Raw genomic sequence first — 57,533 nt, 5'->3', positions numbered from 1 at the left:
GCGTCGCCGCCTGCAGCGCTGGCCGGACGAGGTGGAAGACCTGGTGCAGGAATGTCTGCTGGCCATCCACAACCAGCGGCTGACGTATGACACGGGCGTGCCGCTGACGTCGTGGATCCATGCGATCGCCCGCTATAAATTGATCGACTGGCTGCGCCGGCATGGACGGCGCGAGGCGCAGCACTTGCCGTACGACGAAGAAGATAGCGCGCAGGAACTGTTTTCCAGCGCCGATGCCGAGGCGGCCGAAGCCAGCCGCGACTTGGGAAAATTGCTGGCCAGCTTGCCGGCGCAGCAGCGCGACGCCATCGTGCATACCAAGCTCGACGGCTGGTCCGTGCGCGACACGGCGGCGGCCATGCAGATTTCGGAAGCCAGCGTCAAAGTGGCCGTGCATCGCGGCTTGAAGGCACTGGCAGCCAATTTGAGGATAACGACACCATGAAAACCGATGACTTGATCGCCATGCTGGCCAGCGGCCCCGACGTGGCCGCCGCGCCGCCCCCGGGCGCCCGCTGGCGCGCCGCGGGCACTTTGAGCGCCGGCGTACTGGGCAGCGTGGCGCTGATGGCCATGTTGCTGGGCGTGCGGCCCAACCTGGAACAGCTGGCCCGGTTGCCCGACTTCTGGATCAAGGTGGGTTTCGTCGCCTGCCTCTGCCTGGCGGCCTGGCAAGCCAGCCGCCGCCTGTGCATGCCCGGTGCGCCGACGCGCGCCCTGCCCCTGCTGCTCGCCCTGCCCCTGCTGCTGATGTGGGCGCTGGGCGCCCTCATCCTGCAGGAAGCCCCGGCCGGGCAACGCGCCGAGCTGTTCTGGGGCGCCACCTGGCGCAGCTGCCCTTTGCTGATCGCCACCCTTTCCCTGCCCATCCTGGCCGCCGTGCTGCGCCTGATGCGCCAGCTGGCGCCCACGCGCCTGCGCTTGGCGGGCGCGGCCGCCGGTTTTGCGGCCGGCGCCCTGGCGGCGCTCGTCTACTGCCTGCATTGCCCCGAGCTGGCGGCCAGCTTCGTCGGTTTCTGGTACGTGCTGGGCATGCTGGTGCCCACCGCCATCGGCGCGGCCCTTGGCCCCAGGGTGCTGGCCTGGTGAGCACTTGGCGTAGCTATATTGGGCTTCAACGCAGTATCCAGATCGAGATAACATGCAATAACTTCGGTATTGGTTTTGTCTACACCCACTAAGTATTCATCGGTGTCCAGCGCATCAAATAGTGATCGCCTTCCATGTGGTGTTCGACAACAGAAAATCCACGCTTCTCAAAAAATTCTTTTCGTTTTCTCGTTTCGCATTTGAGAATGATCGCGATATCGGGGGCTACTGATATCTTCACTTGTTCGATCAGTTTCGTCCCTACCCCCATTCGACTGCACTCTGGATGCACATACAAAAACATGAGGTCTGCTTCCTGAAAACCGATGCCAAAGCTGTGGCACCTCCCCTTATAGGCAATTGCAAAGCCTTCCTGTAGTCGTATGATGGCAAAAAATCCTCTGGCTAGATACTCGAGTACGTTGGCCGGAAATTCTTCGTCCTTATCACTACCAAATTGTTCGAAATTATCGTTCACAAAGTGGACAATATTTTCGACAGAAAACTACGTAAAATCAATCACATTCGTCCTAGTCATTATTCTGAAAATTGAATAAATATGGGAGCAAGCCTCATATTCAATTTAGTGCCATTTTAGGTCGGATGAATTTATCCGTTGGATCTTTCCGCATCATGGTCAAGTCACTCTCACTCAGAGCAAGAGGCGACTAAAAAACTGTCATCAATAAGTTTTTAATTTTACAAATACAGACAATTTTAGCAACATGTCATCAATATTGATTGCATTGGGACTTTACTTTAGCCTACTATCAATCATTAATAGATAAAAATACAACTAGGCGCCATGTCCATACTTCTAGCGATTCAAAAATGGTCCACCGAACAGCCTGATTGGCAGCAAGATGCCATCGCGCGCATCTATAACCAGAGCGACCTTTCAGCAGAAGACCTGGACGATCTGTATGCGCTATTGAAGGCAGAGCATGGCATCCCGGATCCTGCTGGACGCCAGCCACGTAAGTTTGCCGCCGATCAAATTGCAGGCGCAGCACCAATTGGCCAGCGTGTGCAATTAGCGTCAATCAAGAATCTGCTCAACGTCAATGCCTTGGCACCCGACCAACATCTGTTGATCGCAAGAACCGGCCTGAGCGTGATCTATGGTGAGAACGGTGCTGGCAAGTCTGGTTACTCCCGAGCCTTAAAGAAAGCTTGTCGTGCTCGCGATCAGAGTGAATCGATCCATCCCGACGCTAGACTTGCCCCAGGCCAAGCCGGCACTCCTCAAGCGAGCTTTGATCTCTTTATTGACGATCTGCCTACTGAGGTCGTATGGAAAGCAAATCAAGCCGCACCCGAATCTTTGTCGGCGATCGCAATCTTCGATTCGTACTGCGCACGCGCTTATGTGGACAACAAAGGCGATTTTGCTTACATCCCCTATGGCTTGGACATTCTTGAAAAGCTGGTCGGTGTCTGCGGCAAACTCAAAACAATGGCATCTGCCGAGCTTGAAGTCGTTCGGCCAAAACTTGACGCGTTTTCCCACTTAGGGCAGTCGCAAACGAAGGTCGGCGCCTTGATACGTGGGCTATCATCAAAGACCAAGACAGCTGAACTCGAACTGCTCGCAACCATCAGCGATGTCGACAAGGAGCGCTTTGCCATATTGGTGAAAGCGCTCACGGAGCGCGATCCGAAAGAAAAAGCGCTAGAACTAAAGGCCAAAGCAAGTCGCTATAACGAGTTGGACGTACGTATTTGTTCATCTTATACCATGACTCTTGGTGGTGGACTAGGCGGTGTGGTTTTCGACGATCCGGTTTCCTCGTTAGACCATCGACGCCGCTGGCTTGTTGCCAAACGGCTAGCACAGGAAGCGCTTAAGCGGCAAGTCATCATCTTTACGCACGACATCTACTTCCTGTGCATCTTGCAGCAATGCGCGACCGAACTTGACTTAGAGCTCACCCCACAGTGCATCCGCAAAGCTCCAGGGGGGTTCGGCGTACATTCGGAACGCGTCCCGTTTGATGCAATGGTCACAACAAAACGCATCTCAGCACTGCGTAAAATGTACGACAAGGTCAAAGAAGCAAAAAACACTGGTGATGATGAAGCCCAGACACAGTGGACACGTGATGCCTACTACCATCTTCGACTGGCATGGGAGCGAGCAGTGGAAGAGGTACTTCTATTTGGCACCGTCACCCGCTTTGAAGAAGGGATATCAACTCAGAGATTACGTTCAGTAATCGTCGAGGACGATGACTACATGCAAATCGAAACAGGCATGACGAAATGTTCAAAATTTGCCCACGATCCGGCCGCTGGTGCCCATCTTCCTACCCCGTCTCCAGAGGAACTCTCCAGTGATATAGAGACGTTAGAAAAATGGCGCGCGTCGGTAGAGAAACGCCGTGAGGTCGTCCGTAAGCGGCGCACTTGAGCAAGTTAGTTCTGCGCCATGAACGGCTGGGTCACGTTGTGGCCCTCCTCCGCCACAACAGACGGTGAAGAATGCCATATCCGCCTGAAGCATCCGCATTGGAGCGCGTGCTTTTGAGAGCTACATCCACACAGTTGGCTACGATAGCCAAGCCCATCGACTACTTGGTACGCTCAACAAAAACGATTATTTTGCACGCAGGCGGTGGACGTTGCATCAAGACTGGCACAACATTGCACTCAACGATATCACACCAAAATTGATTTTTCCGATCCCATCTAAGAGTTGAATCCATTTCCCTCCCCCGTGCGTATAAGTCAGGCAGCCTGCAGTTTCTTGGACTTGTCTGTCAACGCTAACAAAAATCGGGAGAATCGAAATGTCCTTGTCACACTCGAAAACCGCGCTGGGCGCCGCCCTCATGGGCAACCTGCTCGCCGTATCCTTCACGTTGGCCATCGCGCCAGCGGCCCACGCTTCCAGCCACCGCGAAGCGCCATTCATCACGCAAAACCCCAAAGTCGACGCCACCGACTTCTATATGTTCCGCAGCTATGAGGCGGGCCGCGGCGCCTACACCACCCTGGTGGCCGACTACATTCCCCTGCAGGATGCCTACGGCGGCCCGAATTACTTCGCCATGGACCCCAACGCCCTGTACGAAATCCATATCGACAACAATGGCGACGGCAAGGAAGACCTCACCTTCCAGTTCCGCTTCACCAACACCATCAAGGATGGCCAGTTCACCGTGGGCGGCAAGAAAGTCTCGATTCCGCTCGTCATCAACGGCGGCGCCATCGACAGCGTCAATCCGGCCGGCCTGAACGTGCGCGAAACCTACAGCGTGACCGTGGTGCGGGGCGACCGCCGCACGGGTACGCGGAGCGCCGTCACCAACGCCAGCGGCGGCGGCACGACCTTCGACAAGCCCGTCGACAATATCGGCAACAAGTCCATCCCCAACTATGCCGCGTATGCTGCGCAACATGTGTATGCCGTCAATATTCCCGGCTGCGCCACGCCGGCCCGCATGTTCGTCGGCCAGCGCAAGGACCCGTTCGTCGTGAACCTGGGCGAAACGTTCGACTTGATCAACATCAAGGCGCCCGCCACGGAATTCGCCGCAAATGCGGAGTCGGCCGCCAAGGATGACCTGGCCCGGAAAAACGTCACGGCCATCGAGATGGAAGTGCCGACCGCCTGCCTGACGGCTGGCAGCGACCCCGTCATCGGCGGCTGGACCACGGCCAGCCTGCGCCAGGGACGCTTGCTGAACCCGGCGCCGGGCACGGCCACCACGGCCTCGAAGGAAGGCGGCGCGTGGGTGCAAGTGTCGCGCCTGGGCATGCCGCTGGTGAATGAACTGGTCATCGGCCTGAAGGACAAGGACCGCTTCAACGCCAGCAAGCCGTCGGGCGACGCGCAGTTTGCCGACTACGTCACCAACCCCACGGCGCCGGCCCTGGTGGAAGTGCTGTTCGGCTCGGCAGGCGCCAAGGCGCCCACCAACTTCCCCCGCAACGACCTGGTGGCCACTTTCCTGACGGGCATCAAGGGCGTGAACCAGCCAGCGACGGTCGTCGCCTCTGAAATGTTGCGCCTGAACACCTCGATCGCCCCCACCGCCGTCGGCGCGCAAAAGCGCCTGGGCGTCATCGATGGCGATAACGCGGGCTTCCCGAACGGCCGCCGCCCCGGCGACGACGTGGTCGACGTGGTGCTGCGCGTGGCCATGGGCAAGCTGTGCACCCTGAACATCGGCTGCGCCCCGGCCGATGCCCCGGCCGGCGGCCTGCACTTCACGGATGGCGCCTTCCTCGATGAAACCTACTTCACGGCGGGTTTTCCCTACCTGAAAAACCCCATCGCCGGTTCGCCGCAACTGTAAGCCTACGAGGAGAATACGATGAAAAAGCTCCATGCATGCGGCGCCCTGGCGCTCACCACCCTGCTGGCCGGCTGCGGTGGCGGCGGCAGCAGCCACGGCGGCGATAACGGCGACGGCGGCGTCACCCCTCCGCCCGTGGTCTTGCTCGACGCCTTCTATGTGGCCGTCAGCAACGTCATCCTGACCACCAGCGATGACAAGGACGGCGTCGCCATCGACGCCATCATGGCGACCTCTCCGGAAAATACGGAGCCGGTACCGCTGTAACGCGCGGTCACCGAGTGCGGGCGCCGGAGACAGCGTTCTCCGGCGCCCGCCCTTGCCGCCCTATTCCACCGTCGATGGCGTCCACGATGAAAACACCGATTTCCCTGCTGTGCGCCTGCCTGCCCGTGCTGGCGCCGGCCGCGCCCTACACGCCGAAAGACGGCAGCGCCGTCATCGAGCAATTGCCGCGCCGCGCCGACGCCACGCAGCTGGCCTTGCGCGGCCTGCGCCAGCAACTGAATGACACGCCGCAAGACCTTGCCCTGGCCACCAGCCTGGCCCAGCGCTACATTGCCCTGGCGCGCAGCGAAACGGACCCGCGCTACCTGGGCTACGCGCAAGCGGCGCTGGCGCCCTGGTGGCGGCAAGCGGCGCCGCCCGTCCCCGTGCGCCTGCTGCGCGCCACCATCCTGCAAAGCACCCACCATTTCGCTCCCGCCCTGCAAGACCTCGACGCCGTCATCGCCCAGCAGCCGCAAAACGGCCAGGCCTGGCTGACGCGCGCCACCGTCCTCACCGTGCAGGGCGACTATGTCCAGGCGACAGCGGCCTGCGCACGCCTGTCCGCCTTGACGACGCAGCTCGTCACCGTCACCTGCCTTGCCAGTATCGCCAGCGTCACGGGCCGGGCCGCCAGCAGCGAGCGCTTGCTGGACCTGACCCTGCAACGCAGCGCCGGCGCGGCGCCGGAGCTCGACAGCTGGGCCGCAACCCTGCTGGCGGAAATGGCCACGCGGCGCGGAGAGGCGGCGCTGGCCGAGGCGCGCTACACGACGGCGCTGGCGCGGCAGCCGCGCGACAGCTATCTGCTGGGCGCCTACGCGGATTTCCTGCTCGACCGGCAGCGCCCGCAGGAAGTCGCCAAATTGCTGAAAGAACAGCAACGCATCGACGCCCTGCTGCTGCGCTACGCGCTGGCCCTGCAGGCGCTGCCCGGCCAGCAGACGGCCTTCCAGGCGGCAAAGGCGGAACTGGCAGCCCGCTTCAATGCCGCCATGCAACGCGGCGACACCGTGCACCAGCGGGAACAGGCCCGTTTCGCCCTGTTCCTGCAACAGGATGTGCCGGCCGCCCTGCAACTGGCGCAGAAAAACTGGGCCATCCAGAAGGAAGTGCCCGACATGCGCATCTTGCTGGAAGCATCCGTGGCCGCGCGCAACTACGCGGCGGCGCAACCGGTGCTGGCCTGGATCACGGCGCATGGCGTGGAAGACGTGGCCCTGCAGCGCCTCGTCAGGCAGCTGGGGCCGCAGGATGGGCAAAAACTTAGTGCCGCAAAGAAAGCAGGTGCGCTGTGAACGCCCGCATGCTCGCGTTGCTGCTCACCCTGTGCGCCTGGCTGGCCCCCGCGCAGGCGCACAAGCCCAGCGACAGCTACCTGAGCCTGGCCGTGCACGGCCAGCAGATCGACGGGCAATGGGACATCGCCCTGCGCGACCTCGATTTCGCCATCGGCCTCGATGGCAATGGCGACGGCGCGCTGACCTGGGATGAGATACGCGCGCGCCACGCGGCCATCGCCGCCTATGCGCTGCAGCGCCTGCAGCTGGCCAGCGACCGGGGCGCCTGCCCCTTGAAGGCCGTCGAGCAGCTGATCGACCAGCATACGGACGGCGCCTACAGCGTGCTGCGCTTTGCGGCCACCTGCCCCGGCAACGCCGCGCCAGCCACCTTGAGCATCGGCTACACCCTGTTCGCCGACCTCGACCCGCAGCACAAGGGGCTGCTCAAGATCGACAGCGGCGGCGCCACGCAAACGGCCATCTTCGACCCGGACAGCCCCCGCCAGACGCTGTCCCTGGCCGCCCCCGACCGCCTGGCGCAGTTCGGCGCGTATGTCAAACACGGCATCTGGCATATCTGGATCGGCTACGACCATATCCTGTTCCTGCTGTCCCTGCTGCTGCCGGCCGTGCTGCTGCCGGGCTTGCGCGAACAGCGGCAAGGCTTGAAAGCGGCTTTTTATGACGTGCTGAAGGTCGTCACGGCGTTCACGCTGGCCCATTCCATCACATTGACCCTGGCCAGCCTGTCGCTCGTGTCGCTGCCGTCGCGCTGGGTGGAATCGGCGATTGCCGCTTCCGTGATCCTGGCCGCACTGAACAACCTGCTGCCCCTGTTCCGCGGCAAGCGCCCCGTGGCCGCCTTCATATTCGGGCTGATCCACGGTTTCGGCTTCGCCAGCGTGCTGCGCGACCTGGGCTTGCCGCAGGGCTCCCTGCTGGCCAGCCTGTTCGGCTTCAACGTGGGCGTGGAGATCGGCCAGCTGGCCATCGTCGCCGCCTTCCTGCCGCTCGCCTGGCTGCTGCGCAAGACGTGGCTGTACCGGCAAGTGCTGACCGTCGGCTCGCTGGCCATCGCCCTGGTCGCTTGCGTGTGGCTGGTGGAGCGGGTGGCCGATATCAAGCTGATTTCAACGTGACGGCCGCCCGATAGCGTTGTTGGACAGCCACTGCCAGGCCACAAGTCCCGGCAATCGGGCTACAATACGAACAATTCTCAATCGCATCAAGGCCTGTCTGTCCTGTGGACCGTGGCATGGAAAGGTTGCATGCTACGCCCCGAACTGGAACTGCATCGGCAAATCGAAGTCCTCTACAGCGACCACCATGGCTGGCTGCAGGGCTGGCTGCGCCGCAAGCTGGGCAACGCCTTCGACGCGGCCGACCTGGCGCACGACACGTATCTGCGCATCCTCGCGCGCGGCCGCGCGCCCGCTCCCGTGGAATCGCGCCAGCACCTGGCGCAGATCGCCAACGGCCTGGTGGTCGACCTGTTCCGCCGCCGGCATATCGAGTCAGCCTACGCGGACGCCATCGCCGCGCAGCCGGAAGCGCTGGTGCCGACGCCGGAAATGCGCGCGCTGATCGTCGAAGCGCTGGTGGAAATCGACGCCATCCTGGCCAGCCTGCCGAACAAGGTGCGCGACGCCTTTTTGCTGTGCAAGCTCGAAGGCATGGCCTACGCCGACATCGCCGCGCGCCTCGACGTGTCCGTCTCCTCCGTGGAAAAATACATCGCCCGCGCGCTGCTGGCCTGCTGCATGGCGCAATGCGCATGACCCCCCAACTGGACAGCCCTCCCATCGCCCCCGCCGTGCTGCAGCGCGCCGCCGAGTGGATGGCGCGGCTGTGGGCGGAAGACGCCAGCGCGGCCGATGCCGACGCCTGCGCCGCCTGGCGCGCCGCCCACCCCGAGCACGAACGGGCCTGGGCCCGGCTGCAACGCTTCGCCCGCCAATTCGAGGCCCTGCCCCGCGAGGTGGCGCGCGGTGCGCTGGCGCCGGCCCGGCGCCATGCCGCCGGCCGCCGGCGCGCCTTGCAGCTGCTGGGATTGATCGCGGCGGGCGGCGGCACGGCCCTGCTGGCGCACGAATCGGGCCTGTGGCAGCGCGCCGCCAGCGATTACCGCACGGCTGTGGGCGAGACGCGCGCCATCGTGCTGGCCGACGGCACGCAGGTGGTGCTGGACACGGCCAGCGCCATCGACGTGGCATACAGCGCCGGCGAACGGCGCATCGTGCTGCGCGCGGGCGCCATCCTCGTCACCAGCGCGCACGAAACGGCGCCTGTCTACCGTCCGCTGCTGGTGGCGACGCCGCAAGGCACGGCCACGGCGCTGGGCACGCGCTTTGGCGTGCGCCTCGATGCCGACGCCAGCAAGGTGGCCGTGTTCCAGGGCGCCGTCGCCCTGCAGCCGCGGCAGGACGGCGCCGCGCCCGTACACCTGCAGGCGGGCCAGCAGGCCGGCTATACGCGCCGCGCAGTGCAAGACATCGGCAAGGTGGAAGACAGCGCCGCCGCCTGGGCCGATGGCCGCCTGGTGGCCGAACGCATGCCGCTGGGCGAACTGCTGGCCGAGCTGGGACGCTACCGTCACGGCGTGCTGCGCTGCGACGCATCCATCGCCGGCCTGCGCGTGACGGGCGTGTATTCGCTGCGCGACACGGACCGCTCGCTGGCCAACCTGGCCCTGAGCCTGCCCGTGCAGCTGCGCTACCGCACGCGCTACTGGGTCAGCGTGGGGCCGCGCCAGGCGTCCTGAAAAATATAGGCAAAATAAATGAAAAAACGTTGAGGGTTTTGGCTTTTCGTTCGGAATACGGGAAGAACCGATTTTTTCCTTCCACTTTCCAAGGATCTGCACCATGCCCCCTCGCCCGACCGCCCCCAAGCTGCGTCCATTCCCCCTCGCCGTCGCCATCCAGGCCCTGTTCCTGGCTGGCGCCGCCATGGGCGCCCTGGCCGCCACGGCCCCTGCCGCCCACGCGCAAACGCTTGAGAATGCGCAAGCCAAGCGCCCCTACGCGATCCCCGCCGGACCGCTGGAGCGGGCCTTGACCGCGTTTGCCAGCGCGGCCGGCGTGGAACTGTCGGCCGACGCGGCCCTCTTGCAGGGCAAGCGCAGCGGCGGCCTGGCAGGCAGCTATACCGTGCGCCAGGGCTTCGACGAACTGCTGCGCGGCCAGGGCGTGCGCGTCGTGACGGGCGCCAACGGCGCCTATGCGCTGCGGGCGGACGCCTCGGCAACGCCATTGCCGGCGCCGGCAAGCGCACAGGCGGCGCAGGCCAGCGCCACCCTGCCCGCCATCACCATCAATGCCAGCAGCGAACGCGAAACGGCGACTGGCCCCGTGCGCGGCTACGTGGCGCGGCGCGCCGCCTCGGCCACCAAGACGGATACGGCCTTAAATGAAAACCCGCAATCCGTGTCCGTCGTCACGGCCGATGAAATCAGCGACCGCAACGCCGAATCGCTCGACGAGACCCTGCGCTACACGGCAGGCGTGACGCCGAACCAGCGCCCGCTGGGCAGCGACGATTCCTCGCTGCTGCGCGGCTTCACCATCGAAACGAACGGCATCCTGCAAGATGGCTTGCGCAATTCGGGCCGCACGTTTGGCGCCTCCATCGAGCCGTATGGCTTGGAACGCCTGGAAGTGCTGCGCGGCCCCGCCTCCGTGCTGTACGGGCAGATTCCGCCGGGCGGCATGGTCAACGCCGTCAGCAAGCGTCCCAGCGCGGACGCCGTGCGCGAAGTGGGTATCGAGTACGGCAGCTACCAGCGCCGCCAGCTGAAAGCCGACGTGGGCGGCACGCTCGACGCGCCAGGCGCCTGGACTTGGCGCGTCGTCATGCTGGGCCGCGAAGCGGACACGCGGCTGGATCGCGACCGCGACAACCGCCTGTACTTCGCGCCGTCCCTCACTTGGCAGGCAGGACCGGCCACGCGTTTGACCCTGCTGGCCCGCTACGAGCAGGACAACCAGCAATACGCGTTTCCCAACCAGCTGCTGGTACCGGGCCAGCGCGGCCAGGTCGACCCCGGTGTCAACCTGATGGGCGACGACAACCGCTTCAAGCGCCGCAATACCATGCTGGGCTACGAGTTCGAGCATGCGTTCAACGATACGTGGTCGCTGCGCCAGAACCTGCGCTACACGCACTTGAAAAACGACCGCACGGACATGTTCCCCCTGGGCTTGAATGACGATGGCACGGTGAAGCGCTATTTCATGCCCGTCGATACGGCGTCGAAAAGCCTGTTCGCCGATACCCAGCTGCAGGCGCGCTTCGCCACGGGCAGCCTGGCGCACCAGGTGCTGCTGGGCGTCGATTACGCGAACATCCGCAACACGGACGAATACCGCCACCAGCAGGGCTTTATCGAGCCGATCGACCTGTACCAGCCCGTGTATGGCAAGCAGCCCCTGGTCCCGGCCAAGTCGCCGACCCGCGCGGACGCCCCGTCGCGCCAGCTGGGCCTGTATGCGCAGGATCAAATCAAATGGGACCGCTGGGTCGTGACGGCGGGCCTGCGCCGCGACAAGGCGACGCAATCGCGCGACGTCACCGACCTCCATGCCGGCAGCGTGAAAGCGGACTACCATCAGTCGCCGTCGGCCACCACGGGCCGCGTGGGCGCCGTCTACCTGTTCGATGGCGGCTGGGCGCCATATGTCAGCTACGCCACCTCATTCTCGCCCGAACTGGGCGTCACGGCCAACGGCGACGCCCTGAAGCCGTCGCGCGGCAAGCAATTCGAAGCTGGCGTGCGCTATGAACCCGTGGGCCAGCGCGCCAGCTACACGGCCGCCGTGTTCGACCTGGTGCGCGACAACGTCACCACCTCCGACATCGGCAACCCGGGCAGCCTGCTGCAGACGGGACAAGTGGGCTCGCGCGGCCTGGAACTGGAAGCGCGCACGGAGTTCGCCAGCCGTCTGAGCCTGATCGCGCAGTACACCTACCTCGATACGGAGGTCAGGAAGAGCAATAACGGCGACCTTGGCTTGCAGCAGTCGGGCGCGCCGCGCCACAGCGCCTCGGCCTGGGCGCGCCAGGCGTTCGACCTGGGCACGGCCTTGCCCGCGTATGCGGCGCTGGGCATGCGCTTTCTGGGCGCCATGCGCTCGAACTCCGACGGCGACAACCTGAACATCCGCAATGGCGGCCTGACGCAGTGGGATGCGGCGCTGGGCGTGTCGCGCGGGCCGTGGCAGTTTTCCCTCAACGTCAACAATGTGCTCGACAAGCAGACCCTGTATGACTGCGGTTACCTGCCGAACCTGTGCTACCGCAATGCGGAACGCACGGCCAACGTCAGCGCGATGTACAGGTTCTGATGCCATCGCTGCACATGCGCCCCGCATTGGCGGCGCTGCACCGCTACGCGGGCCTGCTGATGGCCGGCTTCCTCATCGTGGCCGGCGTCACGGGCAGCGCGCTCGCATGGAAGGATGAACTGGAAGCGGCCATGCTGCCCGCCGTCTTCCGCGCAGCGCCGCCCGCGCCGGGCGCGGCGCCCCTCGACGCCCTGCTGCTGCGCGAGTCCGTCGCCGCGCGCTTTCCCCAGGCGAGCGTCACGTACGCGCCCCTGTCCGCGCCGCCCGGCCGCAGCATGGTGTTTTACCTGCGCCCGCCCGGCGACGCGCCGCTGGCCAGCGACGAAGTGTTTGTCGATCCCTACACGGGCGCCGTGCTGGGCCAGCGTCGCTGGGGCGAGATAAGCCAGGGCGCCATCAACCTGCTGCCCTTCATCGAGCGCCTGCATTACGCGCTGGCGCTGGGCGACACGGGCTTGTTCATCTTCGGCCTGGTCGCCATCGTGTGGACGGTCGATTGCTTCATCGGCGCCGCCCTGACCTTCCCCGCGCGCCTGAAAAAACGCTCGCCGGGCAGCAAACCGTGGCTGCTGCGCTGGCGTCCGTCCTGGCTGCTGCGCCGCCACGGCGGCAGCTATAAACTGATATTCGACCTGCACCGCGCAGGCGGCCTGTGGCTGTGGGCCATGCTGCTGGTGTTTGCCTGGAGCGGCGTCGCCTTCAACCTGTACGGCGTGTATGCGGCCGTGATGCAGCCGCTGTTCCCGCACCAGGGGGCCGAGGAAGCGGTGGCGCGGCACACGCCGTCGCCGGGCCCGCACCTGGACTGGCCCGCTGCGCGCGCGCAGGGGCGCCTGTTGATGCACGCGCTGGCGCAGCGGCACGCGTTCGCCATCGTCGAGGAAAACGCGCTGTCCTACGAACGCGCGCTGGGCGTGTACAGCTACAACGTGCGCAGCAGCCGCGACGTGCGCGCCCACAAGGGATTGACCACCGTCTTCTTCGACGCGGCCAGCGGCCGGCAACTGGCCGCGTGGCTGCCCACGGGCGCGGCCAGCGGCGACACCATCCGCAGCTGGATCAGCGCCCTGCACATGGCCTCGATGTGGGGCTGGCCCTTTAAGATGTTCATCTGCGCCATGGGCGTGCTGGTGGCAGGCTTGAGCGTATCGGGCGTGCTGATCTGGCGCCGCAAGCGCCAGGGGCAAGCCAGGGCCAAAGCCCTCATTCATTAGCTCAGCTAATAAGAGTATGTCGATTCCAACGGCTTATCAATAGGTGGCAGACGCCGTACAGTAGCTCCTGTTAATGACTGAAGGAGCTTGCCATGAACCGCGTCACCCTGAATAACGGCATCACCATGCCCGTCGCCGGCTACGGCGTCTTCCAGATTCCCGACCCTGCCGAATGCGAGCGCAGCGTCATCGACGCCATCGCCGCCGGCTACCGCCTGATCGACACGGCCGCTTCCTACCTGAACGAAGCGGCCGTCGGCCAGGGCATCGCCCGCAGCGGCGTCGCGCGCGAGGAGCTGTTCGTCACCAGCAAGCTGTGGGTGCAGGACACGGGCTACGAGCGCACGGCACAGGCCATCGAGCAGTCGCTGCAGCGTTTGCAGCTCGATTACCTGGACTTGTTCCTGATCCACCAGCCGTTCGGCGACGTCCACGGATCGTGGCGCGCCATGCAGGATGCGTATCGCAGCGGCAAGCTGCGCGCCATCGGCGTGAGCAATTTTCATGCGGACCGCTTGATGGACCTCATCGCCTTCAACGACATCGCGCCCGCCGTCAACCAGATCGAGATCAACCCCTTCCACCAGCAGGCGGACAGCGTGGCCTTCATGCTCGAGCACGGCGTGCAGCCGCAAGCGTGGGCGCCGTTCGCCGAGGGCCGCAACAACCTGTTCCAGAATGAATTGCTGCTGGGCATCGCTGGCAAGCACGGCAAGTCCGTCGGCCAGGTGGTCCTGCGCTGGCTGACGCACCGGGGCATCGCCGTGCTGGCCAAGACCGTGCGCCGCGCGCGCATGGCGGAAAACCTGGCCATCGACGATTTCGACCTGGACGAAGCGGACATGGCCGCCATCGCCACCCTGGAAACGGGCAGCAGCAGCTTCTTTTCACACCGCGACCCGGCCATCGTCCAGTGGATGGCCGCACGCAAGCTCGATATCTGAAGGGATAGCTTCATGACAAGCAAACACGACACGCCCACGGACCGTCGCGACTTCCTGCTGGCGGCGGGCGGCCTGGCCGCCGCACCGTTGATCGGCCAGGCGCAGGACCGGACGGTGCAGGCAACGGTGGCGAACCGCCGCAAGCTGGGCCAGCTGGAAGTATCGAGCCTGGGCCTGGGCGTGCAAAACATGAGCCGCACCTACCAGACGACGATCCCCAGCCGCCCGGAGATGCACAGGATCATCCGCACGGCGTTCGAGCGGGGCGTCACCTTGTTTGACGCGGCCGAGGCGTACGGACCGCACGAGGTGGAGCGGATACTGGGCGTAGGCGTGGCGCCGTTTCGCAACGACATCGTCATCGCCACCAAGTTCGGCTGGGACATCGACCAGCAGACGGGCCAGCGCCGTCCGGGCTTGAACAGCCGCCCCGCGCACATCAAGCTGGCCGTCGAAGGCATGCTGCAACGCCTGCGCACGGACCGCATCGACTTGCTGTACCAGCACCGGGTCGACCCGCAAGTGCCGATCGAGGACGTGGCCGGCGCCGTGCGGGACCTCATGAAAGAAGGCAAGGTGCTGCACTGGGGCTTGTCCGAGATGGGATTATCAACGCTGCGGCGCGCCCATGCCGCCCTGCCCGTTTCCGCCGTGCAAAGCGAATACTCGATGCTGTGGCGCGGGCCGGAAGATGGCGTGCTGGCCCTGTGCGAGGAACTGGGCATCGGCTTCGTGCCGTGGAGCCCGCTGGGCGTGGGCTTCCTGGCAGGCGCCATCGACGCGAAGACCCGCTTTGCCGACGGCGACATCCGCCAGCTCGAATCGCGTTTTTCACCGGAAAACCTGCCGCACAACCTGGCGCTGGTGGCCCTGGTGAATAGCTGGGCCACGCGCAAGCAGGTGACACCGGCGCAGATCGCCCTGGCCTGGCTGATGGCGCAGCGGCCGTGGATCGTGCCGATTCCCGGCACCACGCAGATGGCGCACCTGCTGGACAATATCGGTGCGGCGCACGTGCGGTTGACGTCGGGAGAAGTAGCCGAGCTGAACCAGGCTGTCGCGGCCATTCCTATCCGGGGCGCGCGCCTGCCCGACGCCGTGCTGGCCTATTCGGGCGTGGAAGCGCCCCTCAGGGAAAAGTGATGAAGGTCTGCGGCACGGCGTCAGTCAGCCACACGCCGTTGTCGGACACATAAAACACGTGGCCCTGCGCCTGCATGGCGGCCGCATCCACCGTCAGCACGACGGGCTTGCCGTGGCGCGCGCCCACGGCGACGGCCGTTTCGCGGCTGGACGACAGGTGCACGTGGTTGCGCGATCCCGGCAGCAAACCGCCGGCACGAATCGCTTCGACAAAGCGACTGGCCGTGCCGTGGTACAGCATGGCGGGCGGCGTGGCGGGCGGCAGAGCGATATCGACGGCGGCCAGGGAGTGGCCCTGGTTGGCGCGGATGCGCAAGCCGTCGGCACTGATGGCGTAGCGCGTCTTGCTGTCGCGCGCCACCACGTCCTCTAATTGTTCACGGGAAAGGCGGCGGCCATGCCGGGCCGATTGCGCCAGCAGCTGGCCGATGTCGGCCCAGCCGTTGGTATCGAGCGCGAGGCCGATTTTTTCGGGGGCGTGGCGCAATATGAGGGAAAGAAATTTACTGGTATTTACTAAATGATCGGTCATGCCCCAGTCTACCGTTATCAGAACGCATATGACAAGGTCAAACGCGCGGAGCGCGGTTCCACCGGATGGAAATGCCGGTCGTTCACCCCGTCCGCCGCCTCGCCAGGCAGGCGCGACGCATAGTAGTAATCGATATCGCTGGCGCGCTTGTTGAACAGGTTGAACACGTCGAGCGACAGCCGCGTCTTGCGGTTGAGCTGATACGCCAGGCGCGCATACGCCAGTGTAGTCGACGCGGAGCGCACGCTATTGTCCTCGATCAAGGGACGGGGGCCGAAATAGCGCAATTGAAAAGCGCCCGACCACGGGCCCTGGTCCGTCACCGTCACGCCGAACGAAGCCACCTTGTCGATGGCACCGGGGATGTGGTTGCCCGCCGGATCGTTTTGCGTATAACGCGAGCGCGAGGCGGCCAGATCCAGGTCGAACAGCAGCCAGGGCGCGGCGATGTAATGGTTGTTCCATTCGATGCCGTGGCGATGGCTGGCGCGGCTCGCTTCCGTCTCGCCCGCGTCGCCGACGAACAGCAGTTCCGACGCGATGTCGAGGCGCCACAGGGCCAGCGAACTTTGCAGTCCCGGCAGCCATTCCGTGCGCGCACCCAGTTCCACGCCTTTCGTCGGCACCAGGGGCGTCACGGGCGTGGCAGCTTGCCCGTCAGGCAGGCGCGTCTGCGTCGTGCCCCGTGCATCGTTGCTATGGAAACCCTTGCCGTAGTTCACGAAGAATTCCGTCTTGCTCCACGGACCAAGAATCAGGGACAGCTTGGGCGACACCACGTGGTCGTTCGCCGCGCCGCTGTTGCCGGCTATGCTGCTGGCCACATTGAAACGGTAGGCGTCGTAGCGCAAGCCCGCCACAGAACGCAGCCACGGCAGCCATTGCACGGTGTTTTCGCCGTACAGGCCGACGCTGGCTTCGCGCACGCTGTCTTCGCGCACCGTACTCTGCCGTACCCGATCCACCGTGTTGTACAGGCCCACGGGCGACAAGCGGTCGTAGCGGGCCTGCACGCCGACCTTGTTGCGCATGGGCAGTCCCGCCAGCTCCGTACTCCAGCTTTCGGCCGCGTTCACGCCCGCCACCGTGCGCCGCTCGCTTTGCTGGAACTGGTCGCCGGCGACCGGGTTGGCGAGGAAATAGGTGAAATCGCTGTTCAGCTCCAGTTGCGAGCGGATCAGGTAGGCATCCAGTTCGAACAGCCCCTTCTCCGTGCGCTTGCGCATGGCGTACGACAGGCTGGTGCGCGACATGTCGCCGCCGTCACTGGGCGCCAGCGAGCCGAAACGGCCGATCTGGCCCGACGCCACGGCGCGCAGCGGCACCTGGTCCGTGGCGTTCCAGCTGTTCTTGTACGCCATGCCGGTCACGCTGAAGCCGTCGTCCGGCGTGCCCTGGCTGTAGCGCAGCACGCCGCTGTATTTGCGCACGTTTTCCGGCACGTCCCAGGGACCGTTGTTGCGGTTCACTTCGAGGCCGTACAGCAAGGTGCCAGGCCCGGCAGCGGCCGAATCGGCCACGACGCCGCGCACATAGCCGTGCTGGCCGACGGATACGCTGGCCTGGCCTTGCGGCAATTTGTCGGCCAGGCGGATGCGGGCGCTGCCTGCCGAGGAAAAATCGCCTTCGCCGGCGAAATACGGCCCCTTCTTGTAATCGATGCGCTGCACCAGCTCGGGAATGAGGAAATTGAGGTCGGAATAGCCTTGCCCATGCGCATGCGTGCGCATGTTGACGGGCATGCCGTCGACGTAGGTGGCAAAATCCGTGCCATGGTCAAGGTTAAAGCCGCGCAGGAAATACTGGTTGGCCTTGCCGTCGCCGCTGTGCTGGGTGACGATCAGCCCCGGCACGAATTCCAGCAACTCGCCCGTGCGCAAGGCGGGCCGGTTGACGATCAGTTCATTGGTGATGACGCCCTGGCTGGCCGCGTCCGACGTGCCGACGGCGTTGTCATAGTGGCCCGTCACGCGCACGGTGCGCGACTCTTCGGCCCCTGCGGCGGCATCGGCCGGCCCCTGCGCCGCCACCTGGCGCCCCATGCCCAACAATGCCAGTGCACAAGCTGCCACCAGTTTGCGTTTTCTCAATAGCATCGCGTCTCCAGTTTTTATGATGTCAGTACGGGCTCCTGCTGGCTATATACGCGGCGGATGGGCGCCTGGATTCAGCCTTTTCAAGGAGCGAGCGTGAACCTGAACGACAGCACCGGCAAGGCAGGCAGTCCCCCTTCCGACGTGCGCAAGCGCGACGTGCTGCCATATATCCTGCTGTTCATCCTGCTGGCGGGGCTGCTCGCCGTGCTGGCGGGCGCCCTGTTGCCGCCCTATTACCATGCCGTGCCGGCCCTGCTGTGGAGCCTGGGCTTTTGCGTCAGCGGCATGCTGCTGGGATTCCTGTTCGGCATACCGCGCACCCTGCCCTCGGGCACCGTCAACGTGGCGCCGCACGACGAGCGCAGCAATGGCAAGGACCGCCCCACGGACGAGCCGCCGGCCGCCGGGGCCGATGCGGCGACGGGCAATGCCAGCAATACCCTGTTCCTGGGCACGCCCACGCCCATGGAAATCAATTCGAATCTGGTGGAAGTGTCGGACTGGCTGACGAAAATCATCGTCGGCGTGGGCTTGATCGAGCTCAAAAGCCTGCCCGGCAGCGCGCGCAACATGGCCGCCTTCATCGCACCGAGCCTGGACACGGACACGCCCACAGCCATGGCCGTCGTGGGCGGCATCATGCTGTTCTTTTCCGTGCATGGTTTTCTGATCGGCTACCTGCTCACGCGTATTTACCTGTCGATCATGATCAAGCGCGCCGACAGCATGGTCAAGAACGAATCCGTGCGCCTGCAAAGCGGCAAGGAAATCGAAGTGGCGGAACTGAGCCGTTTGCAGCAAAAATCGCTGGAGGACATGCAGGAAGCCGTGACGCAGCTGTTGCTGGCCCATCCGCCGTGCGAGGGCGCGGCCGTCACGGCCCTGGCCGGCATGCCGGCGGAGAAAAAACCCGCCAGCCTGGTGCTGTGGCTGGACGACCATCCGCGCAACAATACCTTGCTGGTGGAACAGCTGGAACGGGAAAACATCAAGGTGGACCAGGCGGTTTCGACGCGGCAGGCGTTGGCCATGCTGCAACAAAAGCCCTATGCGCTGCTCATCACGGACATGGCGCGGGTGGAAAACCGCCGGCGCATCAAGGATGCGGGCATACGCACGGTGCGCGAAGTGCAGCAAGCCCAGCCCGGACTGCCCATCATCGTGTATTGCAGCAAAGATACGATCGCCAGCTACGGCACGGAAGCGGAGGCGGCCGGCGCACGCTTCATCACCACCTCGGGCACCAGCCTGCTGGCCAGCGTCAACAAGCTATTGCATGAGGAACGGGGGGATGGCGCTCAATCTTCCACGCAGTAACGGTAACTGCCCACGTAATGCAGCGAACTGCGCTGCGGGTGCGCCAGCTGATTCGGCGCAAACACGCACACGCTGGCATCGGCCAGCACGCCCTGCGCCTGCGCATCCGCGCATGCCTGCGCCAGCCAGCTGTCGCCATACGACGCGCCATCGAGCAGCTGCGCCAGCGGCGCGGCCGACGCCAGCATGGCGCTCTCGAAACAGGCCGGCTCATAGGACGTGAGGCCCGTTTCCAGAAAGAATGGCGACGGCACGGCATCGCCGTCTTCCGTGTACGTGGGCGACAGATAAGCCTGCAGCGCTTCCCAGCTGGGAAAGCGCCCGTTGCAGGCAAATACGTGGACGATGGGCGCGCTGTCGGACACGCTTACAGCTTCTCCATCTTTTGCCGCACGGCCGGCGCCGTCGAAGCCGTCGGCGCCAGTTCCAGATAGGTTTTATAGGCCGCTTTCGCCTTGGCGGCATCGCCGGCCTTGGCATACGCGTCGCCCAGGTTCAGGTAGGCAATGGCGCGCGACGGGTCCATCTTGACCGTGTTTTCAAACCAGCGGGCCGCTTCGCGGTATTTTTCCTGCTTGTAGAAGACAAAGCCCAGGTTGTTCGCCGCCAGCGCAAAGTCGGGACGCAATTTCAGCGCTTCCGTAAATTGCGCTTCCGCCGCCGCATACTGTTTCTCCTTGTACAGCTGCAAGCCCCGGTCGTTGGCCCGCTGCGCCAGCTGGCGCGTGGACGTCGGCACGGCGCCCGGCGTGACGATCTTCTGTTCGCCGCCCTGCAAATCCTTCACCGTCACGCTTGCCGCTGCCGGCTTGGCGTCCAGCTTGCTGTTCAGGGCGATGGCTTCCGTCGACAGCTGCGTCGTGTTCGGGCTGAGGAATTCCGTTTCACCCGGCAATTCAAAGACGAAATCGCCCCCTTCCGAGCCGGGCAGGCTGCCGAATGCGGGCGTCTGGTTCGAGACGCTGGACACGGCCGGCGCCACGTAGGCCGCCAGTTCCGTGGCCGTGATGAGGCCGTCGCCGTTCAGGTCGCCCTTGCCCGCCAAGCCTTGCAGCAAGGTCCACGTGAACACGGAGTGGCCGTTCGGTCCGCCGTCGGCCACCAGCTGGTCGCCGCCGCCCGCCGTCAGCATTTGCCGGCCGATGCGCTTGGCGTTGTCGCGCAGGAAGGAACTGGAGCCGGCGCCGCGCGTCAGGCCCAGGCCGCTGTAGCAGGCATCCATGACGAAGAACGCGTGCTTGGCCGTCAGCGATTCCGCGATATTCTGGATTTCCGTCATCGGAATCGCATCCGTGGCGAACTGCGCCGGATCGGAATCGACGGGCACGATGTAGCCGAGGTCGCGTCCGGAACTGAGCTTGCGCGTGGCGCCATGGCCGGCGAAGAAGACGAAGATGCGGTCATTCTTTTGCACGCCGCCATGCGCCAGCTTGTCGTGGAAGGCGGCCAGGATATTGTTGCGCGTCGCTTCGCCGTTTTTCAGGGTCACGACACGTTCGGGCGCGAACGCGAATTTCTCGATCAGCGTCTCGCGGATGCCTTGCGCGTCGCGCACCGCATATTGCAATTTCGGCCACTTGGCGTAATCGTCGATGCCGATCACCACGGCCCAGGAATTGGCGTAACCGGTGGTGACGGGCACCTTTTCCGGCGCCGGGGCCGTGCTTTTCGCGACCTGGAAGCTCGTGCCATCCCAGCCCGCGAATTGATAGCCTTCGGCGATCAGCTTGTCGAGCACGGCCGGCAAGGCTTTCACCGTACGTTCATGGATGTCGTGGAACAGGACGATGCCCCGTCCCGCCTTGTCGACGGATGCCAGCACGCGATTGGTGATCGAGCTGGGCACGGGGTCGGCCCAGTCCAGCGAATCGATATTCCACATCACGGATTTCAAGTGCGCATCGGCCAGCGCGGCCATGCCTTCGCTGTTGCGCGCGCCATACGGAAAGCGGAACAGCGCGGCCCGCTCGGGGCTGATGGCCTTCAACAGCGTATCGGTGCCGAGGATTTCGCCTTTCAGCTTGTCGCCCGTCTGTTTCGACAATTGTGCGTGGCTGAAACTGTGGTTGCCCACGGCATAGCCCTCTTTCATCAGCTTGCGGCTCACTTCCGCGCCCGCGCCCAGCTTGGCGTGGCCTTCCGCGTCCAGACTGCCCAGGTTACGGCCCACGTTGAAGAACACGGCCGGCACGCCATACTGTTTCAGGATGGCGCTGATTTCTTCCGTGTAGCGGCGGTGCGGGCCGTCGTCAAAGGTCAGCACGATGGTTTTCTTCGGCAAGCCGAGGCCGAATATTTCCGCTTCGTCCTTCTTGGGTGCGGGCTTGGCTTCGGGCACGGAGCCAGCCGGCGGTGTTGCATAGGGCACGACGATGCCGTTTTCCTTGAGAATCTGTTCGCGGCTGTAGAGTTTCTTCAGCTGCGCCACGTAATCGTCCCACCGTTCACGCTTGAGTTCGATGGCGCGCTGGCCCAGGTTGCCGAAGATTTGCCGGATTTCCTTCTCGTAATTGCGCTCGATCTCGCCCAGCGCGTCGAGGTCTTCGGAAATGCGCTTGTGCAGCTTGATCGCCGGCAAGGACGAATCCTTGGCCACGTCGGCCAGCATGCTTTGCAGCAGTTCGCGGAAGGCCAGGCGGTCCGCGTCGTACAGGCCAGGATCGGATTCGATATAGGTCAATAAACTGTCGAGCGCCTCGAAGCGGCCCGGATTGGTGGGCGCCGTCAGTTGGTCGAGCGCCGCATCGAGCCTGGCGATGCGCTCCTGGTTTTCATGGAACAGCGCCTGCCCCACTTTGCGGGCTTCATCGCGCGCCCCTTCGGGCAGACTCTGCTCGTCGGCCAGCAGCACGATAATCTTGCGGAAATTGCCCAGCAAGTCGCGGAATTGGGCGGCCACGGCGGCCGTGTCGACGCTCGATTGGGGTGCGGCGGCCGGATTGCCCGCGGCGGGAGCGCCCGGCATGGCGGTGGCGGCGGGACGGGTGTACGTATAAATGCCGGCCCCAGCGGCGAGTGCCACGACAACGGTGGCGGCGATCTTGATCGGCTTGGAAGTCACAGGCTTGTCATTCCCTTCACATACTATGCATAGCATTCAGATGGCGCGGATGCGCAAGATGCATAATTGTAAAGCACGCCTGGCACAAGCTCAGCCCGCACACATGAATTTCGGCAATAATATGGCTGTAAATATGACAACCAAGCTCCATCGAGCATAAAAACGGAAAAGACGATGCACAAGAAACTCTGCGCAGCCGCGCTGATGCTGGGCGTGGCCCTGATGCTGCTGCAACTGCGCGCACATGCGGGCGACGACGTGATCAACGTGGCGGGACGCGTATGCCTGCCCCATTGAGCCGCGTCCCGCGCTGACGCTACACCTTGGCCGGTTCCCAGTAATTGGCCAGCCCCAGCTTTTTCAAGCCGGCCGCGACGAAACGCGGCTCCAGCAATTCTTCCGCCGTCAACGGTTGCCGGATCAGCTTTTGTTCCTGCGCAAACGCCAGCACCCGGCGGTAATGGCGGTACACGGCGTCGTCATACAGGGGCGACCAGCGCTCCTTCCACTGCAAGCCCGGATCATCGTAGCTGCGCCGCACCACGCTGTCGGGCGTGCCGTTGCGCGTGCCATCCTTGATGACGGCTTCGCGGTTGCCGTCGAGCGCCGCCCAGTGCTGGGCCCGCAGCCAGGCCGTGGCCACCAGTTCCGAGATGTCGGGATGGGCTTGCGTAAAATCGCGCCGCGCCCACAGTTCCGCGCGCATTTTACGCTCGGGTAAGCCCTTGCTGGACCAGATGATGCGGCCGATGCCCTTGTCTTCCAGCGGATAGCCATTGATCATGAACAAGGCGTCGACGGCGCCCGTGGCCAGCGCGGCCGTGCCCGGTTTGAGGTCCATATTAATCAGGCGGAAATCCGTGGGCGACATGCGCTGGTCGGCGATCAGCTGGCGCAAGCCCAGTTCCCACGGCCGGCCCCGGTGCACGCTGATGCGCTTGCCTTTCAGGTCGGCCAGGGACGTGGCGCGCGAACCGGTGGGCACGAGCAGGAACTGGTCCGTGCCCCGCCCCGCCGGCACGATCACCTGCGTGCGCACGCCGCCCGCGTTGAGTATGACGGACGGCAAGTCGCCATACGCGGCCATGTCGATGCGTCCGCTGGCGAACGCTTCATTCATCGTGGCGCCCGTGTCGCCCGTGACGGGCAGCCATTCCAGCCGCACGCCCCGCTGCTTCAGTTCGCGCGCCAGCCAGCCTTCCTGCTGCACCCGGTAAGCGATGCCGCCCAGCTCCGCCTTGCCGTTTTCCTCAAAGCCCGTCGAGGCGATGCGCAGGGCCGCCGGCGGCACCCCCGCCTTCGCCGCCGACACTGCCTGTCCCGCCAGGGGCAGCAGCGCCAGCCCGCCCATCACCGTGCGTCGCCGCATCGCATTCTCCTCATCATCAAGCATGGCCACTGTTGACGTACTTCCCGCTCAAGCCGCCCGGCGCGCGTGCGCCAGCGCCGCTTCGAAAGGACGGGGGTCGATCCACGCGCGCACGTCGACCTTGCTGGGCAGGAAGTTCCAGCGGAACAGGAAATCGCTGAAATCCTGCAAGCCCGCGATCGACGTTTCCGCCAGGTCCGTGTCCAGGCGCAGATGCGCATCCTTGCCGTAGGCCACCTGCACCCAGTGCTCGCTGGCATTCGATTCGCGCGCCAGGAAACGGCGCGTCTCGTCCGCATGGCCGCGCGCCCACGCTTCTGCCCGCAGCACCTGGTCGACCAGGGTGACGGCGGAAGCAAAATGGTTGTCCAGCAAGTGCGCATCCACGCTCAGGGTGCGCGGCGTGCCGTTGTTGGCGCGGATCAAGGGTTCCGGGTGGCTGCCCGTGTCGATCACCGTATGCAAGCCGAACTGCTGCGCCAGCTGGGCGGCCGACGCGCCTTTCAGGAAGATGGCGTCCACCTCGCCCCGCAAGAGGCCCAGCAATTCAGGGCTTTGCCCGCCGCGCCGCGCGCCGCTGAACAGATTCGTTGCCGCGCCCTTTTCCGGCGGCGCCTCGCTCTGGCCTGTGTTGACCACATAATCGACCAGTTCCACGTCCGCCACGGCCAGCCCTTCCAGGCTCAGCGCATTTTCCAGCCCCCGCAAGGCTTGCGCGCGCGCAAAGTCGATCTGCGCCCTGGCCCACAGGGGCAAGCCGAAACGCCGGCCCTTCAAGTCGCGCACCGTCTGGATGCCGCTGCCGGGCAAGGTCAATATCAGCTGCGTCTCGTCCGACCACGACAGGCCGATCACGCGCGTCTCGCGTCCCGCCGCGCGGGCCCACAGGGCGGGGATATTGCCGCCGTGGCGCACGGAATTTTGCAGGGTATGGTCGAAATGCGATTCGCGCACGGCTTCCTGGTCCGATTCGCGCAGCGAGCGCAAGCTGGTGCCGTCGGCGCGCAAGGCTTCTTCCAGCCAGCCTTGCTGCAGGGCTATCCCCAGGCCCGTGGGGACGGGGCAGCGCGTGTACCACAGGGTGTCGAGTGCGTTGCTATTGCTCATCTTGTATCTCCAGGTTGATAGATATCAAAAAAACTACAGCGCCATCCTGCGCGCCCATTCATTGCCATCCCACAAGCTGCTGGGGTGTTCTTCCCGCGCCACGGGCGCGTGCGATTCGTCGAGGTCGCTGAAATCCGCATGCAAGCCGTCGCGGATGGCGACAAAGCCGGCCGAACCCCGCTGGCGCGGATGGGCCAGCGGCACGTCCTGCACGCGGCGCACCTTGCCGGGACGCGCGTCGAGCACGACGATGCGGTCGGCCAGGTAGACGGCTTCATCGATGTCATGCGTGACCATCACCATGGTGATGCCCTCGTCCTGCCACAGGCGGCGCAATTCCTGCTGCAAACGCAAGCGGGTCAGCGCGTCGAGCGCGCCCAGCGGTTCGTCCAGCAGCAGCACGTCGGGCCGTCCCACGAGGGCGCGGGCAATCGCCGCACGCTGTGACATGCCTCCAGACAACTGATGCGGATACGCATCCGCATAGCCATCGAGGCCCACGCGCGTGATTTCCGCCGCCACGCGGGCTTCGCGCTCGGCCAGCGGCACCTTGGTATTGCTGAAAGCCACGGCCACGTTTTGCTGCACCGTCAGCCAGGGAAACAGGCGGTGATCCTGGAACACGAGGCCCCGGCGCAGATCCGTGCCACGGATGGGCGCGCCATCGTGCAGCAGCAAGCCCGTGTAATCCGTGTCCAGGCCCGCCAAGAGGCGCAGCAGGGTTGATTTACCGCAACCGGACGCGCCCACGATGGCGACGAATTCGCCCGGCGCGATGGTCAGCGAAATATCGTCGAGCACGGGCAGCGGCGCGCCTTTCAGGGAAAACGACTTGCTCACGTGCTGCACTTGCAAGCCGCCGCTCAGGTGCTGCTGTTGCGGCGACAAGGTCGATGGGGAAACAAAATCATTCATGGCGCACTCTCTGCGGTGGGGGCAAGGGAAGGAATGGCGGCGGGCGGCGAGCGGCGCAGCCAGCGGCTGCCGTGGAAAACCAGCCAGGCGGCCAGCCAGGGAAATAGCCAGATCAGGAACACATTGCGCAAGCCCGTCAGGTCGGCCAGGCGACCCGCCGCCAGCGCGCCGGCCGTGCCGCCCACCATGCCGAACAGGGTCAGATGGGCGGAAACGCGGGCCTTGTCGACGGGCGCGCGGGCGATATTGTCCGTATTGACGAGGTTATTCACGCCCAGTCCCAGTCCCAGCAGCACGGAGGCGCCCAGGTAGGCGATGCTGGAAGGCCACAGGCCCAGGATCAGCAAGGCCGCCATGATGGCCAGGTGGGCGCCGCCATACAGTTGCTCGCGGTAGCGGCTGGCTAGCACGAAGCGCCCCAGGAACAGCAGCACGAGCACGCAGCTGAGTCCCTGCACGGCCATCAGCCAGACGGAGTGGTGCGCAGGCCAGTGCAGCACGCGGATGGCCAGCAAGATGGAAAACACGCCCACGCTGGACGCCGTGAAGCTGGCGAGGATTTCAAACAGATAAGTCACGCGCACGATGGGCAGACGCAGCAGTTCGCGCAGGCTGGCCGCGCTTGGCAGCGTGGAGTGGCCCGCCTGCTTGCGCGGCGCCGTATTGTCAGGCAACACTTGCCAGCCCAGCACGGCCAGGATGGCGAACATCAGGGCAGAGATCAAAAAGCCCGCCTTCAGCCCCAGTTGCGCGATCAGGTAATTGCCGCACAGGGGTCCCAGGAACTGCATGCCGAGTATCAACGTCCCCTTGTACCAGCCCGCCTTGCCCTGCCCCAGTTCCGGCAAGCGCACGAGAAACACGGTGCTCATGGCCACGATGCGCAGCGAAATGCACAAGCCCACCAAAAACATCAGCAAGGCCACCCATTGCCAGCCGGGCAGCCACGGCAGCACGCAAAAGGCCAGCGCCAGGCTCAGGCTGACACCCGCGTACAGATGCTTCGGATTGCCGCGCGACAAGATGTAGCCGGCCGGAATGGTGCCCAGCGCCATGGCCAGGGTTTCCGCGCTGCTGATCGCGGCCAGCTGGAAATTGCTCACGTGCAAATGCAAGCCCAGCAAGGTGGCCAGCACCTTGTTCATGCCGATGGTCACGCCCGACAGCAAAGTCAGGCCGATAAAGCGCAGCAAGAAGGCGCGCAGCTCCCCTTCGCGGGCGCTGACGGCCGCGTCCGGTTGGAATGGCAGGGATTCACTCACTGCTGCGCCCCTTCACCAGCAGGCGCGCCAGGCGCGCAAACGCCACGTTCATCGCTTGCGCCAGCAAGGCGATCACGAGCACGGCCAGCAAGACGACATCCATGCGGCCCGACACTTCGCCATTGAGCAACAATGAACCCATGCCGGGACCGGCCGAAAACAGCAGTTCGCCGCCCAGGCAAGCGAGCCAGGCAAACGCCAGCGCATGCGTGACACCCGTGACGATGGCCGGCATGGCGCCCGGCAACAAGATCTGGCGCAAGGTCTGCCAGCGCGTCAGGGTCAGCACCTGCCCCACTTCGCGCAATCTCCCTTCCACCTGGCGCATGCCCGCATAGGTGTTGAGCACGGTGGGATAGAAGGCGGCGATGGCGATCACCAGCAGCTTGGCGCCGTCGCCATTGCCCACCCACAAGCCCAGCAAGGGAATCAGGCCCAGCAACGGTACTTGCCGGATGCTGTGGAACAGGGGGCCGATCAATCGGTCCGCCAGCGGCGACTGCGCCATCAGCGCGCCCGTGACGATGCCGGCGCTGCCGCCCAGCAACAAGCCGGACAGGGTACGGCCCAGGCTGGCGCGCAGGTGCACCCACAGCTCGCCCGTGACGAGCAAGTCGCGCAAGCTGTGCGCCAGGTCGCCCAGGGAGACAAAGATGTAGGCCGCCGCCGCGCCCTGGCCGGACGCCCATTGCCAGGCGCCCAGCAAGGCCAGCGGCAGCAGCGCGCCCTTGATGATCTGGATCAAACGTTGTTTCATGTGGCGCCCCCCTTACCATCGCCACTACGTTTCCAGCGCATCAACCGTGCTTCCAGCGCGTGGCAAGCCCGGTCCAGGCCGAAGCCGATCACGCCCGTCAGCACCACGCCCACCATCACCACGTCGAGGCGGAACATTTGCCGGCCCATTTCCATCATCTGGCCCAAGCCGCTGTCCGCAGCCAGCAATTCCGCACCCACCAGCACCATCCACGAGCGCGACAGGGCGATGCGCATGCCCGTCAGCGCGGCCGGCACGATGGCCGGCAGGACGATCAGGCGGATGCGCTGCCAGCGCGAGAAGCAATACACTTGCGCCACCTCAAAGTAGCGCAGCGACAGGTTGCGGATGGCGTCATGCACGGCCAGCGCGACGATGAAGAAACTGGCCTTGGCCACGATAAACACTTTAAAACTCTCGCCTATGCCGAACAGCAAGATAAACAAGGGGATCAAGGCGACGGTCGGCAACTGGCGCAAGACATTGAAGGTGGGGTCGACATAGGCGCGCAAGCCAGGGGACAGCCCCAGCACGACGCCAAAGGCCAGGCCGCCGCTGGCGCCCAGGCCGAAACCGGCCAGCAGACGGAACAGGCTGATGCCCAGGTGCTGGCCAAGTTCGCCGCTCTCGGCCAGGTCGCGCGCCGTCAGCAGTACTTGCCATGGCGACATCAAAATATGCGCAGGCATCCACTCGAAGGTGGTGGCGGCCGTCCATAGCAGCAGCAAGGCCAGCGGCGACGCCCACACGGACCAGGGTGAACGGATAAAGCGCTGCAGCAAGGGGACTGAGGCTGCACGCGCTGGCGCGGGGGGGCGCGGCAAGGCGATGGCGCGGGCGATCGAAGTCATGGCGCCCAGTACGTTTGCAGTTTCAGCTGCGCCAGCGCCGTGTTGACGAACTGGGGCGCGAACAGGCTGTCGACTTGCAGGGGCCGCCCGATCAGGCCCGCGCTCTTCGCATATGCCGCCTCGCCCACGTAATGCTGGCGCAGGCTGGCCGTAAACAGGGGCGACCAGCGCGCCTGCCACGGCGTGTGGTCGCCCGCCAGTTCGCGCCGCACCACGCTTTCCACCTGGCCCGCGGCCGCCTCGGTGCGCACATACTCTTCTTCGCCGCCGGCGCCGGCGGCCCGGTGGTGTTCGCGCACATAGGCCGTCACCACCAGCTGGGCCAGCTGCGGCCAGCGTTGCAGGAAGCCGCTGTCGGCCCACAGTTCGGCGCGCATCTTCCAGTCCTGCGGCGGCGCCTTGCTCGCCCAGATGATCTTGCCCACCTTTTTATCTTCCAGCAAGAAGGCGTCGCTGAGGGTAAAGAAGGCGTCCGCGCCGCCCGTCGCCACGGCCGCCGCGCCCGCCTGCGGATTGAGGTTGAGAATCTTGACATCGCGCAAGGTCATCCCATTCGCTTCCAGCAGGCGGGCAAATGGGTATTCCCATGGCCGCCCCCGGTGCAGGGCGATCTTCTTGCCCTTCAAATCCTTGATCGAACGGGCCGTGGAACCGTTCGGCACCACCAGATAGGTGTTGTTGGCGCTGCCGCCGGGCAGGATCAGCCGCGTCTGCAAGCCCGAGGCATTGGCGATAATCGACGGCAAGTCGCCATACTGGGCCAGATCGATCGAATGGTTGGCAAACGCTTCGTTGACCTGCGTCGCCACGGAATTGGTGGTGACGGGCACCCATTCCAGCTTCACGCCCAGCTTGCCCAGTTCGGCCGACAGCCAGCCTGTTGACGCCACTTGGGCGGCGGAACCGGCAAACACGGTCTTGCCGGACGGCGCCGTGCGGGCCACGACGGCGATGCGCACGGCGGCCGGCAGCGGCTCGGCCGCCACAGCGATGGCTGGCGCCAGCAGGCTGGCCGCCACGATGGCGGCAGACAGCTTGCGCCAGCTCAAACGTAAGAATTTCAATGACATTGCGGGCCTGTTCGTGAAAGGGTTACACCAGGTCGGTGGCGGGCAGCAGCGACAAGGCGCGCGCCGTGTCGATCAGCTTGCTCATCTTCCATTGCTGCAGCAGCACGCCTGGGCCGAAATCGCGCGAACCGCCGATGGCTTCGGCCGCGATCTGGATCTTCGCGCCCTCTTCCAGCAGCAAGATGAACTCGGCCAGCTTCAGCAAGCCCTGTTTGCCCCACACGGTGGTGCCGCCATTCGCTTCCAGGATGGCCGTCGCGTGCGTGTTGCGGGCGATTTCGCCGAGGATGAAATCGACTTCCGGCTGGCGGCGGTCGATATAGATGGGAATTTCGCGCACCAGCTGGTAGCGCTGCACGGGCACGTAGCGGATCGGCAGGGTGCGGTGCGTCTGCGCCCACGCGCCCAGCGACGGCGAGTGCACGTGCGAGATCGACGTGACCTCCGGGCGCTCGCGGAACAGTTTTAAGTAGCGCGCGCCGCCGTTGTTCGCATCGCCCACGAGCACCGTGCCATCGAGCGCCAGCACGGCCGCCTTCAGGGCCTGGCCGCGGCGGAACGGGCCCGGATCGTTGACCACCACCACCTTGTCGCCGCCCGGCGTGCGCTCGACGAAGCCCACCGTGCCGTTGGCCGTCAGGCTGCCCGTCTCGCGCAAGCCGTCGAAGGCGATCTGCGCATCGCGGCGCACCTGCTCCACGAAGGCCAGTTCGGCCGCCGTCAACTCCTGCACCTGTACTTGTTGTGCTTCCGCTTGTGCCACGTCCGTCATGTCATGCTCCATTCGTTGGGGTTGGAATACGGGTCAGTCCTGTCTCTACTTTCGCAAGACGCGTGCCAGCGCCAGCGCGGGGAAAATGGTGCATGGCTGCTGCCTGCGCAACAGCGGCTGCTGGCGCGGCAGCAGCACCGTCCGCACGCGCTGTCGGCCAGCCAGCAAGCGGCGCGGGCACGTTTCCTGCACGGTTACAGGCTTCCACCACCACGAAGGAATCCCATGACTACCGCACCATCCCCCGCCGTCGATACCGTCTGGTTCACCCGCTGCCCCGTGCCCACGGCCACGGGCCTGGCCTACAAACTGGGCTGGCTGGACGAGGAATTCGCCCGCGACGGCATCGCGTTAAAGACCCTGCAGGAAGTGGGCGGCGAGCTGGCGCGCCACCACTACGACCATGGCTTGTCCACGCTCGTGCGCGAAGGCGGCAACCTGCTGGCCCTGCCCGCACGCGCGCAAGGGGCGCCCACGCGCTTGATCGGTCTGACCTGGATCGACGAGTGGCAAGCCATCCTCGTGCGCCCCGGCTCCGGCATCGCGACGCCCGCGCAGCTGCAGGGCAAGCGTCTGGCGCTGCCCGTCTTCCGCGCCGAGGACTTGCGCGACAACCGGCGCGGACGCAGCATCGCGCGCGGCATGAGCCTGGCCGGCTACAAGGGCGTGCTGGCGTCGGCCGGCCTCACGCTCGACGACGTGCAGCTGGTGGAAGTGGGCGGCGAGGCGCCGGCGCAAGCCAATCTCGGCGCGGGACTGTGGCAAGGCATCGCGCCGCTGCTGCGCGGCGAAGTCGATGCCGTCTACGTAAAAGGCGCGGCGGCGGCCGAGGCGGCCCGCGCGGCGGGGCTGGAAGTGGGCATAGACATCGACGCCCTGCCCGACCGGCGCTTCCGCGTGAATAACGGCACGCCGCGGCCGATCACCGTGCATGAGACCATGCTGGAGCAGCATTTCGAGCTGGTCGTGCGCTTCCTGACGCAAACCCTGCGCGCCGCGCACTGGGCCCGCAGCCACAAGGAAGACGTGCTGGCCATCCTGCAGGGCGAGACGCGGGCCGGCGCCGACGCCGTGGCCGAAGCCTACCGCGACGGTTTTCATTTGACCCTGGCGCCCGACCTGTCAGAGGAAAAAGTGGCGCTGTTCCGCCAGCAGAAGGATTTCCAGCTGCAGCACGGTTTCCTCGACCGCGACGTGGATATCGGGGCGTGGATCGACCGCCGGCCTTTGGAAGAGGCGCAGCGGCGCCTCGACGCGTTGCTGCACGTGGCGGCCTAAGCTGGCGCCATAAACGACAAGGCCGGCGCAATCGCCGGCCTTTCTACATCAGGCGGTCAGGCTCAGAACTGCAGCGTGTACGATGCCCCCACCGTGCGGCCCTGGCCGATGATGACGGTGTCGCCATTCACGGCGCCCGGCACGAAGCTGGTGAGCGTGTGGTTGCGGTAGACCTTGTCGGCCAGGTTGTTCGCATATGCCGTGATGCGCTGCTTGCCGCCAGGGAGCACGTACGACAGGCGTGCATTGGCCAGCGCGAAGCCGCCCTGGTTCAGCAAGTCGCGCGCGGCATTTTGCGGGTCGACATAGTAGTACTGCTTCGACGTGTAGCGCACGTCGCCGCTGAACACCAGCTGCGCGCCATTGCCCAGCGGGTAGCGGTAGTCGGCCGCCAGCAAGGCCGTCACGTGGGGCGAGCGCACGAATTCATTGCCGGAGCGGTCGCCGCCATTGTTCTGGATGGCGAAATCGTCGAATTCCGTGCGCAGCAGGCCGATATTGGCGTTGAGGTGCAGGTTGTCCGTCGGCTGCGCCTCGAGTTCGAATTCCGCACCGTTCACGTGGGCCTTGCGCACGTTTTGCAGGTAATTGACGCTTTGCGTGGGGTCTCCGTTGTACACGCCCGTGATATTCACCTGCACGTTCTTGTAGTCATAGTGGAAGACGTTGGCGTTGAAATTCAGGCGTCCGTCCAGCCATTCCGACTTGATGCCCGCCTCGAACGAGTTCAGGGTTTCCGGCTTGACCGTGTTCAGGGCGCGCACGTCCGTGGCGCTCGTGTTGTAGCCGCCCGACTTGATGCCGTGCGCGTACTTCAGGTAGCCGCGCAGGGTGCGGCTGAAGCGGTATTCGGGCGTCACGTCATACGTCAGCGCATTCCACGTGGTCGACGGATTCGACGTGAAATTGTTGTTGGCCACCGAGGCGGCCGCGTAATTGCCGCCCTTGACCGTGTTCCACCAGTTCGACGCATCGCCAAACGTCACCGTGTTCGATGCGGCCTGCACGCGGCGCAAGTCGAGGTCCTTGGTTTCCGTCGTCCAGCGCAAGCCGAAGGTGGACAGGAACTGCTCGCTGAAGTTGACGGTCGTGCTGCCGAAGATGGCCGCGCTGCGCGCCTTGTGCTGGTAGACGGTGCGGTTGTAGCCGACGGGCTGGGTGCTGCCCGCCAGCGCCGGCACGGTACCGTTGGGCAGGCGCGCGCCAGCCGAATCGGAATCGATCTTTTCATTGAAGTAGAACAGGCCCGCCACCCAGCTCACGGCGCCGTTTTGCGGCGACGTCAGGCGCAGCTCCTGCGATACCTGGCGGCTGCTGGCCTTCAAGCGGCTGCGGCCCACTTCCAGCGGCGTGTTGTCGCTGTCGCCCGTCGCCTCGTTGCGGAAATTTTCATAGCCGGTGATCGACGTCAGGGTCAGCTCGCCCAGCGCGTATTCCAGGTTCAGCTGCGCGCCGCCCTGTTTCACGTCGCTGTCGGCCGGCGCATTCGTGCTCACGTCATCGGGATTCGTGCTGGGGATGTAGCCATTGCGGTACACGCCATTCGCGCCATAGCTGGCCACGGTGGTGGTGGCGCCCTTGGTCGTGTAGTCGCGATAATGCAGGTTCAGATTGGCCGTCAAATCGCGTCCGATCAGGGCCTTGAGCTGGCCGCGGATGGCGCTGTCCTTGAGCTTTCCATCGCGTTCGCCCGTAAACTGGTTGTGGAAGCGGCCCTTGTCCTGCTGCTCCGTGTGGAAGGACAAGCGCCCCGCCAGCACCTCGTCGACCAGCGCGCCGCCGATGGCCCCTTCGGCCAGCTTGGTGTCGTAGCTGCTGTAATCGACCTTGGCGTAGCCGCTGGACTTGAACGACGGTTTGCGCGAAATCACGTTGATGGCGCCGCCCGTCGTGTTCTTGCCCCACAGGGTGCCTTGCGGGCCGCGCAGCACTTCCACCCGGTCCAGGTCGAACAGGGGAAAACCCGTGGCGCTGGAATTGCTGATGTAGACGTCGTCGAGGTAAAAGCCGACGGGATTCGGGAAGTCGATCTGCTGCTGGCCCGCACCCACGCCGCGTATCCACCAGCGCGGGCGGCCATGCTGCTGCGTGCCGGCCGAGGCGTTCGGCACGTAATTGAGGATTTCGCTGGCCGAGCGGCCGATGCCCGTGTCGAGCAGCTCCTTGCCGCCCAGGACCGTGATCGCGCTGGGCACCTTCTGCGCGGATTCTTCGCGTTTTTGCGCCGTCACCGTCACCAATTGCAGCGCGGCGCCCTCGCCGGCGCCGTTCGCGTCGGCTGCGGCGATGACCTCTGCACCGGGCGCTTCGGCATGGGCCATGCCATGGACGAGCATCAGGCCGCCGATGGCGAAGGCCGAGCGCAGCGCGCGGCGCACTGGCGTCAAATGAAAGGGGAAAGAGGAAAAGGCGGCGGGGGCAGTCGAACGGCGCATGGGTGATTATCCTTGAGTAAAGTCAAAACGCGAGATGGTGATGACCTGTATTGCAAGGGGCATGCCCGCTGCCGCAGCGCAGCAAAATCGTCGTTAAGTGATTGATTTCAAAGGAAGACTATCGCCATGATAGTGCTGTTGATTTGGCAGCAGCGGCGCCGCCGCGTGCTGCCTGCGCGACAGCGGGCGGTGGCGCTGCTGTCGCGGCAACAGGGGATACTCAGGCGGCGCGCAGCAGTGCCGCCGTGTGGCCACGCACGAGGGGCAGCACTTCCTCGCCCACGCGGTACGCTTCTTCCAGGTGCGGCGTGCTGGCCAGGATGAAGGCGTCGGCGCCCAGCTGCACCAGTTCGTCGAGGCGTTCGGCCACCTGCTGGTAGCTGCCCACGATACCCTGCGTCTGGCCGCCGCGCAGCAGGTTGAAGCCGGACCAGATGTTCGGCGCCGTGATCAAGTCCCTGTAACTGTTCAGGGTGGTCGGGCGGTTGCCCCGCTGGCGCGCCGCGCCCACGGAATCGCCGCCATCGGCACCGAGGAACTGGCGCAGGGTGGCCGCATCGACGGCCTCGAAACCCTTGCGCACTTCGTCCCACGCTTCTTCTTCCGTGGCGCGGGCGACGATGTCGACGCGCACGGCGCACTTGATCTTGCGTCCCAGAAGCGCCGTCTTTTCATGCACGCGGGCGAATTTCTCGCGCAGCTGCTCGAACGGCTCCAGCCACGTCAGGTAGTAATCGGCATGCTTGGACGCGGAACCCAAGGCCGCGTCGGAGGAACCGGAAAAATAAATCTCGGGGAAATCCTGCTCCGACAGCGGCGTGGCCAGGCCCGCATCCTCCACCTGGTAGAACTTGCCCTGGTAGGAAAACGGCCCGCCGCGCCACACGCCGCGCACCACGTCGAGAAATTCCGTCGTGCGCGTATAGCGGTCGTCGTGGCCGGCCGAATCGCCCCACCACAGCTGCGCCGGACCGCCGCCGCCCGTGATCACGTTGTACAGGGCCCTCCCGCCCGTGGCCCGCTGCAGGCTGGCGGTTATGCGCGCGGCCACCACGGGATTCAGGAAGCCGGGCTGGAACGGGATCATGAAGCGGAAAGTGCTCGTTTCGCGCGCCAGCAGCGCGGAAATGGCCCACGGTTCGTCCGTCATGGGGAAAGACGGTATCAAACCGCCCTGGAAGCCGGACAATTCCGCCGCGCGGGCGATTTCCGCCAGGTAGTCGATATACGTAAAACCGTCGGCGCCGCCGCCGCCGAGGCCGGCCTGGCGCAGGTTGTCATTGCCGGGAAACCAGTCGCCGCGAAACGGCGTGCGGGCGCGGTGCGAACTCGGTTCGCCATGCGTGGGGATGCGCCAGAAAAAATCGATAGCCATATGGGTACTCCTTGAATAGGTTGGATACGGGGACTCAAGCCGCTTGCAGCTGGGCGCGCAACGCTGCCCGCACGCGGGGCAGCACGTGCTCGCCGATGCGGTAGGCTTCCTCGAAATGGGGAATGGCCGCCAGCACGAAGCTGGACACACCGGCTTGCGCGTAGGCTTCGAGCGCTGCGGCGACCTGTGCATGGCTGCCGACCAGGGCCCCGCGGGCGCCCGTTTGCGCTTGCGCAAAGCCGGGCCAGAACAAGGCTGCACCGCCCGCCGTGTCATCAGCCGACGGGGCATCGTCAGGCAACCCCGCCCCGCTGCGGTAGCGGCGCGCATCGCGCAAGGCTTCGTCGAACGTTTCGCGGGCCAGCACGTCGATGCGCAAGCCCGCCGCCACGGCGCGGCCCAGCTGGCGCGCCTGCGTGTGCAGGCTGCCGATGGCGGGCTGCAAGTGCGCCACGGGCGCCGCGTCGAACACGTGCACGTCGGCCTGGCGCGCCGACAGGGCCAGCGCTTCAGGCGACTCGCCCGTCAGATAGATGCCGTTCACGGGATGGTTCGCCAGCGGCCCTTTGAAGCCCCCGTCCTGCACTTCGAAGAACTTGCCCTTGAAGCTGAACGGCGACGTATTCTGCACGCCGCGCGCCACCGTGATGAATTCATCGATGCGGGGCAGGATGTCGGCCTCCGGCGCCGCATCGCCCTGGCGCCGGCGCGCTGCCGCGTCGCCGCCAGGGCCGATCTGCCAGGCGAAGCGTCCCCCCGTGAAGCGCTGGAAGCTGACGGCGTTCTTTGCCGCATACACGGCCGAACCCCAGGCCGCGTCGAATTCCGCGATCAGTTTCAGGTGGCGCGTGCTGCGGGCCAGGTAGCCGGCGACGATCCAGCTTTCATCGCCCTGCGTATCGTGGCGCACCTGGATACCGTCGAAGCCGGAAAGATCGGCCGCGCGGGCGATCTGGTGCAGATAATCGAAATAATTGAATGGCGGACGCGCGCCGCGCGGGTCGCTCACGCCCGCCTGCAGGGGGCTGGGCGCGCCGGCGGCCCGTTCGCCGCGGCGCGTGATGCCGGGCGCCGCGTAACGGCCATCGCCGCTGGTGGGCAATTGCCAGATGAATTCTATGGTCATGCGAGGACTCCTGTCGTGGGTCGAAGAAAAGGCCGTATGCGCATCGCGCAGCGGCCTGCCCTACCCTCCTCGCAGAAAACATGCCATGCCGCAGAGGCCCGCCGCTGCCCGCCGCTGTTGATTTGGCAGCAATCCGCTGCCCCCATGGCAGCAATATGCTGCGCGCGCAGCAGCCATGAAAAAAGCCGGAGCCGCATCGCTGCGGGTCCGGCTCCGGGAGGTCGCGCATGCGCCTAGTCGATGGCGCCCGCCTTTTTCAGGAAAGTGCGCAGGATGTTGCGGCTCAAATTCAAGTGCCTGGCCGTGCGCACCTGGTTGCGCTCATTGCGCTCCCACGCGGCGCGCACCAGTTCCTGCTGCATCGCTTCGAATTCCACGGCTTCGCCCGAGTCGAGCAAGGCTTGCCAGGCGCGGGCAAAGCGCTCGGCCGCCAATAAATCGTCCTGGCCGGACGCGCCGTGGGCCGCGTAGGCGATGTCGGCGCCGCCCGCCCAGGCGTCTGGGACAGCCACGGAAACAGGTGCGGAGACAGGTGCGGCAGCGGGCGCCCTGTGCCAGCCCGACAAGCTCAAATCGTCGGCCCGCACGACGCCGCTGCGGCACACGAGCAGCGCGCGGTGAATGACGTTTTCCAGTTCGCGGATATTGCCCGGCCACGGATAGGCCAGCAAGGCCTCTTGCGCGTCCAGGCCCAGTTCCACCTCGCCCAGGTGCAGGCGCTGCGCATAGATGGCCATGAAGTGGCGCGTCAGCGGCATGACGTCGCCCGGGCGCTCGCGCAGGGGACGCAGCGGCAGGCCGATCACCTGCAGCCGGTAATACAGGTCTTCGCGGAAGCGCCCGGCCCGCACGGCTTCGGCCAGGTCCACGTTGGTGGCGGCGATCAGGCGCACGTCGATGGGGATGGCGCGCCGCGCGCCCAGGCGCACCACTTCGCGTTCCTGCAGCACGCGCAGCAGCTTGACCTGCATCGCCAGCGGCAAGTCGCCGATTTCATCGAGGAACAGGGTGCCGCCGCTGGCCGTCTCGAACCAGCCAGGCTTGCCCTGCTGCGCGCCCGTAAACGCGCCTTTTTCATAGCCAAACAGCTCGCTCTCGACGAGGGTTTCGGAAAACGCGCCGCAGTTGATCGCCACGAAGGTCTGCTCGGCGCGGCCGCTCAAGCCGTGCACGTGGCGCGCAATCAGTTCTTTTCCCGTCCCCGTTTCGCCCGTGATCAGCACCGTCGCCTCGCTGGGGGCGATGCGCTCGATCAGCTCGTGCAACTGGCGCGAACGGGGGTCGGCAAAGACAAAGGCCGTGGCGCGCACCAGCAAGCTCATTTGCTGCGGGTCGCGGAAGGCGACCAGCGCCTCGCTGTCGCCGTCATCGCCCGCGCCGCGGGCCAGGTGGGCGCTGCGCGCGAAATCGCTGCTGAAATTGTGGGCTAAGAGTTCCATGGGCCGACTATACCGCGCTCCATCTCCAGGCGTGAACGAATGGTGCCGCGCTAGCTTATCCGGAATTTGCATATGCGAAGAGCCGGGAGTGAACGCTGTTTTGTCGCAAACGGCGCACTTTGGCTGGCGATGGCGTCATCCCTCCCCGACTTCAACACTGACCTTGCCGGGATTTGTTTCGTCGCTACTTCAAAACGGTCGCCCGGCTGTCCACCAACACATCGAGTGTAATCGTTCCCTGACTTACTGCGTTTAAAATCGGCCACTCTGCGAATACGTCAAGAATAAATTTCTTTGAAGCATCTTTGGCAAGTCCCTGAGCCACTTCAAAATGGGTAACATTACCAAACTTTGAAATAGTTTTTTTCCCTCGATCAGTTTCCTTTGAGTCTTTAGCCATCTCTCCATGCGTTTCATATGGAACAGCACATTTCTTTGGTGCCCCCCAACTCACGTATCCAGATTTTAGACCCGCCTCTTGCCATTTTTGAATATTCTCTTCTGCCTGGTCTCCCCAGGTTTTGACAACCTTGAAGTCCGATAAAGCGCTGGCATGATCGATATTGATTTCGACATAATTCGTGTGAGCATAGAAGTCCTGAATTCCATGCAGTGCCTGTCCCAGGGACAGGAAGGCCAGATTCAGTTCCAGATTCACCAACAATGGTTTTTTTGCCATGAGAAGAACCGTGGCCGCTTCAGCGTGCTCGTCCAGTTCGGCTTTAAGTTGTGCAATATAAGCGATAGCTCCGGAAAAATCACAGTTGTCGAAGTGGGCTTTTGATGCAGTCTGATGAACGATATCTTGCATGTAAAGTGCAATTTGCATTTGGCGCACATACCTCCGGCTGCTCAGGCCATCCAGCAGTATTTTATGCTCGCTTATCTTGAAATCAGAATTGCATCTCTCACAAATAACGGATATGGATTCATCTTTTGCCGCAGGAATTTCTTGCTGGATTTTTTCCATATCGATATCCGCTGCCGAGGCTCCCATAGCCATGAGCGAGAAAATGATAGCAACCGACTGCCGGAGTCTGTTAGACATCGATAATCTCCAAATTTTGAAAGTGAAATTTCGGACACCCGCACCATGCTCTTTTCCGCTAACCGAATCGATCATCAACTTTCAACAACCAGGCAGGTGGCTTTACGCCATGTTTGTCATAGAATGTCTGCAACCTCAAACGCGTTTTCCCGCCTCGGGACAAGCCTGCGTAACGTACGGCGTTATCGCCAAAGAATTTATTCGAGAGCGTCGTCGCGGTTTCGTCTCTGAGAGATGGCAGTTCTTCAAGCTCTTTGAAAAGTTTCATAAAATCGCTCAAATAGCTTCCAATTGAGCTGGCTGTCAGGCTCATTTCCCAGTCTGTGCCATATAAAAAGCGATTCGCCAACGATGCAGAACCCTTTTGGGCGGTAAGGTCATAGAGCTTTTGCAGATCGGCCTTGAGTTCAGGCTGGTCCGATATCACCTCGGTAAAGAATCCAGCATCGGCGTACGCGAATTCCCCAGGTCCGCTTGGATTCATTTCCTTTGCAAATGCTTCGGCAAGGGAGAATCCTGCACGCTGGTCCTTCACGATTGACGTGTCGCCAAAATGTCCGAAGTTGATACGCAGGCGTGGAAACTCCTTCAAGACGCACGCCCAGTATCTGGAGCCGGCCAGATTCTTGAAAGCCATGCTGGGGCCGTTAGAAAGACCCGTGTGCGCCATGACAGGTACACCATGCTCTTCACAGTAGCCATAAAGCCGGCGCAAGGCGCCATCAAGCAACCTTCCCAAATCAGGGGTATTTTGTACCCACTCCGGCAACCAACAACGCTTCCAGAAATCGGGCTCCGCATCTTGAATATGCTGATTTCCCAGCGCGGCAAAGCCCATTGGTGGGTATAACTTGACGCCGATAAATCCATGTTCATCAAGCGCGCCCTGGACAAGAGCAAAAGAACTGGTAGCTGATTCCCCCTTCCCGAACGCCACTTCTCGCAACGGACAGAATGGCACGAATCCGTGCATTCTCCCTCCCGTCATAATGGACAACTGCTCCATGACCTTGACCTGCGTTTCGAGCGTCGTCCCTGTTGTTTTCCCCTTTGAGATCCACCACGAATAATCGACCATGCTGGGCATAAGGAGGTCCACCGTTCGAACCCCGGGAACATTAAATGTGCGCAGATATTGCTGAATATTTACATACCGGTATTGGAAATTTTGAAGGATGAATTTAATTACACCCATCACCGACCTGTCTCCACTCAGCATGTCCAATGGCTCTGGAGCGTCCTTGTCCAAATCGGGAATCGTGGCAGGAAGCTTGTCAATAATTTCCAGGGCCTCGACTTGCAAACGGGTCTGCATATCGGGAACAAGGAGCTTGCTTTGTTTTTCCACAATGAATGGCAGGTACAGGGGGGAGGTAGCGGCAGCGGTCTTCAAGGAAGCCGTACCGGCTGCATATGCGTTTCGTCGCAGCTGTGAAATGACCTCAATCTTGGCCTGCTCGGTTGTACAAGCAGCCAGTTGGGGGGACAACTCCCGGAGCGTCTGCAGTTCCACATTACCCGAAGGCGCCAATGACCACGCAAGGCCTTGTAGCAGCGCACCGACAGCCATTGCCGCAGGTCCCAGCGGGCTGGCCTCCCCAACCAGCACCTTTCCCACAAAGTCCATGACAGGGATATCCGTGCCATTGAAAATGTGGCAGTGGGCATCGATGGTCAAAGGTCCCGTCGGCAAGTTAATGTCAGGACTGTTTACGCAATCTATGGGACATGGCTTGAGCAAGCAACAGCCTGACAAGCCGACGGTTGTGCCAACCGCGAGAGCACCGATGCCTCGAAGGGCACGACGACGGGCGAAGTTCTCCGGAAAGTGGTCCATACAGCCCTTTCAGCAGTTCATTTCTTCGACTAGCGGGTACAGAAAAAATCGCGTGCTCGATGCAAGGGGGATGGTATATTGATAATTTCAACTTGGCAAGATTTATCGCACAGGCGCGGGCGCGGACTGCGCGACTAATGTTTGACTAACAACGCCTGACACAACCGTAACGAGCGAAAGAAAGACTCGGCGCCCGTGTCGGCTCGAGAAGCGCAACTGTACGGAGTACGGGGCCGCCGAGGCAGTAAAAATTACGATGCGCAGCAGGTTTTGATAGGCTGTCTACGCCTGCTTCGGATCGAAATGCTTGCGCAAGCCTTGCCAGCACGCGAAATAGTCGTTTTGCAGCAGGCCGCCGTCCAGCGCGAATGGCGTGGGCTTGAGGATGGTGCGCGTCTCGAACATGAAGGCCATGGTGTCGCCCACCTTCACGGGCGCGGACGTGTCGCTGTGCGACGCCTTGTCGAAGGTCTGCGCATCGGGGCCGTGGCCGGACATGCAGTTGTGCAGGCTGGCGCCGCCCGGCACGAAGCCGGCCGCCTTGGCGTCGTACACGCCGTGGATCAGCCCCATGAACTCGCTGGCCACGTTGCGGTGGAACCACGGCGGGCGGAAGGTATGCTCGGCCGCCAGCCAGCGCGGCGGGAAGATGGCGAAGTCGATGGCGCCGAACAGGGGATTTTCGCTGGGCGCCTGCAGCACCAGGAAGATCGACGGGTCCGGGTGGTCGTAGCTGATCGAGCCGATGGTGTTGAAGCGGCGCAGATCGTATTTGTACGGCGCGTAATTGCCGTGCCAGGCCACCACGTCCAGCGGCGAATGGTCGAGGGTCGTTCGCCACAGGTGGCCGCCGAATTTGGCCAGCAGTTCACATGCGCCGTCGATGTCTTCAAACGCCGCGTGCGGCGTGAGGAAATCGCGGCTGTTGGCCAGGCCGTTCGAGCCGATGGGGCCCATGTCCGGCAGACGGAAGGCCGTGCCGAAGTTTTCGCACACATAGCCGCGCGCCGCGCCGTCCGGCAGGGTCACGCGGAAGCGCACGCCGCGGGGGATGACGGCGATTTCCTGCGGTTCCAGCTCGATCAAGCCCAGTTCCGTGGCGATGGCCAGCCGGCCTTCCTGCGGCACCACCAGCAATTCGCCATCGGCCGAGTAAAAGAAGCGCTGCATCGAGCGGTTGGCCGCGTACACGTGGATGGCGCAGCCGCTCATGGTTTCGGCGCTGCCGTTGCCGGCCATGGTCTGCCAGCCGTCGATGAAGTCGACCGGCGTACTACTGTCGGGCAGCGGCAGCGGGTCCCAGCGCAGCTGGTTCGGCGGCGTCGGCGGCATGGCGTGGAAGTCGCTGACGATGCGGGTATTTTCCAGCAAGGTAAACGGCGGATGCTGGCTGGCGGGACGGATGCGGTACAGCCACGAGCGCCGGTTCTGCGCGCGCGGCGCCGTGAAGGCCGTGCCCGACAATTGTTCCGCATACAGGCCCAGCGGCGCCTGCTGCGGTGAATTCTGCCCCTGCGGCAAGGCGCCGGCGATGGCTTCCGTGGCAAATTCGTTGCCGAAGCCGCTTTGGTAGCCGGCGCCTATCATGCCGGCTCCGCCAGGCCGTCGGCCGCGTCGCGCAGCAAACCCTGCACCACGTCGGCCTTGCCGATGGCGCCCATGGCCAGCAACGCGAAACGGGCCAGGAACAGGGGCGAACGCTGTTCGCCCAGGCCGCCCATGGTGTGGCACAGCTCGGTGTAAAGATTGTCCAGTTCGATGTCGGTCATGCTGCCTCCTTAATAACTTTTAATGACCCGCTGCGCAAAGTACTGGGGTCAGACCCGCCGGGTCTGATCCCGGCTTTTGCAAGCGCTTCAAGCACCTGCCCCGCCTGCACTTGCCGCCAGCGTCCCAGCACGTGGCCGTCCGGGCGCACGAGATAAAACGTGCCAGGCTGCGCGTCGAACAGCGAGAATACCTGCGCCGTGTGGTCCCAGGCGCACCCTTGCGCGCCGCTGCGGGAAATCGCCACGGTCGTCAGCGGCAAGGTGTCGCCCAGCGCCGCCAGTGCGGATGGTACAGACCCGTCCTCGCTGAAGTACAGTCCCGTGAAATGGCCATCTGCGCGCTTGAGCAAATCGGTAATATACCCCGCTTTTTGCCCGCCGTCGTGCGGCAGCGCCAGCGGGCATTCCGGCAAGACCGTGCCCGGCGCGGGGCCGGCGGCAAACGTCTCGCTATCCGGCGCATTCAGGGCCGACTGCGCATACGCGATGGCGCTCGTCTGGCGCGGGTTGATCAGCGAGCGCACGTGCGCATGCCTGCCCGCCAGGCCCAGCACGGCCGTGCGCATCAGTTCGAAGGCAAACGTGGGCGGCGCCATGAATTCCGTGCTTTTGGTGCCGTGGCGCAAGTTTTCACGGGCAGCGAACACGCGCTCGTCCGAATAGCTGTCCAGCAAGGCATGCGGCGCCTGACCGTTGACGACGTAGGCGAGCTTCCAGGCCAGGTTGTCCGCGTCGTCGATGCCGGAATTGGCGCCGCGCACGCCGAAGATGGGCACCAGGTGGGCCGCATCGCCCGCGAACAGCACGGGGCCGTGCCGGTATTTGTCCAGGGTCAAGGCATTGGCTTTATAAATGGTGATCCATACGGGATGCCATGGGGCAGTCTCTCCCATCATGGCCAGCAGGCTGTCCACGCGGGGCGCCACGTTTTCCAGCAGCACGGCCGCCTGCGCATCCTCGTCGTCGCGCAACTGGTAGTCGATGCGCCAGATATCGTCGGGCTGCTTGTGCACCAGCACGGTCGAGCCAGGATTCGACGGCGGGTCGAAATACGCGAGGCGCTCCGTCGGGCGCTCGCTCTTCAGGTGGATATCGACGATCACATAGCGCCCTTCATAGCTGGTGCCCTGCAATTTGAGCCCCAGCGCCTCGCGCACCACGCTGCGCCCGCCATCGGCCGCCACCAGCCAGTCCGCCTCGATTTTATAGGTCTCATCGGGCGTCGCCACGGTGACGGTGGCGCCGTCGGCGCGCTTGTCCACGCCAGTCACCCGCGTTTGCCAGCGGATATCGATCAATTCCGGCTGGCGCTCGGCCGCATCGAGCAGGAATTGCTCAATATGGTATTGCGCCAGGTTAACCATCGGCGGCAGCTTCTGGTTCGCGTCTTGCGGCATCGTAAAGTGCAGCACTTCCTCGTCGCGGTAAAAACTGCGTCCGCCCGCCCACGGCAAGCCCTTGGCTAAAAAACCGTCGAGCGCGCCGAGGCGTTCGATGATTTCCAGGCTGCGCCGCGAGATGCAGATGGCGCGGCTGCCCGTGCACACGCCATCGTCCGCCTCGATCAGCACCGAGCGCACGCCGTGGCGGGCCAGGCCCAGGGCCGTGGCCAGGCCCACGGGGCCGCCGCCGACGATCAGCACGGGCACGTGCTGCGTGCCGGCGCCCGCAGGCTTGCCGGGCGGATACACCTTCGGCACATGGGGATAAGGGTGGAATGTATCGCTCATGATGTTTCCTCTTCAACAATGTTATTTGCTGCTGCGGGCGATCGGCAGGGTCAGCACGATGGCCGCGCCCGCCACCAGCAGCACGCTGGCGTACAGCAAGCCCGTGGCAAAGCTGTGCGTCAAATCCTTCAGCCAGCCCACGACGACGGGATTCAGGGCCGAGCCGATATTGCCCGTGGCATTGATGACGGCGATGCCGATGGCGCGCGCGCCCAGGCTCAATGCCCGGTCCGGCGTCGTCCAGAAGACGGACATGGCCGTATAAGCGCCCGTCGACGCCATGCACACGCCCAGCAATTGCACCACGGGATTGCTTGCATAGGCCGTCAACAACCAGCCGGCGGCCGACAGCAGCATGGGCCAGACGATATGCCAGCGGCGTTCCTGCAGGCGGTCCGAGCGGCGGCCCCAGGCGATCATGCCGACGACGGTGCACACTTGCGGGATGGCGGCCAGCAAGCCGATTTGCGTGTTGCTGGCGTTGCTATTGAAACTTTTCACGATCAGCGGCGTCCACACGGCCACCATCGCCAGGGTGTTGACCAGGCAAAAATAGGCGAGGCCGAATTTCAGCACGGTGGGCGACAGCATTTCCGCCAGCACGGACGTTTTTTGCTGCGGCGCAACAGGTTTCTGCTCGGCCGCCAGCATGCGCGCCAGCACCTGCTGCTCCAGCTTGCCCAGCCAATTCGCCTTGTTGGGCGAGTCGTCCAGGTAGCCGTACACGGCCAGGCCCAGCAGCACGGAAGGCATGCCTTCGAGCAAGAACAGCCATTGCCAGCCCTTCAAGCCCCAGTGTCCGTCCAGCCCCAGGATCAGGCCCGACAAGGCCGAACCGATGGCAGCCGTGACAGGCATGGCGATCATGAACAGGGCATTGGCGCGCGCCCGGTAGGCGCTGGGAAACCAGTAGGTCAGATACAGCAGCATGCCGGGCAGAAAGCCCGCTTCCGTCACGCCCACCAAAAAGCGCAGCGCATACAGGCTGGCCGGACCGCTGGCGAACAGGGTCGCCGTCGAGGCCAGGCCCCAGGCGATCATCATGCTGCCTATCCATTTACGGGCGCCGATGCGGGCCAGCACGATGTTGCTGGGAATGCTGCAAGCGATGTAGGCGATGTAAAACAGGGTGGTGGCAAAGCCGAACTGGGTGCCGGACAGGCCCAGGTCTTGCATCATGGTCAGGCCGGCGAAGCCGATGTTGATGCGGTCGAGAAAGGAAAACACGAACAGCAGGAACAGAAAGCCCAGCAGATGGCGCGACACCTTGCGCATCACTTGCTGTTCCAGTTGCAGGGTGGCCGCGTCGAGGACGGGCACGGCGGTGGCGGGGATGGCCGCGGGGGCGATGGTCATGCTTGTCTCCATAAGGTGTCGCTCTCCCCTTGCTATTGTTATTGGGTGAGAGCGGCCGGGTGATCCCGGCTTGCAACACAGTATGCAGACGCGCGCCGCAAACCTTGTCCCCATTTTGGGGACGTTTCGCGGCTAAAACTGTCAAAAAGGCGAAGCCATCCCTACGCCAAAAGGACTAAGGGGCTGGCGCCATGCACAGCGCAAACAGTTGCCGCTGGCTGGAAATGCCCAGGCGCTTATAGGCGCGCTTCTGGTACGTGATCACGCTCGATGGCTGCACGCCCATGGTCTCGGCGATTTCCACGGCCGTGAGGCCTTCGAGCACGCAGCGCAGCACGTCCAGTTCGCGCTTGCTCAGGGCGGGGCAATGCTGACGCAGCCTTGCCAGCATCAGCGGCGCGACGCCTTGCGTGGCCTGGCCCTTCAAGCTGTAGTGATGCTTGACGGCATGGGCAAACAGCGGGGACAGGGTTTCGATGCCCGCCACTTCGCCGGGCTGGAACTGGCCCTGGCTGCTGTCGCGGTAGAAATTGACGGACAGCCAGATATCGCCGGCCGGCTGCACCAGCAGGGACAGGCGGTCCGACACATTCGGCTTCTGGTAGCAGACGGCGCGGTAGCCGGGATGGTCGATTTCGTCGCTGGCCTGCTGGTGCAGCACGATGGCGGGATCGATTTTCCGCCCCGGCGCCGGGGCGATCACGCGCTGGTTGCCATCGAGCGCATAGTAATGGCGGGCGTAGCTGTCGGCGATATCCTGCAAAAAGCGCCCGCCGCGCCGGTCCGCCACGGCCACCGTGCGGGGACGGTTGCCGAATTCATAGGCAAAGATCGTGCACTGGGCAATGGGCGCGACCGTGCTGACCGTCTTCAGGATTGCCCCGGCGACGGCGTTCACGTCGGCATGGCCGATGGCCGCCATCAGCTCCAGGGTACGCCCGAAGTCCAGCTGCCCTTCCGCCGGCGGCCGCTCGACGCGCCAGTAACGCATGCCTGGCTCCTTACTGCCCGCGTTGCGGCAAGACCCAGTCCGGCCGGATGTAATGGCAGGTGTAGCCATGCGGCAAGCGCTGCAGATAATCCTGGTGCTCCGGTTCCGCTTCCCAGAACGGGCCGGCCGGCGCCACTTCCGTCACCACCTTGCCGGGCCACAGGCCGGAGGCGTCGACGTCGCGGATGGTGTCCTCGGCCACGCGTTTTTGCTCATCGCTGGTGTAGAAGATGGCCGAGCGGTAGCTGGTGCCGCGGTCGTTGCCCTGGCGGTTTTCCGTGCTGGGGTCGTGGATCTGGAAGAAAAATTCCAGGATCTTGCGGTAGCTGATGGTGTGCGGGTCGAAGATGATCTCGATCGCTTCCGCATGCGTGCCATGGTTGCGGTAGGTGGCGTTGGTCACGTCGCCGCCGCTGTAGCCCACGCGCGTGGCGATCACGCCCGGATAGCGGCGCAGCAAGTCTTGCACGCCCCAGAAGCAGCCGCCGGCCAGGATCGCGGTTTCCTTGTTTTGTGTCATGTTGATCATTCCTTGATCTCAGATACTGGGATTAATCGTTTATCTTACCCTGTCGCGCGATTTTCTTCAGCGGGCCAGCAAGCGCTTGAGCTGCGCCGCCTGATAGGCGCCGATGGCGTCGTTGAACAGGCAACGGATCAAGGGATCGTCGACGATGTCCGCTTCCATCAGTTCGGCGCGCGTGGCTTCGTCGAAGGGGCCATCGTTGATGCGCATGTACATCGACGTCAGCGATTCACCGAGCACCAGCGCCGCGTGGCATTTCACCAGCGGCACTTGCGTCGTCCAGCCCGGCGCCTCGCCCGTGTCCGGCACGAGGTCGATCAAGTCGCCATGCGTGCGGTAATGCAGGATAGTGGCCGCGCCGTCATGGCCGTACAGCGCCAGGCGCCACACGCGCGGGGCCTGGAAGTAACTGTCCTCGGGCAGCTCCATGTCGCGGTAGCGTTCGAGCAAGCCGCGATGGCAGAAATCCAGCACCAGCGCCGTGTCGGCATCGTTCAAGGGCGCGAAACGGCGGGCGATGTCCGCCGTGGCGGGCGCAAGCGCCTCCGGGCGGTAGTCGAAATCCACGTCCTGCGGCCCCACGGGAATGACCCAGGGCAGCGGCGCGGCCGGCGCCATGCCGTGTGCATCGAGCAGCACGGCCGTCGATGGATCGAGGCGGAAGATGTGCGTCTCGGGCAGCGCGGCGCCCATTTCATCGGCAAAGCGGCGGTAGGTAATCGGGAACATCGCATGGTTGTACCAGGACCAGTCTTCCTGCACGAACTGGCAGGAGCTGGGCACGAGGTAACGGGGCGCCAGGGCGCGCAGCTGCGGCACCCAGTCGTCGGGAAGTTCCACCGGGCCCCGCGCCGCTTGCGACGGTGCGATGACGGCGATCTCGCGCATGGTCTGGAATGGCCACAGCACCATGTCCCAGGGCGCGAAGGCGGCCAGCTGCGCCAATGTCTCGGGGCCGATCCAGGAATCGACGACGTTGAGCACATTCAAGCCCGCTGCGCGCACCTGGAACAGCGAGTCGACGTCGTCGTCCAGCGCGCGGCGCGGGATCACCTCGATGCTGCCCACCTGCACGGGCACGTCCACGTGCAGCTTCTCCACCCGCGTGAAACCGAGCGCGCGCAGCATCGCGAACAGTTCGTCGAAGACGCAGTACAGGTAGATGGGCGTGGCGCGGTCGAGCGCATCGAGGCTGTCGAGCGAGCAGTGGTCGTCGTGGAAGTGCGAGATGAAGACGGCATCCCAGCGCAGCCGGCGCACGGCGTCCAGGTCGAAACGCACGGGCGGAAACGCGTGGCAGTTGCGGCTGAACGGGTTTTCGACGATGGGATCGAAGGCGATGGCCGTGCCTTCGCACTCGAAGACATAGCCGGCGTGCAGGATGCGGGAGATTTTCAGGGGCATAAGCAAATTCAGGTTGGGCAGCGCGCCATGATAGCTGAAAAGGCGGCCGCCCTGCCCCGCGTTTACTTAGTACGGATTATTCAGCACATCCATCGCGAAGTAAGTAAAAATCATGTCCGCGCCAGCGCGCTTGATGGCGCCCAGGGTTTCCTGCACCACGCGGCGCTCGTCGATGGCGCCCGCCTGCGCGGCGAACTTGATCATCGCGTACTCGCCGCTGACCTGGTAGGCGCCGATCGGCAAACGCGTCACTTCGCGCAGGTCGCGGATGATGTCCAGGTAGGCGCCGGCCGGTTTCACCATCAGCGCGTCGGCGCCTTCGGCTTCGTCGATCAAGGACTCGCGCACCGCTTCGCGGCGGTTCATCGGGTCCATCTGGTAGGTCTTGCGGTCGCCCTTCAGGGTGCTGCCGGCCGCGTCGCGAAACGGGCCGTACAGGCCGGAGGCGAACTTGGTGGAATACGCCATCACGGGCGTGTCGTGGAAACCGGCCGCGTCGAGCGCGCCGCGGATGGCCGCCACCTGGCCATCCATGGCGGCCGACGGGGCGATGATGTCGGCGCCCGCCTGGGCGGCGATGACGGCCTGCTTGCCCAGGTTGAGCACTGTACTGTCATTGTCGACCGTGTCGCCATGCAGGATGCCGCAATGGCCGTGGTCCGTGTATTCGCAGAAGCAGGTGTCGGACATGACCACCATTTCCGGCACGGCGTCCTTGATGATGCGCGACATGCGCGCCACCAGGCCGTCCGGGTTCAGGGTGTCCGTGCCGTGGCTGTCCTTGTGGTGCGAAATGCCGAAGGTCATGACGGAGCGCAGGCCGGCGCGCGCATAGCGCTCGACTTCCTGCGCCAGCTTCGCTTCGGGAATGCGGCGCACGCCGGGCATGGACTTGATGTCGATGAATTCGCTGCTGCCTTCGTCGACGAAGATCGGCAGGACCAGGTCGCGCGGATTGATCTCGGTTTCGCGGAACAGCTCGCGCAGTTGCGGGGTCGCGCGCAAGCGGCGCATGCGCGAAGTGGGGAATTGTGCTGGCATGGGATGACTGGCTTCAGGTTAACAACGCCGATCAGTATACGCCGATCACGCCGATTGCGCCGGGCTGCCCGGCAAAAAAGCCGCGCAGGTCAAGAAACCCCGCCCTGCGCCGTCATTGCGCGTGCAGCAGGGCCGCCACTTGCCAGCGCATGTCGGCCGCCAGCTGCACCAGCATGGCGCCGCGGCGGCGTGCATCGGCACGCTTTTTCGACGGCACCAGCTCCAGCTCCGGCATCCGGCAAGGGCCGCAAGGCAGGCGGTAATTGCCGTCGCTGGTGGGCAGCGCATGCAGTTCCCGCCACGCCAGGTCGTAATCGCAGGAGATATGCCGGCGCCGGCGCCAGTTCAGCGCGATGCGGTTGGCGTTGCTGACCAGGTCCAGGTGGCCGCAGCCGAAAAAGTCGCCCAGGTCGCGCAAGGCGGCCACCATCAGGTTTTTCGGCCGGCAGCCGTGCAGCGCCCGCGTGGCCTCCTTCACTGCCTGCGCGCCGGCGGGCGAGCGCAAGCCCTGCAAGGCGCCCAGCTGGATGACGGCGCCGCCAGGCTGGGGCCGGAACAGGAAACTGGCCAGGTACAGCGGCACGCCGTCGCGCGTCAGGCGCAGGCACAGCTCCCCTTCGCGGTGGCTGTCATGGATGGCCGTCAGCTGCAAGCGGTAGCTGGCGCCATCCTTGCCTTCGATGCTGGCCAGCACCAGCGCGCGCCGCGCTGCGCATTCCACCAGCGGCCGCGCGCCAGCCTGCCACAGGAAACGGTAATGCCCGCACAGCAGGTCCACCCTCGCCGCGCAGCCCAGCTGGCGGCTGGCGTAGGGACGATAGATCTTGTAGCGCAGGCTGGGATGGGCTTGCGCCAGCGCCGCCAGGCCCGGCGTCGTGGCGATGACCGCTTGCCAGCGCGCGCGCTGCAGGGGGAAGACGAGCGCGCCCAGCGCCGCCTTGATCCGGTGGCCATGCTGGCGCAGTGGCGCCGGTGGCGGCGCGGCGTTGTCGCCGGTGGCGGTAAATGTATGCATGAAACGGCTCTACTGAACGGGACGCGGCGACGGCCGCAGGCAGCCCGGCACGGGCCGCTGCGCGCACGCAGCCGCTCTACGCGGGGTAAAGCGGATGATAGGGGGAGGTGAAAATGAAGGGGGTTACAAGTTGGTAATGTGCGGATATGCCACGCGCACTGGCAAGCTAGCGCAGCAGCCGCAAGCGCAGGCGCAGGCCCGGCGCCGCATCCTCGATATCCAGACTGCCGCCATGCAGGGCCGCGATGGCCGCCACGATGGACAGGCCCAGGCCATTGCCGGGCAAGTGGCGGCTCTTGTCGAGCCGGTAAAAACGCTGCGTCAGCTTCGGCAATTCTTCCGTCGGCACGCCGGGGCCGTTGTCGCGCACGGCCAGCCAGCAGCCGCGTTCATCGCTGCCGGCCGACACTTCCACCGTGGCGCCCGGGCCCGCGTACTTGATGGCGTTGTCGACCAGGCTGGCCAGGGCGCTGCCCAACAGGTTGCGGTCGCCGCGCGCCGGCACGCCTTCGCCATACATCTGCACCAGCAGCACGCCCTGCTCGTCGGCCGTGGCTTCGTACATTTCCACGATATCGGCGCCGATCTGCTGCAAGTCGATGTCGTCGAAATTCTCCGGGCGCATACCCGATTCGGCCGCCGCGATCTGCAGCAGCTTGTCGAACACGCGCGTCAGGTCGTCGATGTCGTCGATGGCCGCCTGCGCCGCACTCTCGTGGCCGGCCACGTCCTGCTGCTGGCGCAAGGCGCCATCGAGCTTGTTGCGGATGCGCGCCAGCGGCGTGCGCAAGTCGTGCGCGATGGCGTTCGACACGTGGCGCACGCCTTCCATCAAATGTTCGATGCGGTCGAGCATGCGGTTGATGTCGCGGCTCAGCAAGCCGAATTCATCCTCGCTGGAGACGGGAATGCGCCGGCTCAGGTCGCCCGCCTCGATTTCCCCCGCCGTGCGGCGGATCTGGCCGATGCGCGCCTCGAGCTGGCGGCGGAACAGCCACGCGCCCGCCACCACCAGCAGGATGGCCACCCCGCCGCCATAGGCCAGCGAGCGCAGCACCAGGGTACGGATCGACTTGCCCTCTTCCATGTCGCGCCCGACGAACAGACGCGCGCCGCCCGCCAGATCGCGGATCAGCATGCGCGCGGGCACCCGGCGCCCTTCGCGCGTGACGTCGCGGTGCAGCAAACGGCCCACGGGGCTGCCCACGTCGGGCCAGGACGACAGATTGCCCGCCACGCGGCGGCCGTCGGCGCCCACCAGCAGGAAGATTTCCGTGTCGCTGTCGGTGCGGTCGGTCAGCAAATGGGCGATTTCCGCCGTCGTGCGGCTGGCGTCGTCCTGCTGGTACAGGGCGGCGAGGCGCTCCGAGAGCAGGGTCAGCTTGCGATCCACGCTGCGATCGAGCACGCCGATGGTGCCGAAATAGAACACGGCGCAGACGATGCTGATCGAGACGACCACCAGCACGCCATAACCGAGCGCCAGGCGGGCCGCGATCGAGCGGTGCCAGTTACGCACTGTCGATCACGCCCAGGGTGTAGCCGACGCCGCGCACCGTGTGGATCAGCGGCGGCGAAAATTCCTTGTCCACCTTGGTGCGCAAGCGGCTCACCTGCACGTCGATGACGTTGGTCTGCGGGTCGAAATGGTAGTCCCACACGGCTTCGAGCAGCATGGCGCGCGTGACGGACTGGCCTTGGTGGCGCATCAGATATTCGAGCAGGCGGAATTCGCGCGGCTGCAGGGCGATTTGCCGGTTGGCGCGCGTCACGCGCATGGTGCGCATGTCGAGCACCAGGTCGGCCACCTGCAGCTGCGTCGATTCGGGCACGGGCGCGGCGCGCCGCAGCAGCGCCTCGATGCGCGCCAGCAGTTCGGCGATGGCGAACGGTTTTGACAAATAATCGTCGCCGCCGCTGCGCAAGCCGCGCACGCGCTCGTCGACGCTGGACAGGGCCGACAGCACCAGCACGGGCGTGTTGCGGCCCATGCCGCGCAGGCGCGCGACGATGGCCAGGCCGTCGATCTCGCCGGGCAGCAGGCGGTCGAGCACCAGCGCATCCCAGTCTTCGCCGCAGGCCAGGCGCATGCCGTCGATGCCATTGTCGCAGGCGGTGACGTCGTGGCCAGCCTCGCGCAGGCCGGCACAGATATAGCGGGAAGTTTCAGCTTCGTCTTCGATGACCAGGCAGCGCACGGGAATTCCTTGTAAAGAGCGGGACAGCAAACATGCGCAGCATACGCCAGGCGCGCGCCACTTGCCAGCCCCGCCGCGCGGCGTTCCCCGGCTAGTTACATTTTCCGCGCAGCTTGGCGATCGCCATGAAGGGCAAGGCATACACGCCGCCGATGGCGAGCGGGCCGATGCCGGTGGGCTGGCGCTTCAAGCCATCGGCGTGCAGGCAGTCGGGCACCTTCGCTTCGGCAAAGGCGGCGGCAAACTGCTCATATTTTCGGTCGGCGCGTATCGTCACCTGCTGCATGGCCGGCTGCGGCAGAGAGTCGCGCACCTGCGCCTCTTCCTCCAGCACGGCGCGCACGGCATCGCGTATCATCGTTTGCGTCAGTTGCGGTGCCGGCCCAGGATCCTGTACCGGCGCCGCTTCGGGCGCCTGCGCGCCCGCTGGCGCCGCACCGCACAGCCATATCAGAGTAACAAGCTTGCGTGCCATTTTCATCGTCATCATCCATGCATGCCAGGTTTGCAATATTTCTCATAATATAGCAGCATTCATGCGCGCCGCCGCGTGCGGCGAACGATGGCAGGGTCGGGTACAATACAGCCTCGACAATTTTTGGCCGCGCCCGCGCGCGCATGTGCGCAGGTTTATCGGCGCCTCCCGGCTTGCCGCGGCCTGCATAGCCACCACTGCCATTAACGAACAGCAGGCACGCCCGGCGCGCGCCACAGACAAATACAGCCATGAAACCGACCCACTCTCTCGCACTGGCGCTGGCCATCACCTGCGGCAGCGCCGCCGCCGCCGCCGCCGCCGACACCAAGCAAAGCATGCTGTTCGATGAAATCCCCATCGGCAGCTGGAGCACTTCCGCCGAACTGGGCGCCATCACCACCTCGGGCAACACGGTCGGCACCTCCGTCACGGGCAAGATCGACGCGCGCCAGGAGCTCGATGACTGGAGCAACCAGTACATCTTCAGCGGCTACTTCAAGGAAGACGAAACGACGAACGACGACGGCGAGAAAGTGCGCGAACGCTCGGCGGAACGCTTTTCCGCCTCCGCCAAGGCCGCCTACAAGCTGATGGCCGACCATGAAAAACTGTTCGTGCTGGCCTCGCACGTGAACGACAAGTTCGGCGCCTACACCAAGTACTCGACCCTGGCCGTCGGTCATGGCTCGCGCTGGTACCAGTCGAGCGACAAAAGCGTCGACGTGGAAATCGGTCCTGGCTATTTCAGCGGCACCAACGACGCGGGCGAATCGGAACACGGCCTGACGGTGCGCGGCGCGGCCGCCATGAAGTGGAAGATCAGCCAGTCGGCCATGTTTACGCAAACGATCAGCGTGGAACGGGGCACTTCGAACACCCACTCGATCGCCGAGACGGCGCTCAGCACGAAAATCAACGGCACCATGCAGATGAAGGCCGCCTTCAGCGCCCGCAACGACACGCGCGTACCGGACGACAAGAAGAACACGGATACGCAAACGTCGCTGACCCTGGTCTACTCGTTCTAGGCGCGGTCCGGCCATGCTGATGCGGCGTCTGCGCGTATGCGCCCTCCTGTGCGCCGCGGCGCTCCTGAGCGGCTGCGCCGCCGTCACCGTCAGCGCGATCTCGCCGGCCGACTACCTGCAGCAGCGGCGCGGCGACATCCTCACCACGGGGAAATTGAGCGCTGCGGCCAGTGAGGTGCTGCGCATCATCGGCAGCGACATCGCCGCCTGCGAAGCCAATACGGGCAGCTGCCGCGCCGACCTGGCCCGCTCCGAACTGCTCAGCGACGAGCAGCGCCTGGCCACCCTGTCCGAATTGTGGCTGGAAAGCGCGCTGGCGGAAGAAAAACAGGGCGGCCACGCCAGCGCCGAACTGCTGGCCGCCTGGCTGGAATCGGCCCGCTATGCGTATGCCTACCTGTTCTACACGACGCGCACGCCGGGCCAGCGCGCCTTCGAAGAACGCCAGACGCAGATCCGCGACTACTACAACTACGCCGTGCAAAAGGCCGTCGGCAACCTGTTCCGCCACCGCGGCGAATACCGCCCGGACGGCCATGTGATCCGCGTCGCCGGCTGGCAGATCGACAGCGAATTGTCGGCCCTGCGCCTGCCAGAGGACGGCACCCTGCCCGAAGAACTGCTGCCGGCCACCTCGCTGTCGTTTTCCGGCCTGCGCAATGTGTACCGGCGCGACGGCTTCGGCGCCGACCTGGTGGCCGTCATGCCCAAGCCGCAGGCGTCGAAAGGCGACTATGTGCCCTACCAGGAAACCCGCTTCCCCGTCGTCACGGCGCTGATCCGCTTCGACGGCAACAGCCTGCAGGAAGTGCTGGCCACGCAGCAGCTGCTGGTGATGCTGGTCGACCCGACGCGCAGCGAATCGACGCGCATGGCGGGCCAGGAATTGCCGGTGGCCGCCAATTTCACGGCCGGCTATGGCTTGTGGCTGGCCCGTTCCGGCTTCGGCGTGCAGGCGCTGCGCACCCTGTTCGGCCGCGCCGACGGCATTTCGCGCCCGCAGGTGCACCTGATGCAGCCCTACGACCCGAAGAAGCGCACCATCGTCATGCTGCACGGCCTGGCCAGCAGCCCGGAAGCGTGGATCAACGTGGCGAATGAACTGATGGGCGACGAACAGCTGCGCCGCCGCTACCAGATCTGGCAAGTGTACTACCCGAGCAATGCACCGCTGGCGGCCAACAACGCCGCCATCCGCCAGGCGCTTGCCGCCACCCTGGCGCAGTTCGACCCGGCTGGCAAGGCGGATGCCGCGAACGACATGGTCTTGATCGGCCACAGCATGGGCGGCGTGCTGGCGCGCCTGATGGTGTCCGACGCCAGCAACACCCTGCTCGACGCCATCACGGAAGAATACAATTTGAAGGGCAAGAAGGCGGAAAAAGTGCGCGCCGGCCTGGCGCCCTACCTGAATTTCACGGCCATGCCGCAGGTGAACCGCGCCATCTTCATCGCCGCGCCGCACCGCGGCACCTCGTTCGCCAACCACAAGGTGGCGCGCTGGATCGCCAACCTCGTCACCTTGCCCATCACCATGCTCGACCAGCTGTCCGACGCGGCCGGCAGCCTGGCGCAGCTCGACACGGGCAGCAGCGAGCCGCTGCGCATCCCCAACAGCATCGATAACCTCAGCGACAAGGATCCGTTCGTGCGCCTGGTGGCCGACCTGCCCATCAGCCCGAAAGTGCGCTACTACTCCATCATGGGCAACGACACGCCGGACCTGCCGCTGGCCGAATCGAGCGATGGCGTGGTGCCCTACGCCAGCGCCCACCTCGACGGCGCGCAGTCGGAAAAAGTCATCCCGTCCTGGCACAGCGTGCAGGAAAGCCCGCAGGCGATTCTGGAGATACGGCGGATTTTGCGGTTGCCGGACAGCTTGCCATAAGGCATCGCAGGTCGGATGCGCGGAGCAGCACCCTGCGCAATCCCACCTACCCGGCCTGCCTCCAGCCCTTGCTCATCAGCATCGCCACTGCGCCGATAAAGAGGCAAGAAAGCAATGACCATGACCGCGCGGCCGCATATCCAGCTGCCTGATGCGGGAAAAGTGCGCTGCTCGCTTGATAAAGTTGCGAAACATGATAATCTTGTGAGTGAGATGTCAGCCGCATTTATCCGAGGAGTGAACATGACAGCACATCTGACTCACAGCACCCTGGCGCCCGACCTTCAGGAATGGACAGATAGGGACTTGCGGACAGTGGAACAATTCTCGCAGTTGGTGTGTGCGCAACTCGACATGCTGGCGCACGGCCCCGAGCGCGAGCGCCTGATCGACCTGGCCACACGCGCGCTCAATGCGGCGCGCGCCTCGCTGGTCCCCACGCCGCCATCGATCCTGCTGCAACTTCCTGCATCAAAACTCAAGGTTTCAGAAGTCATTGGCCAGGGATGGGTGGAACTGTCGCAAGCGTCGCTGTATCGCGCCGTGGAAAGCCAGCGGTTTTATTGCGTGACGCCCAAGGGACGCAGTATCGGCAAGGAGTTTCCGGCTTGGCAATTTGTGCAGCCTGTGCCGGAATTGATCGCGCCCGTGCTGGCCATCCTGGCCGGCCAGCCGAGCAGTGAAATCCATGCCTTCTGGATCAGCAGTGCAGACGAACTCAACGAACTTTCGCCAGCAGAGATGCTTGCAGGCAAATCGTTTGAAACGCGGCCCGCAGTGCATCCCAGCCAGCAGGCGCTGCTGGATCTGCCGGCCAGCGAGAGATTACGCAAGGTCATGGCATCGGCAAAGTGGCAGCATAGGGGGATGGCTGACATC

General features: G+C 64.5%; 50 protein-coding genes (2 of these 50 running past the window's edge). 19 read left to right on the top strand and 31 right to left on the bottom strand.

Annotated elements, in window-relative coordinates; genetic code table 11:
• Both NCG91_RS03255 and NCG91_RS03250 read left to right on the top strand, forming a co-directional pair.
• Positions 1–445: the 3' portion of a sigma-70 family RNA polymerase sigma factor gene (locus NCG91_RS03255; protein ID WP_251348553.1), read on the top strand. It extends 140 nt beyond the left edge of the window; the window shows 445 of its 585 coding nt (coding positions 141–585); its start codon lies off the left edge, out of view; its stop codon occupies positions 443–445.
• On the top strand, positions 442–1,089 hold the full coding sequence (locus NCG91_RS03250; protein ID WP_251348552.1) for an NrsF family protein: 648 nt from the start codon (positions 442–444) through the stop codon (positions 1,087–1,089). The genes NCG91_RS03255 and NCG91_RS03250 overlap by 4 nt, the downstream gene beginning before the upstream one ends.
• A gap of 88 nt (positions 1,090–1,177) precedes the next feature.
• Here NCG91_RS03250 and NCG91_RS03245 read toward each other — a convergent pair whose 3' ends face one another.
• The gene (locus NCG91_RS03245; protein WP_251348551.1) at positions 1,178–1,567 is read right to left on the bottom strand and encodes a GNAT family N-acetyltransferase; all 390 of its coding nucleotides are present in this window, start codon (positions 1,565–1,567) and stop codon (positions 1,178–1,180) included.
• A gap of 327 nt (positions 1,568–1,894) precedes the next feature.
• Between NCG91_RS03245 and NCG91_RS03240 the strand changes: the two genes are divergently transcribed.
• The 11 genes from NCG91_RS03240 (at position 1,895) to NCG91_RS03190 (ending at position 15,583) form a co-directional block, all read left to right on the top strand.
• Complete coding sequence (locus NCG91_RS03240; RefSeq protein WP_251348550.1) at positions 1,895–3,499, top strand: hypothetical protein; 1,605 nt, start codon at positions 1,895–1,897, stop codon at positions 3,497–3,499.
• A 379-nt stretch (positions 3,500–3,878) separates the two neighbouring features.
• Positions 3,879–5,390 (top strand): DUF4331 domain-containing protein, encoded by a 1,512-nt coding sequence (locus NCG91_RS03235; RefSeq protein ID WP_251348549.1) that lies wholly within the window; start codon positions 3,879–3,881, stop codon positions 5,388–5,390.
• An 18-nt stretch (positions 5,391–5,408) separates the two neighbouring features.
• Positions 5,409–5,657: a hypothetical protein gene (locus NCG91_RS03230; RefSeq protein ID WP_099667811.1), complete on the top strand. Its 249-nt coding sequence runs from the start codon at positions 5,409–5,411 to the stop codon at positions 5,655–5,657.
• A gap of 86 nt (positions 5,658–5,743) precedes the next feature.
• Positions 5,744–6,955 carry a tetratricopeptide repeat protein gene (locus tag NCG91_RS03225; RefSeq protein WP_251348548.1) on the top strand — a complete coding sequence of 404 codons (1,212 nt, stop codon included), beginning with the start codon at positions 5,744–5,746 and terminating at the stop codon, positions 6,953–6,955.
• A gap of 8 nt (positions 6,956–6,963) precedes the next feature.
• Entirely contained in the window at positions 6,964–8,079 is a 1,116-nt protein-coding gene (locus tag NCG91_RS03220; protein WP_251348547.1) for a HupE/UreJ family protein, read from the top strand.
• A gap of 129 nt (positions 8,080–8,208) precedes the next feature.
• Positions 8,209–8,718 carry a sigma-70 family RNA polymerase sigma factor gene (locus NCG91_RS03215; RefSeq protein ID WP_099667809.1) on the top strand — a complete coding sequence of 170 codons (510 nt, stop codon included), beginning with the start codon at positions 8,209–8,211 and terminating at the stop codon, positions 8,716–8,718.
• The gene (locus tag NCG91_RS03210) at positions 8,715–9,701 is read left to right on the top strand and encodes a FecR domain-containing protein (RefSeq protein WP_218965319.1); all 987 of its coding nucleotides are present in this window, start codon (positions 8,715–8,717) and stop codon (positions 9,699–9,701) included. Before NCG91_RS03215 ends, NCG91_RS03210 begins: the two co-directional genes overlap by 4 nt.
• 103 nt (positions 9,702–9,804) lie before the next feature.
• Positions 9,805–12,282, top strand: coding sequence for a TonB-dependent siderophore receptor (locus tag NCG91_RS03205; protein ID WP_251348546.1), 2,478 nt, complete (start codon positions 9,805–9,807; stop codon positions 12,280–12,282).
• Positions 12,282–13,496, top strand: a complete 1,215-nt coding sequence (locus NCG91_RS03200; RefSeq protein WP_251348545.1) for a PepSY-associated TM helix domain-containing protein — start codon at positions 12,282–12,284, stop codon at positions 13,494–13,496. The genes NCG91_RS03205 and NCG91_RS03200 overlap by 1 nt, the downstream gene beginning before the upstream one ends.
• 92 nt (positions 13,497–13,588) lie before the next feature.
• Positions 13,589–14,440: an aldo/keto reductase gene (locus NCG91_RS03195; protein ID WP_251348544.1), complete on the top strand. Its 852-nt coding sequence runs from the start codon at positions 13,589–13,591 to the stop codon at positions 14,438–14,440.
• Between the two features lie 12 nt (positions 14,441–14,452).
• The gene (locus NCG91_RS03190; protein WP_251348543.1) at positions 14,453–15,583 is read left to right on the top strand and encodes an aldo/keto reductase; all 1,131 of its coding nucleotides are present in this window, start codon (positions 14,453–14,455) and stop codon (positions 15,581–15,583) included.
• Here NCG91_RS03190 and NCG91_RS03185 read toward each other — a convergent pair.
• Together NCG91_RS03185 and NCG91_RS03180 are read right to left on the bottom strand one after the other, a co-directional pair.
• Positions 15,570–16,115 carry an RNA 2'-phosphotransferase gene (locus NCG91_RS03185; RefSeq protein ID WP_251348542.1) on the bottom strand — a complete coding sequence of 182 codons (546 nt, stop codon included), beginning with the start codon at positions 16,113–16,115 and terminating at the stop codon, positions 15,570–15,572. The genes NCG91_RS03190 and NCG91_RS03185 overlap by 14 nt on opposite strands.
• A gap of 17 nt (positions 16,116–16,132) precedes the next feature.
• Positions 16,133–18,211 (bottom strand): TonB-dependent receptor, encoded by a 2,079-nt coding sequence (locus tag NCG91_RS03180; RefSeq protein ID WP_251348541.1) that lies wholly within the window; start codon positions 18,209–18,211, stop codon positions 16,133–16,135.
• A 93-nt stretch (positions 18,212–18,304) separates the two neighbouring features.
• Between NCG91_RS03180 and NCG91_RS03175 the strand changes: the two genes are divergently transcribed.
• Positions 18,305–19,528: a response regulator gene (locus NCG91_RS03175; protein ID WP_251348540.1), complete on the top strand. Its 1,224-nt coding sequence runs from the start codon at positions 18,305–18,307 to the stop codon at positions 19,526–19,528.
• Here NCG91_RS03175 and NCG91_RS03170 read toward each other — a convergent pair.
• Positions 19,510–19,893 carry an immunity 22 family protein gene (locus tag NCG91_RS03170; RefSeq protein WP_099667801.1) on the bottom strand — a complete coding sequence of 128 codons (384 nt, stop codon included), beginning with the start codon at positions 19,891–19,893 and terminating at the stop codon, positions 19,510–19,512. The genes NCG91_RS03175 and NCG91_RS03170 overlap by 19 nt on opposite strands.
• A 2-nt stretch (positions 19,894–19,895) precedes the next feature.
• Positions 19,896–22,589, bottom strand: a complete 2,694-nt coding sequence (locus tag NCG91_RS03165; protein WP_251348539.1) for a polysaccharide deacetylase family protein — start codon at positions 22,587–22,589, stop codon at positions 19,896–19,898.
• A gap of 174 nt (positions 22,590–22,763) precedes the next feature.
• On the opposite strand from NCG91_RS03165, the gene NCG91_RS27960 reads away from it, so the two are divergent.
• Positions 22,764–22,886: a hypothetical protein gene (locus tag NCG91_RS27960; RefSeq protein WP_255206395.1), complete on the top strand. Its 123-nt coding sequence runs from the start codon at positions 22,764–22,766 to the stop codon at positions 22,884–22,886.
• 19 nt (positions 22,887–22,905) lie between these two features.
• Here the strand turns inward: NCG91_RS27960 and NCG91_RS03160 are convergent, their stop codons facing one another.
• Genes NCG91_RS03160 through NCG91_RS03125 form a run of 8 tightly spaced genes read right to left on the bottom strand, consistent with a single transcriptional unit; the run spans position 22,906 to position 30,692 of the window.
• Positions 22,906–23,958, bottom strand: coding sequence for an ABC transporter substrate-binding protein (locus NCG91_RS03160; protein WP_251348538.1), 1,053 nt, complete (start codon positions 23,956–23,958; stop codon positions 22,906–22,908).
• A gap of 48 nt (positions 23,959–24,006) precedes the next feature.
• Complete coding sequence (locus NCG91_RS03155; protein WP_251348537.1) at positions 24,007–25,065, bottom strand: ABC transporter substrate-binding protein; 1,059 nt, start codon at positions 25,063–25,065, stop codon at positions 24,007–24,009.
• Between the two features lie 33 nt (positions 25,066–25,098).
• Positions 25,099–25,980 carry an ABC transporter ATP-binding protein gene (locus NCG91_RS03150; RefSeq protein WP_251348536.1) on the bottom strand — a complete coding sequence of 294 codons (882 nt, stop codon included), beginning with the start codon at positions 25,978–25,980 and terminating at the stop codon, positions 25,099–25,101.
• Positions 25,977–27,242: an MFS transporter gene (locus NCG91_RS03145; RefSeq protein WP_251348535.1), complete on the bottom strand. Its 1,266-nt coding sequence runs from the start codon at positions 27,240–27,242 to the stop codon at positions 25,977–25,979. Before NCG91_RS03145 ends, NCG91_RS03150 begins: the two co-directional genes overlap by 4 nt.
• Complete coding sequence (locus NCG91_RS03140; RefSeq protein ID WP_099667795.1) at positions 27,235–27,999, bottom strand: ABC transporter permease; 765 nt, start codon at positions 27,997–27,999, stop codon at positions 27,235–27,237. The genes NCG91_RS03145 and NCG91_RS03140 overlap by 8 nt, the downstream gene beginning before the upstream one ends.
• The gene (locus tag NCG91_RS03135) at positions 27,996–28,850 is read right to left on the bottom strand and encodes an ABC transporter permease (protein ID WP_251348534.1); all 855 of its coding nucleotides are present in this window, start codon (positions 28,848–28,850) and stop codon (positions 27,996–27,998) included. Before NCG91_RS03135 ends, NCG91_RS03140 begins: the two co-directional genes overlap by 4 nt.
• The gene (locus tag NCG91_RS03130; RefSeq protein ID WP_251348533.1) at positions 28,847–29,920 is read right to left on the bottom strand and encodes a PhnD/SsuA/transferrin family substrate-binding protein; all 1,074 of its coding nucleotides are present in this window, start codon (positions 29,918–29,920) and stop codon (positions 28,847–28,849) included. Before NCG91_RS03130 ends, NCG91_RS03135 begins: the two co-directional genes overlap by 4 nt.
• Before the next feature lie 22 nt (positions 29,921–29,942).
• On the bottom strand, positions 29,943–30,692 hold the full coding sequence (locus NCG91_RS03125; RefSeq protein WP_251348532.1) for a class II aldolase/adducin family protein: 750 nt from the start codon (positions 30,690–30,692) through the stop codon (positions 29,943–29,945).
• Positions 30,693–30,917: 225 nt separating this feature from the next.
• On the opposite strand from NCG91_RS03125, the gene NCG91_RS03120 reads away from it, so the two are divergent.
• Positions 30,918–31,970: an ABC transporter substrate-binding protein gene (locus NCG91_RS03120; RefSeq protein ID WP_251348531.1), complete on the top strand. Its 1,053-nt coding sequence runs from the start codon at positions 30,918–30,920 to the stop codon at positions 31,968–31,970.
• A 62-nt stretch (positions 31,971–32,032) separates the two neighbouring features.
• On the opposite strand, the gene NCG91_RS03115 is transcribed toward NCG91_RS03120, so the two are convergent.
• From NCG91_RS03115 to NCG91_RS03030, 18 genes are all read right to left on the bottom strand, one after another.
• Positions 32,033–34,405, bottom strand: coding sequence for a TonB-dependent receptor (locus NCG91_RS03115; RefSeq protein ID WP_251348530.1), 2,373 nt, complete (start codon positions 34,403–34,405; stop codon positions 32,033–32,035).
• A gap of 220 nt (positions 34,406–34,625) precedes the next feature.
• The gene (locus NCG91_RS03110; RefSeq protein WP_251348529.1) at positions 34,626–35,780 is read right to left on the bottom strand and encodes an LLM class flavin-dependent oxidoreductase; all 1,155 of its coding nucleotides are present in this window, start codon (positions 35,778–35,780) and stop codon (positions 34,626–34,628) included.
• A gap of 34 nt (positions 35,781–35,814) precedes the next feature.
• Positions 35,815–36,906 carry an LLM class flavin-dependent oxidoreductase gene (locus NCG91_RS03105; RefSeq protein WP_251348528.1) on the bottom strand — a complete coding sequence of 364 codons (1,092 nt, stop codon included), beginning with the start codon at positions 36,904–36,906 and terminating at the stop codon, positions 35,815–35,817.
• A 233-nt stretch (positions 36,907–37,139) separates the two neighbouring features.
• Complete coding sequence (locus NCG91_RS03100; protein WP_435526464.1) at positions 37,140–38,345, bottom strand: sigma-54 interaction domain-containing protein; 1,206 nt, start codon at positions 38,343–38,345, stop codon at positions 37,140–37,142.
• Between the two features lie 184 nt (positions 38,346–38,529).
• Positions 38,530–39,393, bottom strand: coding sequence for a Het-C domain-containing protein (locus NCG91_RS03095; RefSeq protein ID WP_251348527.1), 864 nt, complete (start codon positions 39,391–39,393; stop codon positions 38,530–38,532).
• 58 nt (positions 39,394–39,451) lie between these two features.
• The gene (locus NCG91_RS03090; protein WP_251348526.1) at positions 39,452–41,071 is read right to left on the bottom strand and encodes an amidohydrolase family protein; all 1,620 of its coding nucleotides are present in this window, start codon (positions 41,069–41,071) and stop codon (positions 39,452–39,454) included.
• Between the two features lie 441 nt (positions 41,072–41,512).
• Complete coding sequence (gene hmgA / locus NCG91_RS03085; protein WP_251348525.1) at positions 41,513–42,817, bottom strand: homogentisate 1,2-dioxygenase; 1,305 nt, start codon at positions 42,815–42,817, stop codon at positions 41,513–41,515.
• Positions 42,814–42,999, bottom strand: coding sequence for a DUF2783 domain-containing protein (locus tag NCG91_RS03080; RefSeq protein WP_092708909.1), 186 nt, complete (start codon positions 42,997–42,999; stop codon positions 42,814–42,816). Before NCG91_RS03080 ends, hmgA begins: the two co-directional genes overlap by 4 nt.
• Positions 42,996–44,729, bottom strand: coding sequence for an FAD-dependent oxidoreductase (locus NCG91_RS03075; protein ID WP_251348524.1), 1,734 nt, complete (start codon positions 44,727–44,729; stop codon positions 42,996–42,998). Before NCG91_RS03075 ends, NCG91_RS03080 begins: the two co-directional genes overlap by 4 nt.
• A 21-nt stretch (positions 44,730–44,750) precedes the next feature.
• Positions 44,751–46,085, bottom strand: coding sequence for an MFS transporter (locus tag NCG91_RS03070; protein WP_251348523.1), 1,335 nt, complete (start codon positions 46,083–46,085; stop codon positions 44,751–44,753).
• 175 nt (positions 46,086–46,260) lie between these two features.
• Positions 46,261–47,076, bottom strand: coding sequence for a helix-turn-helix domain-containing protein (locus NCG91_RS03065; RefSeq protein ID WP_077405076.1), 816 nt, complete (start codon positions 47,074–47,076; stop codon positions 46,261–46,263).
• A 10-nt stretch (positions 47,077–47,086) separates the two neighbouring features.
• Entirely contained in the window at positions 47,087–47,596 is a 510-nt protein-coding gene (gene msrA / locus NCG91_RS03060; RefSeq protein ID WP_251348522.1) for a peptide-methionine (S)-S-oxide reductase MsrA, read from the bottom strand.
• Positions 47,597–47,662: 66 nt separating this feature from the next.
• Positions 47,663–49,006 carry an MBL fold metallo-hydrolase gene (locus NCG91_RS03055; RefSeq protein WP_099667780.1) on the bottom strand — a complete coding sequence of 448 codons (1,344 nt, stop codon included), beginning with the start codon at positions 49,004–49,006 and terminating at the stop codon, positions 47,663–47,665.
• Positions 49,007–49,072: 66 nt separating this feature from the next.
• Entirely contained in the window at positions 49,073–50,047 is a 975-nt protein-coding gene (gene hemB, locus NCG91_RS03050; RefSeq protein ID WP_099667779.1) for a porphobilinogen synthase, read from the bottom strand.
• A gap of 112 nt (positions 50,048–50,159) precedes the next feature.
• Positions 50,160–51,062 (bottom strand): VirK/YbjX family protein, encoded by a 903-nt coding sequence (locus tag NCG91_RS03045; protein ID WP_251348521.1) that lies wholly within the window; start codon positions 51,060–51,062, stop codon positions 50,160–50,162.
• 166 nt (positions 51,063–51,228) lie between these two features.
• Positions 51,229–52,581, bottom strand: coding sequence for a sensor histidine kinase (locus tag NCG91_RS03040; protein ID WP_251348520.1), 1,353 nt, complete (start codon positions 52,579–52,581; stop codon positions 51,229–51,231).
• Positions 52,574–53,260 carry a winged helix-turn-helix domain-containing protein gene (locus tag NCG91_RS03035; RefSeq protein ID WP_034785794.1) on the bottom strand — a complete coding sequence of 229 codons (687 nt, stop codon included), beginning with the start codon at positions 53,258–53,260 and terminating at the stop codon, positions 52,574–52,576. Before NCG91_RS03035 ends, NCG91_RS03040 begins: the two co-directional genes overlap by 8 nt.
• A gap of 91 nt (positions 53,261–53,351) precedes the next feature.
• Positions 53,352–53,741, bottom strand: a complete 390-nt coding sequence (locus tag NCG91_RS03030) for a hypothetical protein (protein ID WP_251348519.1) — start codon at positions 53,739–53,741, stop codon at positions 53,352–53,354.
• Positions 53,742–53,986: 245 nt separating this feature from the next.
• On the opposite strand from NCG91_RS03030, the gene NCG91_RS03025 reads away from it, so the two are divergent.
• The 3 genes from NCG91_RS03025 to NCG91_RS03015 all read left to right on the top strand — a co-directional run.
• Entirely contained in the window at positions 53,987–54,766 is a 780-nt protein-coding gene (locus NCG91_RS03025; RefSeq protein WP_251348518.1) for a DUF481 domain-containing protein, read from the top strand.
• Positions 54,767–54,779: 13 nt separating this feature from the next.
• Positions 54,780–56,654, top strand: coding sequence for an esterase/lipase family protein (locus NCG91_RS03020; RefSeq protein WP_251348517.1), 1,875 nt, complete (start codon positions 54,780–54,782; stop codon positions 56,652–56,654).
• Positions 56,655–56,768: 114 nt separating this feature from the next.
• Positions 56,769–57,533, top strand: partial view of a hypothetical protein gene (locus tag NCG91_RS03015; RefSeq protein WP_251348516.1) — the 5' portion only. The gene runs 9 nt beyond the window's last position; only the first 765 of its 774 coding nucleotides appear in the window; its start codon is at positions 56,769–56,771; its stop codon lies off the right edge, out of view.

The sequence above is a fragment of the Janthinobacterium kumbetense genome (assembly GCF_023703445.1).
GTDB lineage: Bacteria > Pseudomonadota > Gammaproteobacteria > Burkholderiales > Burkholderiaceae_D > Janthinobacterium > Janthinobacterium kumbetense.
Note: the sequence above shows the minus strand (reverse complement) of the source record. Positions and strands in the feature narration are given on the sequence as shown.

Coding starts and splice junctions, on each gene's coding strand:
- NCG91_RS03215 (WP_099667809.1), top strand. CDS start 8,209: ATGCTACGCCCCGAACTGGAACTGCATCGGCAAATCGAAGTCCTCTAC.
- NCG91_RS03055 (WP_099667780.1), bottom strand. CDS start 49,006: ATGCCCCTGAAAATCTCCCGCATCCTGCACGCCGGCTATGTCTTCGAG.
- NCG91_RS03110 (WP_251348529.1), bottom strand. CDS start 35,780: ATGGCTATCGATTTTTTCTGGCGCATCCCCACGCATGGCGAACCGAGT.
- hemB (WP_099667779.1), bottom strand. CDS start 50,047: ATGCCAGCACAATTCCCCACTTCGCGCATGCGCCGCTTGCGCGCGACC.
- NCG91_RS03080 (WP_092708909.1), bottom strand. CDS start 42,999: ATGACCGACATCGAACTGGACAATCTTTACACCGAGCTGTGCCACACC.
- NCG91_RS03105 (WP_251348528.1), bottom strand. CDS start 36,906: ATGACCATAGAATTCATCTGGCAATTGCCCACCAGCGGCGATGGCCGT.
- NCG91_RS03115 (WP_251348530.1), bottom strand. CDS start 34,405: ATGCGCCGTTCGACTGCCCCCGCCGCCTTTTCCTCTTTCCCCTTTCAT.
- NCG91_RS03200 (WP_251348545.1), top strand. CDS start 12,282: ATGCCATCGCTGCACATGCGCCCCGCATTGGCGGCGCTGCACCGCTAC.
- NCG91_RS03220 (WP_251348547.1), top strand. CDS start 6,964: ATGCTCGCGTTGCTGCTCACCCTGTGCGCCTGGCTGGCCCCCGCGCAG.
- NCG91_RS03185 (WP_251348542.1), bottom strand. CDS start 16,115: ATGACCGATCATTTAGTAAATACCAGTAAATTTCTTTCCCTCATATTG.
- NCG91_RS03180 (WP_251348541.1), bottom strand. CDS start 18,211: ATGCTATTGAGAAAACGCAAACTGGTGGCAGCTTGTGCACTGGCATTG.
- NCG91_RS03100 (WP_435526464.1), bottom strand. CDS start 38,345: ATGGAACTCTTAGCCCACAATTTCAGCAGCGATTTCGCGCGCAGCGCC.
- NCG91_RS03125 (WP_251348532.1), bottom strand. CDS start 30,692: ATGACGGACGTGGCACAAGCGGAAGCACAACAAGTACAGGTGCAGGAG.
- NCG91_RS03095 (WP_251348527.1), bottom strand. CDS start 39,393: ATGTCTAACAGACTCCGGCAGTCGGTTGCTATCATTTTCTCGCTCATG.
- NCG91_RS03030 (WP_251348519.1), bottom strand. CDS start 53,741: ATGAAAATGGCACGCAAGCTTGTTACTCTGATATGGCTGTGCGGTGCG.
- NCG91_RS03020 (WP_251348517.1), top strand. CDS start 54,780: ATGCTGATGCGGCGTCTGCGCGTATGCGCCCTCCTGTGCGCCGCGGCG.
- NCG91_RS03155 (WP_251348537.1), bottom strand. CDS start 25,065: ATGAGCAATAGCAACGCACTCGACACCCTGTGGTACACGCGCTGCCCC.
- NCG91_RS03225 (WP_251348548.1), top strand. CDS start 5,744: ATGAAAACACCGATTTCCCTGCTGTGCGCCTGCCTGCCCGTGCTGGCG.
- NCG91_RS03240 (WP_251348550.1), top strand. CDS start 1,895: ATGTCCATACTTCTAGCGATTCAAAAATGGTCCACCGAACAGCCTGAT.
- NCG91_RS03250 (WP_251348552.1), top strand. CDS start 442: ATGAAAACCGATGACTTGATCGCCATGCTGGCCAGCGGCCCCGACGTG.
- NCG91_RS03210 (WP_218965319.1), top strand. CDS start 8,715: ATGACCCCCCAACTGGACAGCCCTCCCATCGCCCCCGCCGTGCTGCAG.
- msrA (WP_251348522.1), bottom strand. CDS start 47,596: ATGACACAAAACAAGGAAACCGCGATCCTGGCCGGCGGCTGCTTCTGG.
- hmgA (WP_251348525.1), bottom strand. CDS start 42,817: ATGATAGGCGCCGGCTACCAAAGCGGCTTCGGCAACGAATTTGCCACG.
- NCG91_RS03160 (WP_251348538.1), bottom strand. CDS start 23,958: ATGCGGCGACGCACGGTGATGGGCGGGCTGGCGCTGCTGCCCCTGGCG.
- NCG91_RS03235 (WP_251348549.1), top strand. CDS start 3,879: ATGTCCTTGTCACACTCGAAAACCGCGCTGGGCGCCGCCCTCATGGGC.
- NCG91_RS03205 (WP_251348546.1), top strand. CDS start 9,805: ATGCCCCCTCGCCCGACCGCCCCCAAGCTGCGTCCATTCCCCCTCGCC.
- NCG91_RS03150 (WP_251348536.1), bottom strand. CDS start 25,980: ATGAATGATTTTGTTTCCCCATCGACCTTGTCGCCGCAACAGCAGCAC.
- NCG91_RS03140 (WP_099667795.1), bottom strand. CDS start 27,999: ATGAAACAACGTTTGATCCAGATCATCAAGGGCGCGCTGCTGCCGCTG.
- NCG91_RS03190 (WP_251348543.1), top strand. CDS start 14,453: ATGACAAGCAAACACGACACGCCCACGGACCGTCGCGACTTCCTGCTG.
- NCG91_RS03025 (WP_251348518.1), top strand. CDS start 53,987: ATGAAACCGACCCACTCTCTCGCACTGGCGCTGGCCATCACCTGCGGC.
- NCG91_RS03135 (WP_251348534.1), bottom strand. CDS start 28,850: ATGACTTCGATCGCCCGCGCCATCGCCTTGCCGCGCCCCCCCGCGCCA.
- NCG91_RS03195 (WP_251348544.1), top strand. CDS start 13,589: ATGAACCGCGTCACCCTGAATAACGGCATCACCATGCCCGTCGCCGGC.
- NCG91_RS03065 (WP_077405076.1), bottom strand. CDS start 47,076: ATGCGTTACTGGCGCGTCGAGCGGCCGCCGGCGGAAGGGCAGCTGGAC.
- NCG91_RS03130 (WP_251348533.1), bottom strand. CDS start 29,920: ATGTCATTGAAATTCTTACGTTTGAGCTGGCGCAAGCTGTCTGCCGCC.
- NCG91_RS03075 (WP_251348524.1), bottom strand. CDS start 44,729: ATGAGCGATACATTCCACCCTTATCCCCATGTGCCGAAGGTGTATCCG.
- NCG91_RS03045 (WP_251348521.1), bottom strand. CDS start 51,062: ATGCATACATTTACCGCCACCGGCGACAACGCCGCGCCGCCACCGGCG.
- NCG91_RS03230 (WP_099667811.1), top strand. CDS start 5,409: ATGAAAAAGCTCCATGCATGCGGCGCCCTGGCGCTCACCACCCTGCTG.
- NCG91_RS27960 (WP_255206395.1), top strand. CDS start 22,764: ATGCACAAGAAACTCTGCGCAGCCGCGCTGATGCTGGGCGTGGCCCTG.
- NCG91_RS03070 (WP_251348523.1), bottom strand. CDS start 46,085: ATGACCATCGCCCCCGCGGCCATCCCCGCCACCGCCGTGCCCGTCCTC.
- NCG91_RS03120 (WP_251348531.1), top strand. CDS start 30,918: ATGACTACCGCACCATCCCCCGCCGTCGATACCGTCTGGTTCACCCGC.